Below are 53,213 nucleotides of genomic sequence, written 5' to 3'. Positions count from 1 at the left end.
TTTATAAAAATAGTTTCCCCACCAGTGGCTGCGCCAACAGCTCCGGAAATAGTTTTATAAGGATTTGTCTCTGTTCCTTGTTCTTCTCCACTATAGCTACCATCCACATAGATGGTAGTACCTGAATCACTTAACTTATTATCAGTAGAATCGCTGGCCAAATCGCCATCTCCTACTGTTTCAACATTTATTGCATCATCAGATGCATCAGAAGTCATGTTTTCGTTAAGTGAATCCGTTGCGCTTGCAGTACCAATAATGCACAGCATTACCAGTACTAAAAGCAAACAAATAAAAATGTTTTTATTTATCTTCATTTAACCACTTCGACTAAATAATATAATAAAGTTAAAATTAATTTTAATAAAACTTAACTTTACATTAATATATCTATAAAATATAGTATATAAAATTTAAATGTAAATTGATAAAAAATAAATTATAATTTAATTTAACTTGAAAAAAAAATAAAATTTAACTGAAAAAAATATTTTTACATATAAAAAACATAAACTAGATTATGAACATACTTATTATTGGAGCTGGAGGAGTAGGAATAGGACTTGGCGCATCCGTCAAATCACAGGGTGCGAACGTGTCAATTTATGCAAGAGGAGAAACAGCAAAAGCAATAAAGGAAAACGGAATAAAAAGATGCGGATTATTCACACATTATGAATTTGGTGAAATTCCAGTTTATGAAAGCTATGGGGAAATTCCCAAAAACGAATTCGACTATATTTTCATTTCATCAAAGACAACAGCAAACGAGGATATTGCCCAAAATCTCAATGAACAAAGAGACATCCTTAAAGATGACGGCAAGATAATCATCTTCCAGAATGGATTTGGAAACGATGAGGCTTACTTGAAATATTTTCCCAAATCAAAAGTATTCTCTGCAAGGGTGATTACAGGATTTACTCGCCCTGAAAGATACATAAGCGAAGTGACCGTATACACAGAACCTATCCTGATAGGATCACTTCAAGGAGAAGATCCAAAAGAAATGCAGGAAATTGCAGACATGATAACCGAATCAGGCATAAAATGTGAACTTACTGATGAAGTCGACAAGTACCTCTGGGCGAAAATGCTCTACAACTGTGCACTTAACCCATTAGGTGCAATACTGAACGTGAATTATGGAAAGCTTACTGAAAACGAATACACAAAAGAACTTATGAACAGCATCATAGATGAGATATTCGAAGTCATAAAAGCGTCAGGATACAGCACCCTCTGGTCCACATCAGATGAGTACAAGGAGCTCTTCTACAATAAGCTTGTTCCGGATACTTACGAGCACTATTCATCCACTCACCAGGATATCCAGCGTAAAATAAAAACGGAAATCGATTCCCTGAACGGAAAGGTAATAGAACTCGGTGAAAGAAATAACGTTGATGTGAGTACAAATAAAATTATCTATAACCTAATAAAATCAATTGAAAGTTACTTTTGATTATTATAAAGATATACTAAAACTTTATATAGGTTGAAAAGTAAAATAGTATTGTTCATATTGTTATATACTATTTTTTTATAATATGAACAATGGTGATGGTTGAAATGAGCATTCGTTTGTATTCCTTTAGTGGTGTTTAGGAAGAGAATGTTCATTTGTTTTTAAAAGACTTATTTTATGATTATTTATTATTTGGTGAAATTATGAGTGAACTCAAAGAATTAGTAGAAAAATTTATTGAACTTGACGATGATTTAAACGAAAAAATAGAAAACGCATTGAATGAAGATGAGGAACTTCCTGAATCCTTCGAAGAAGAAAACAAAGATCAAATCGAAGAGTTGGGCGAACTTTACCACGAGATTGAACACATGGTATACCACGAAGAGTTCATCATCGTATCAAACGCAAATTCCGAGGATAAGGAAGTTGTCGCATTAATTGTCAGCGATGAGGATGATGAAATAGAAGAATATGTAATTCCAGTCTATACTGACGAGGATGAAGCAAATGAAGCTATTGAAACATTCAAAGAACAATTCGGCGAAAACGAATTCGCATGCGATAAAAAATCAGGCAATGAAATTGTAGCAGATTATGCTGAAGATGAAGGATTCCTCGGACTTGCAATCAATGCACCTCAATGGGACTTTGTTATCGGCGGCGAAGAAGTTCACGATTGCTGTGAGTAAACATGAAACAAAAGGACTTTGAAGATTATCAAAAAAATAATGTGAAGGCTTCAAAAAGTCAGATTAAGGAATACATTCAAGTCTATGCTGATATGGCAAAAAAGCTCAAGACTGAAGATGCCATTGAACTTGAAGCCGTAAAAGCGAATATAAAAAAGGCATTTCCCGAAGAGATATACTTTACCCTAATTGATGAGCTGGACAGACCGGTTAAACTGACCATTACCGAAACCAGCAAAGAGTATATCATTCCTATTTTTACTGATATAAGGGAATATGCTGTCGGAAGTGCAAAAATATCCAAATTGTTCCTGGATAAATTTGAAATGAAAGTCATCACACCGGAAGACCTTTCAAGGATAGCTGCGGAAGATGAATACTTCCAGGGTTTTGTGATAAATCCTCACTCACAAAACTTCAATATGGATCGAAACGCCGATTTTTAGCTAAAAAAAGTAAATTAATATTAGAAGAAAGATTATTCCAAATCTTCTTCCATTTCATCTTCTTCAACAATATCATCAATATAATATTTGTATCTGTAAGACATTTTATAACCTGTAACTTCACGTTTAGGTCTTCTTTTACGTTTTACAACAGGTGAATGTGATTTTGAATACTCGTCCTGGTATGGTTTTACCAGATTTCTGTTTTCACGGTAATACTGGGAATTTTTATGACGGGTATGTGGTGCCTTGTACATTCTTTTTCTAAGCAGTCTCCTGTTGCTTGTTACACGTCTTATCACAAAAATCACTTATCTTCTGTTTCTATTTTTAGTGGCTGATTTATCTAAAGTTGCTTGGATTTCATCAATTCTTTCAACAACCACTTTAATTGCTTGCTCTCCTTGACGGGTTGGATTAATACCCTGTTCAACAAGCAATGCATCTCTAATATCTCTTAATCTGTCGATTGAATCAATTTTCATAATTGTACTGTAAAACATTAGATTTCCTCCAGTTAATATTTTATATAATTTTTATAATAAAAAAGTTTTTTGTAGGAAACCTATTTGCCAATACAAAAAGAATAACTAATTATAGCACAAAAAGAAAATATTTAAATATGTTTACAAAACAGGAAGTAATTTATTTGGCCGGAGGATGCTTTTGGGGGGTTGAAGCATATATATCCAGACTGAAAGGCGTTAATGCAACTGAAGTTGGCTATGCGAATGGCAGGGATTTGGCCCCGACATATGAAAAGGTATGCACCGGCAGAACAGGTCATGCCGAAACCGTTAAAGTTACTTACAACCCCGAAATCATTTCATTGGAAGAGATTTTGGAAAATTTCTATAATATTATAGATCCTTACAGCAAAAACCGCCAGGGCCCTGATATAGGAACCCAATATAGAACAGGCATATACTGGCAGGAAAATTCCCAAAGAGAATGTGTTTTGAAATTTTTAGCAAAAAAGCAGATGAAATCATCAAAAAGGGTAGTTGTTGAAGCCCATGCAATAGGCAACTTCTACCCTGCAGAAGACTATCATCAGAAATACCTTGAGAGAAACCCGCAGGGCTACTGCCATGTTGATTTAAATTTAATAAACGATGAAGAATTCAACCACTTGACCAAAAAAGAGTATGAAATAACACAGCTTGCAATGACAGAACCGCCATTCAGTGGAAAATATGATGATTTTTTTGAAGATGGCCTATATGTCGATGTCGTAGATGGAGAGGTTCTGTTCTCTTCAGAGGACAAATTCGATTCCGGCTGCGGATGGCCTGCATTTTCAAAGCCCATCTCGGAAGATGCAATCACAAAAAACAGAGACTTTTCACATGGTGCCACAAGGATTGAAGTGCGAAGCAAAAAGGCCAATTCACATTTAGGCCACGTATTCAATGACGGACCGAACGGCTCCAAAAGGTATTGCATCAATTCCAATGCGCTGAGATTCATTCCTGAAAATGAGGTTGATGACTATTTGAAAAAATTAAATAATGAAAACAAATAAAAGGAGATATGATGATACTAGAAGAAATCAAACATCCCGAACTGAAAAACCACATCAACATGATGTATATGCATGGCGAAAACAACAACCATGAAGCCATTGAAAAAACCGAAGCTATTATAAAAGAGTACATCCAGGATAAGGAATTCATCATATCCGTTGAAGACAATGAACCTGTAAAGATTCCATACGCAAACGATGGAGAATATCTAGTTCCTATTTTTACAGACAAACAGGAATACGAAAACGGAATGGAATACTTCAGATTAAATGAGATGGATGAAAATAAGGAATATGCTATTGAAAAACTGAATTATTATAAAAAATTAAAGGAAGATCCTAATTTCTTAGGATACATCGTAAATATAGCAAGAATAAGTTATATTCTAAATATAGCTATTCTTTAGCAAATTTTTCTTTGATTTCCAAAGCTATTTCTTTAAATCTTTTTGAAACTTCATCGCTAGGATCTAATGTTGAAATAACTCCATCTTGGTTTGGTGAATTGGAAACCGCTTCTTCTATAGGCAAATCACCTAAATATTCAATTTCCATTTCTTTAGCAAACAGCTCACCATTGCCCTTTCCGAAAATGTGTAACTTTTCATCACAATGAGGACAAATGTAGTATGCCATGTTTTCGATTAAACCAATCTTGGAAATGTTCATCATTCCAACCATCTTTACACATTTTAAAACATCTTCCTGAGATACGACGTTTGGAGTGGTTACCATGATTACAGCATCTGCATCAGGAATGGTCTGCAAAACTGTCAATGGTTCATCACCGGTTCCAGGCGGGTTGTCGATGATTAGATAATCAAGTTCTCCCCAATAAACATCAGAAATCAATTGTTTTATTGCACCTGTTTTTTGAGGTCCTCTCCAGATGATTGGAGTGTCGATAGTTTCCAATAGGAACGCCATGGACATTACTTTCAAGCCGCTTGGCAATGAAACAGGAAACATTGTATTTTTGTATTCTTCCTTGACTGACTCGATGTAGGCCAATTTTTCTTCATCATTTTCGAAAGTCTTTTCAGCCAAACCGGCTTCAGTAATTTCTTTAAAGGTTTCAAATTGGTTTTCGGCAAATGATTCACCATACAATTCCAAACCTAACATTTTAGGGATATTAGGTCCGTGAATATCTGCATCCAAAATACCTGTCCTATAACCTAATCTCTGGAAGGTTTCTGCAAGGTTTGCCGCCACAGTGGATTTTCCAACTCCTCCTTTTCCACTCATAACAACAATCTTATTCTTAATTTGACCTAAATTCTTTGCTAATCTGATTTCTTGTTCAATCATTTGTCTTTGTTGTTCGGGGGTCATCTGACCTCCGTGACCATGATGACCGTGACCATGTTCAGGCATTAATATCATCTCCAAATTATTAAATTTAACTAAATTTTTTACTTACCTCTTCCACAGCAAGTATTAAAGGATCTGTAACCATTGATACAGGTGGTGCGTAAGCAAATTCCATATTGCTTAAATCAAAACAGGTTAACCCCTCAGTAATAGCCAAAGTCATTGTATCAATTCTTTCAGCCACCCTTTCTTCTGCTATGATTTGACAACCTATAATGGTTCCATTTCCGTCACAAATAACTTTTATATCCATTGGTTTTGCATTAGGATAGTAACGTGCTCTTGTAAGTGCCTGTACTTTCTGTACAACAGGTCTTATTTGATTCTGTTGAGCGAAACTGGTAGTGTAACCGACTGCACCGAATTCCAGTTTACCTACTTTTGACACCATTGAGTTCAAGACAGGGTTGAATTTGGATTTTTTGCCGCATATTGTACGGGCTAATGTTTTGGATTGTCTTACTGCAGTAGTACCTAAGTGAGAAATGGTGTTGAAACCTAAAATCAAATCTCTTGATTCAACACAGTCTCCGACAGCATATACATCTTCAACTGAGGTTTCCATTCTATCGTTGACGATGATTGCCCATCTCCCGATGTCGCATCCAGCCATTTCAGCAAGCTTGAGTTCAGGCCTTACTCCTGTAGCCATGATGACCATGTCCGCATCGTAAACCTCCTCATCTCCAAAGCAAGCCCTTTCAACTTTTCCGTCCCCAATCAGTTTGGTAATTGGTTTTCCTAAAACTACTTGGATACCTTCCATTTCCAAATATTTAACCAGAATATCTGACATATCCTTATCAATGGATCTTGGAACGATTTGAGGCATCATTTCACTTAAGATAACATTTAAACCTTGTTTTTTAAGTGCAAAAGCAATTTCAATACCTATTAAACCAGCACCTGTTACAATAGCACTTTTGGCATCTTTCATTGCTTCCTGAACCTTGATACCGTCTTCGATATTTCTGATTTTGAATACTCCCTCCAAGTCAACGCCTTGCATTGGAGGAATGAATGGGTTTCCGCCTGTCGCTAAAACCAGTTTATCATAATCAATAGTGATATCTTTACCGTCTTTTTGGTATGTTACTGTTTTTTTATCGGAATCAACTGCAGTTACTTCTGCTTCGATGATTACGTCAATATTCTTGTTTTTATAGTCTTCAGGAGTCCTCATTACAATATCGTCAAAGGTTTCGATAGTGCCTGACAATACATAAGGAATTGCGCATGGGGAATATGCGACCTTATTGTCTCTTGTGAGAACTGTTATTTCAATGTCTTTATCCATTTTACGAATTCTTGAAGCTGTTGAAATTCCACCAGCTCCTCCGCCTACAATTACTACTTTCATTATAACAAAACCATATATGATTTATACAATATAATATATGTTAAAAAATGATATAAAAAGATTAATGTAATTTAAATGAAATGTCTTCATTATTAAAAAATTGAATGAAATGTTTAAAAAAAATAAAATGAAAATTTTAATTTCCTTTGAAAAGATTGCGTATTTTAAAATAATTTTAAAGGAATTAAAGAAAGAGCAAAAAGTTTAAATTATCTCCCAATATAAATTAATATAAGCATATATTTGCTAAAAATATTAGTTTTAATGATTTATATTTAAAATTGTTTTAAAAATTTGAAAGTTCAATATTTCTAAGGGATATAGGTTGTTCATATGAGGGAATTAGATTTTAACTTAAATGATAATCCATTTATCAATTTTCACACTTCACGCTATGCGATGTCTGCAAGAGTAAACGTTGAAAAGGCATGGAAATACTGTAAGGAAGATGACACTTCCTTTTTTATAATGAGTCTGGGATGCGTGCTTAATGCAGTAAACAGCGTTCCGCAGTTAAGGCGCAGAATCATTGATGGCAAAGTCATTGAATATGATTATCTTGATGGAGTGACCCCAATAATGGATGAAGAAAATGAAATCTACAGGGAAATGAGAGTTAAAGTGCCTCAGGAATTTGATGATATCCACAAGTGGCACGATTATGTCAGAAAGTTATCTTCAGATATCCTAAACGGCAAGGAGGAAGCATTTTTCTTAGAGATGGAAAAAAGAGACCAGACCAATATTGTGAACCTTTCTTGCATCCCATGGGTTGACTTTGACATGCTGACAAACTGCATTGTCGATGGAAATGCAATCCAGCCTTTGGTAACCTGGGGAAAAGTCAACAAAAATTATGAAATGAGCGTATCAATCACAGTCAGCCACATCTTCGTTAACGGCAGGAAACTCGGATATTTCTATGAAAACCTTCAAAAAGAGTTTGATAAATTTTAAAAATCCTATTCCATTTCATTTATTATTTTTTGCAGATACTTCTTTTTAAGTACCAGTTCACGCTTATTGGCCAACCTATCGCTATTCGGCTGAGGGACCTTCTCATCCAATCTTGACGCCCCAAGATATCTGGTATCCCCTTCGGTCAAGTTGTGGGCATGGCCTTCATCAATGGCTTTTTTAATCTTATAGTAATCCATAAACAGTATATCAAAATCGTTACTTATGTAATAGATTTCTAAATCAGTTATTATATTGTCCTCATTATACCATATAATTAGAATAGCTTCTTTTTTAAACAGTTCTGAAAAGGAAATCAGATTGAAATAGTCCAAATCGGCAATTTTTAATTTGGTTGCAGGATAGCGTTTTCCACAAAGTTTGGTTGAATACTTCAACGGAGCAATAAAAAAAGTTGTTGATTCATTTAAGGTAACTTCATTAATGTCTTTGCCGATTAATGCCTCAAATGAATCCATGTTAATCATTTATTCGTCTAAAGCTGGAATTCCAGTAATTCTTAAACCACCATAATGGGATTTGTATTTGATGTTCAATCCGATTAATAATGGAGTGATTTTTTCAATGATTCTAGCTTTTTCTAAGATTCCTGTATCAATAGTCCTTACACCAGGGATTTTGTTAATGAGCTCTGCTGCAATTTCTTTTGATTCCTTGTCATCTCCTGCAATCAAACAGTCACAGTCGATGTCTTCTGGAATGTTGGACAGGTGGGAGTTACTGATGTTACAGAAAGCACAGATTACTTTTGCACCGGTTCCTTCCAAAATGGAAGCGGTTCTTTCAGCAGCGGATCCTTCCATCAAGTCAATGAACCTGAATGGTTTTCCGCCAATTGCTGTTTCCAATGGTACAGTAGCATCTAAAACAATCTTGTCTTTACAGAATTCCTTAATTCCTTCAACAGTAGGTTTTTGTGCTGCTAATGGTACGGTAAGAATCAAGATGTCTCCTTCTTTTGCTGCATCTTCGTTAGCCATACCGCACATTTTGGATAAATCATAGTCTGCGTATTTTTCTTTTGCTTCGTCAACAACAGCCAATGCCTTTTCTTCTTTACGAGAACCAACAATGACTTCTACACCTTCAATTGCTAATCTAAGAGCAATTCCAAGTCCTTGAGGACCTGTTCCACCAATTACACTTACTATCATTTTTTATCACCTATTTTTTATCATACAGTAATCCACCAACGAATATTAGATATTCAGGTAGCTTACCATCTTTTGCGTACTGAATTTGGTAACCGAAAAGATCTTCAACAGTTTTATCGACATATGCCCCCAGAGACTCCAATGAGTATCTCATCTTAAAAGGCATTTTACAAGGCATTCCAAATTCCCTTGTGCATCTCATGCATAAGTTGCATTTTCCAAAAAAGAGTCCTAAAGAGTTTTCATCCTCAAGCATGTAAATTTCATTCATTAGCTTGACTTTCATGCGTTCAAATCTTTTTAAAATAAATTCCAATTCCTTTTCTTCAAAGGTATGTGCAAGCTCTTCTTCGGAAAAGTCGATTTTAAAAGCAATGATTTTAAGTTTATTGTAAGAATTCCATACGTCGTCCGGATTAAAGTCGAATGGAGGATAGTTCCAATTGTATCCCAACATTTCCTGTTCCTCTATGCAAAGTTTGGATACCTCTTCAAAATTAACATAGTTATTATAGTATTCCTCAGCATCAACATCAATTGTGAGTTTTTTAATCTCAGACATGTTTAATAATATTTACATTTTATATAATAAAAGTTTCTAAAAAATAAAGTTTATTTAAAATAATTTCTGTTTTTGTTTAGATAATAGTTGATATAAGCATATCCTATAATGGAACCTAAAGCCATACCCAAAACCAAACCAGAATAGATTCCAACAGCGCCCCAACCCAAAACAAAAGCGAATAATCCCGCGAATATAATCTCCAGCACAAATGACCTTAGAAATGTAATCATAAGTGATGATGTGCCTTTTCCCATGGCCTGGAATATGTTACCTGCAAGGATACCAAAAGGCATGAACAGAATAAAGAAACATAATATGCGCAATGTTTCTACCACTTTAGGCGCCAGAATTGAACTGTCTGCAGAATATGAAAATATGAATGACAAAGGATCTGCAAATATGAATAAGAATGAACATATGATTACTGAGGAAATCAAACCCAACTTGATACCATAATTCAGGGCTGTTTTCAGATTATAGAAATTGCGAGCTCCGTAAGCCGCACCGCCGACAGTCAAGGCTGCGACCCCAATACCTATCAAAGGAGATATTCCAATTGCAACCAGTCTCCATGTGGCAGTATATGCGGCAACGGCGATAGTGCCTGCCAAAATTGTCAGCCAATAGTTCATCAAAATTGAAACGAATGAAAGGATGAACTGCTCCAAACTAGCAGGAATACCGACAACCAAAATGTCCTTATAAATGGAGAGGTCCCTCTTGTATTCACTCATCTTAACCTCTAAAAAGCTGTCATGCTTGAAGAACATCCAATAAATCATCAAAAGCATCGGGATTGTCCCCGCAAGGACAGTTGCGATAGCAGCACCTCCAATGCCTAAACCAAGCCCATAAATGAATATCGGGTCTAAAATCATGTTTATGATAGCAGTAAACATCAACGGATATGATGCGCGCTTAATTTCACCCTGTGACCTGAAAATAGCTGCCAGCATTGCTGGAATGAATATTGAAAATATTCCTCCCATAACAATGATACCATATTCCATTGTCTCTGAAATTACTTCTCCTGCTCCCATAGTCATGAGCAATGGCTTTAAAATAAGGAGCATGCCGATTGTTGCCAGTATTGTCACAATAATACTGAGCATTATTGAATGGATTGCACTGTTTCCTGCCATTCCATAGTTTTCGGCACCGATGTAGCGTGCAACCAAACTGTTAGAACCTGCACCCAAACCGTTTGCAAATCCAACCATTGCCAAGAACAATGGTGTTACAAATCCAACAGCGGCAAGCGGATGAGGCCCTAAACCTGCAATCCATATGCCGTCAATGATATTGTTCAGCATCATGAATAAGTTGCTGATAATGATTGGCACTGCAAGTTTGTTAATTGCCTTTTTAGGATGATTTACAATCAAATCAATTTCTTCAGTCTTTTCCATCCCATCACCTTACTATGTGCTGTCCAGGATTTATGAAATCATCTAAAAATTCTAAAAACAGTTCGTCATCAATTTCTGAAATTTCAAGGAATTCGTAAGTGTTAATAATGGTTTTCTTGAGGTTTTTACCTACCTTAATGAGTCCAATATGTTCAGTTGTAAATATGTGCCTTATTAAATCGCAGGCATCACTGAATTCCCTTTTTTGTGTGTGAACTAGAAAATCACCTTGAATATAACAGTTTTCCCTGCCATACTTTGAAGCGAAATTTTCGCAAGCCTGATTAATGAAGACTTTCGGACCCACATTCACCTTAATGTCATTTAATTTGGATGAAGCCATTTCAAGCAAAATTACACCTGTTAAAACTTCATCACTCCAATAATCTGCCTTGAAAACATTGAATTCCTCATCATTCAGCTTGCGCTCCAACGCTTCGCAGGTTTTTTTAAGTTGAGGGTGCAAGGTATCCAAAGGCATGTCAGGAATGTTGAATCTGATAGCTATTAAATCCCCATTCCTTTTTTTAAATTCGTCAATAATTTCCTCTTTGACCAAATTTCTTTTTAATGGATAAAAATAAGCTTCTTTATTGTCTGAAAATATGTAGTTACGTGCTGATTGGATGAATTCAGCCATTTTGTCCAATCTCAATGCTGCTCCGACGTTTCTGTTCTTGTCTGTAGGATCGATGACAATCAGAGGGTCATTGAACAGGTTGGATGTACCGTATCCCTCCAAATCGATTGTATGTCCATATTGCCATTTGATGGCTTCCTTCAACGTATTTTCAAAAGTGCCGTAGTTTAGAATAAGCAATTCACATAAATAACCTGCAAATCCGCCGACCTTGAACTCGGATCCATAGGTTCCTGTCATTGCCATGAATCTTTTCAAAAGAAGGACCTCATCTTCCTGGTTTTTACTCAGATTGGCTTTGATGTAGCGGGTGTGCAGAATAGTCCTGTCCACTGCTGATTTCAAGTCATTACCGTCATCTATTGCATAGCAAGGTACTATATCAACTTCATATCCGTCAATGTGTGTTGTAACATAAGGGTGTGAAGCGAAATGATGTTCAGGAGTGCTTTTGAACTCATCACAGCACTTGTGTGCTAACTTCAGTCCAGTCTCCTTTAAATACTGCTTATCCGTATCCAAAGGAAATGCAACAAAAATATCAATATCGGATTTTCCCTTGAGGGCTGTGTTTTTTGCAACAGACCCAACCAAAGCTACCTTAGCGTCTATCCCCTCATTATCGCAGGTGTCCTGCAAATACTTCATCAGCCTTGAAGAGACTTCCTCAATTTCCCTTTTTTCATCTTCTGTTGGTTTTATATCTTCTAAAATAGCTTTATAATCCATTAAATCACAATTCAAATTCCGTAATATCTTCATAAATAGGTCCTGAAGGAGTCAATGTGGATTTTTTAAGGGTTATTTTGGAAACTTTCATCTCACCAATGTCAACATCACTGAATTCTTCAATGGTTGATTTCACTTTGGCCTTGTTTTTAGCTGATTTCATGCGCCCAATGGTCAGATGGGTTGAAAATTTCTTATCCTTATCGAAACCTAATTCAACAAATTCCTTATCCAGCTCATCATGCAATCTCTTTAAGATTTCATCATTTTCTATTCCTACCCAAATGACTTTTATATGGTTATTGTTTGGAAATGCGCCGCATCCTTTAATCTTAATGTCAAAAGGTTCGAATTCGGATACTACCTTGGCAATCTTCTGCTCCAATAAATTCAATCCTGCAGTATCTATCTCACCAAAGAACTTTAGTGTGAAATGCAAATTGAGCAAATCAACATAGTTTATTCTTGTGTCGATCTGTTTGAATTCCTTCATTACCCTATTTACTTTAGGCTTCAAGTCATCATCCAAATCAACAGCTAAAAATGCTCGTATCTGTGACATGATATTCCTCACTGCTCAATGATTGTTTCATCAATAGCTATTCCAAAATGCCTTGCATTAGATTCAATGTAAACCTTTACCTTGTCTCCAGGCTTTACATCAGCTACTGATAGCGGTTCATCATTTTCATCGACGATTCTGATTGTTTCGGCATTTTGAAGTAATGTGCGTATTGTGTTTCCTTCATATTCTGCTTCGATTAAAATCAGCGGCCTTCTTTCAATCTTGCTTCTTCCGACATATGCTGTTCTTGTTTCCCCTTCGGTATTGACAATTAAAACTTCATCTCCGGCAATAAGTTCTGATAGGTATCTAGTTTTATTTCCAGGAACCATTACATATGCTTGAACGGGACCAGCATTTACTCTGAATGGCCTTGAAGCAACGTATTCACTTTCCAAACTCTCTGAGTGAACAAGGAATAGTGATTTTGAATATGAACCGATTAACATACCTTCGCCTGGTTTCATCATGTCTGTAGTGTCAATGCAGACTCTGTCACCGGATCCCAATGGCTTTACATTAGTGATTGTAGCTATTTTCAGTTCATATCTGATTTGTGATGCTTTAACGACTTCTTCGGCTATTTTTTTGGTTTCATTGAAGTCGTTTGCTTCAAATATTACTCCATCGGTTCCGTGCTCTAAGGTTTCAAGTGCCACTTTTGCACCGTCCAAATCTCTGACGGCCGCAATAATGTTTACATCTACCTTTTGCAAATCGGCAATGATGTTTTCAAGAGGGATGATTGTCCAGTCTGTTCCTACAAGGATAATGTAATCTACAATTTGTCCCAATTTCACTGCCAATTGTTCATGAGCTTTATCTGTGATTTTAATATATGCACATACAGTTTTTCCTTCGCTTTTGGCTTTTCTTGCATTTGCTATATCGACTGAATCTAGAAAATCGTCATTCAATTCAAGAAAGCCGTCTCCTTCGCTGTTAATGCCCACCAGATATATATCCGCATCATCTTGATTGGAAATTATTTTGACATTGCCCAGTTTTCTGATTTGTTCTGCATCATCCAAATCTAAAACATGGTCTATTCCTGATTCCAACGCTGTGGTTATCATTTCCTTTTTATCTTCCCACACTTCATCAGGTGTGCTGATCCAAGCGAATTTGTTTTGCATCAAATCACCTATTCTAAGAATTTTAAAGCTTCGTCTACTTCCGCATCATGGTGGACAATTTCAGAAATTGCCCTTGTAATTTTTCCAGGGTTTTCTGCTTGGAAGAGGTTACGTCCGAATGCGACACCTGCTCCGCCAACATCAAGGGAATCTTTTACCATTTGCAATAGCTCTTCATCAGTGTCTATTTTTGGACCTCCTGCAATGACTACAGGTACAATAGCCCCTTCAACAACTTCCTTGAATGAGTCAGGGTCTCCTGTGTAGTTGGTTTTTACAATATCGACACCAAGTTCAGATCCTACACGTGCTGCATGTTTAACGAATTCAACATCGTGTTCGTTTTCAACCTTTTGTCCGCGAGGGTACATCATTGCTAAAAGAGGCATTCCCCAGTAGTCACAGGTCTCTGCGATTTCACCTAATTCCTGCAACATCTGACTTTCAGTTTCTGAACCTAAGTTTACGTGAATTGAAACTGCATCTGCTCCAAGCTGAATTGCCTTTTCGACGGTTGTTACGGTCACTTTATCATTTGGGTCTGGTGCAAGTGATGTACTTGCTGATAAATGTACAATAAGACCTATATCCTTACCGTAACCACGGTGGCCTTGTTTTACGATTCCTTTGTGCATTAAGATTGCGTCTGCTCCTCCCTGGGAGATTTCTTCTACGGTTTCATCCATGTCGATGATTCCAGGAATCGGACCGCTTGATACACCATGGTCCATTGGTGCAATTACAGTTCTACCAGTATTTCTGTTAATGATTCTTTCTAAACGAATCTTTTTACCTATCATTTTATTACCTCATTTATAGTTATGAATTATATTTTTCTTGATTGGACTATATAATATTAATTGTACTTAAATTGACAATCAAGTAATTAATTTTTAGTAATGCTAATTAATTCTTTAAAATTAAATTATACATATTATACAATTTTCTACAGTTTAAAATAAATTTTGGAATATTACTTTAATCATATTAAAAAAAAAAGAAGTTAATCATCTCTTCAGATTCGGAGTCCATAAGTCAAACTCCTTAATCAGCGGAGGAATTCCTGAATCATGATAAGTTTCTAGATAACCCTCATCACTGGCAATCTCTTCACCGCTTCCTATAGCTGAGTTGAAAAACTCCAAAACGCCCCTGTTTCGAATTACTGTATGCTTTGGCTTGAAGGTTGAAGACCATATATAAAATACCTTAAAAACAGTGTCAGGATGATATCCTCCTCCCAAATCAATAGCTAAAACATCACATGACGAGGTTATCTTAAACACTTCGGCCAAAATCTCATGCAATCTGACATCTCCCGAAATGAAACTAACGTTTTCAAGCTTTTTCATTTCATCAACAGCTTCAGGGGAATTGTCAACAGCTATTATGTTACATGTGTCCGGAATCAATCTGGTGGTTCCTCCAACATGGCAACCCAATTCTATGACTGTGTCCCCATCACTTACCAAATCCAGTATATCCTGGCGATAATTCTTAATGTCATAGCTAAGTTTAATCATAAACAATCCCAATGTTGTTAAGTTTATCTATATGCAAGTCTTCGATGTCTAGCTTTTTGAAAGCATCCTCATCATATGCGAATGCGAATGCAGTATTTCCAAGCATTGCCATGGAACTTCCTAAAATATCACTCGAAGAATTAAAATAATCAACTAAATTTTTGACTTCCTCAGACATCAACCCTATTTCATGGGCGAACTGATTTGAAAATAACAAAAAGTTTTCCAAACTTGATTCCTTTTCAAAGAGTTCCAGATGTTTTCTTCCTGATGCAGAAATGATTTCCTTATGCTTAGAATCCGTGATGATTTCGGATGTTTCTATTTCTCCAAAGGTCTTATATGCTATGAAAACATCCTGCTCAAAGGATTTGATTTCTCCGATTCCCGGAGCCCCCGGAGAAGTCCTCAACACAAGTCCTCTTCCTGTTTGGGCTATCACATCGCCCAGGCCTGCTCCAAGATTCACTTCCGCCATATGGGCAACCTGACCGCACAGCTCTTCTGAATATCCCAAGTCAAGAAACTCATTTAATGCCAAAGACAGGCTAAGCGCGGAAGCCGCCGAAGTTCCAAATCCTGCACCGATTGGAAGCTGAATGTCTTGAGCAATCTTAAAATTGGTTTCAACCTCAAGAATTGACAATACCTCATCAATTACAGTGCTGTTGCCCTGATTGACATCTATTTCCAATTCATCAGAAGGTGAAATTGTTGTCTTAACTCCTTTTGAAAGCAAAAAGCCGACACCGCAGGATCCGTTTTTCAGGCTGACATCATGATTTTCAATGCTGAAAAAGCCGGTTATGTGGCCAGGTACGAAAACTGAATTTGTCATAATAATAGATATTGTTTTTTATTTAATTAAACTTTTGAGTGATGATGGTCTTTAAAAAAATTTAAAAAAAAATGATTTTAACTACTCATTTAACCAGGCTTTTACGGCTTCTTTTGAATCGTAAACCTTAGCTCCCGGAATTGAAAGGCCTTTCTTGATTTCAGCTCCTTCACATAGTTTTTTCAAGTCCTTTTCACTGGAGCCGAATCCTGATCCTTCATGAGTTACGAACGCCTTTACGACTTTTCCTGAAAAATCAAGCTGTTCCAATTGGGTAAACATAGGCATCGGAAGTGTTCCCCACCAGTTTGGAAAACCAATGTATACTGTATCATAATCGTCGATACTATCAAGAGTTTCTTTGATTTCAGGCCTTGCATCAGCTTGCTGTTCCTTTTTGGCGACATCAATGCATTGCATGTAATCTGCAGGATACTCGACTGCAGGTTCGACTTTAAAAAGGTCAGCACCATCGAATTCCTGAATATATTCGGCAATCACTTCTGTATTACCCTTTTCGATGTTTTTAAGTTCCCCTCCAAAATAATTTTCACCGCTTCTTGAAAAGTAAATTACTAAGCTTGACATAATATTAACTCCTAAATTATTTTTTAAATAACCTGATATATAATGTTGTTGTTTGCAACAATTAATTTTTGAAAAAAATAATAAAAGAATAAAGTTATTTATTCTTTGATGGATCTTGCTAGTGCTGCACCTTTTTCGAATGCTTCAGCCAAAACGTCTTCGTCAGGCACGAACAGCACATCCATAGTATCAGTTACAGTGAATCCTGCTTTTTCAAGGTCATCCTGAAGTTTTTTGACAGCTCCTCCACCCCAACCTTTAGATGAAAAGATTAAAGCACTTTTCTCACTGCCGGTGCCTTTGAAATTAACGCAGTCAAGCCAGTACATCATGTTACCGATTCTTGGAAATGCCTTGTTCATCATTGTTGGAGCACCTAAAGCAATAGCTTTGGAGTCAAGAATATCTGTAATAACATCATCAGGACCATCTTCCTGCATGAAATACATTGCAACTTCAACGCCTTCGCTCATGATACCCTCAGCTATTTGATAAGCGAGCTTTTCAGTTGAGTGATGCATTGTATCATAGATTACAGTAATCTTATCTTTGCAGACGCCTGATCCCCATTCGGTGTATTTTTCTACGATTGGGGCAGGATTTTTCCAGATTTGACCGTGGCACGGTGCAATCATCTTAATGTCATTGATTAAACCAGTGTCTGTAAGCTCTTGCAATTTCATTCTAAGCATTGGAGATCCTAGGGTTACAAGGTTAGCATAGTACTTTTGAGCTTCCCTAAGCAAGTATTCAGTATTATAATCCTCATCGAATCTTTTTGAGTGTGCCAAATGCTGACCGAATGCATCGTTTGAGAACAGTATTCCCTCTTCAGCAAGCAAGGTAAACATGCTGTCAGGCCAGTGAAGCATCGGAGCGGACACGAATTTTAATGTTCTTCCGCCAATGTCCAATTCATCGCCTGTTGCAACAGGAGTAATTTCCAAATCTGAGAAATTGTGATATTGTGCTTCTAAGAAATTAATACAATTTTGTGATGCATATATTTCAGCATCAGGGTTGTATTTAGCAATGGTTTCTCTTAAGAAAGTTGAATGATCCATTTCAGAATGGTTTTGAACAAATACGTCAATCTTGAACTCTTTTCCTTCCTGTTCAAATGCATCTCTTACTCTTGCATCGAACTGTTCAAACATTCCTCTGTAAACATTATCAATCAATACAGTTTTTTCTTCACCAAATACTAGATAAGCATTGTAGGTAGTACCTGGAATTCCATATCCGTGGAAGGTTCTACTGTGCCAGTGGATTACTCCAACCCAGTAAACACCATCAGCCATTTTTACTGCTTTCGCTTTCATTTCAATTACCTCATAAATATTTAGGTTATATAAATTTATATTCTATGTATTATATAAAATATTATATTTAACAAAAAGAGGTTATATTTTGAACAAAAGAATCGATTTACATATGCACAGTTTATTCAGTGACGGAGAACTGTTGCCCTCAGAACTTGCAAGAAGAGCATTAAAATTGAATCATGAAGCAATAGCCATTACAGATCATGTTGACTGGTCAAACGTTGAGACAATCCCTGCAATCCAGGATGCAATTGACGACATCAATGCAAATTGGGATATCACAGTAATTTTAGGTGCTGAAGTCACCCATGCCCCAATAGAATCCATTGACGGAATAGCTGCAAGAGCAAAAGAGTTAGGGGCAAAGATTGTTGTTGTACACGGTGAAACATTAAACGAACCTGTTACACCTGGAACAAACAGGGCTGCAGTTGAATCCGAAAATATAGATATTTTAGGACATCCTGGCTTAATTACAGTTGAAGAGGCCGAACTTGCAAAAGAGCATGACATCTATCTGGAAATCTCTGCACGCCAAGGACACTGCCTTGGAAACGGACACGTTGCAAATGTCGCACGTGAAGTCGGAAACAAGCTCCTTGTCAATACCGATACACACTCCCCTGACAACATAATCACATTCGAAAAGTCATATGAAATAGCTTTAGGTGCAGGACTGACCCATGATGAAGCGATGAAAGCCATTGTGGACAATCCAAGAGAACTTCTGAAATCAAAAGGAATATTATGAAAGCATCAAAACTATTGAAGATTATTCAGGAAAATTTAAAGGACTATCCGATAGATTACTTAAGGAATAAGGCTACCGATGACAGATACAAGGATCCTTTAACAAAAAAGCTTGCAAAATATAACTCAACTGTGTATGATGAGATATACGCACTGGAAATAAAAGATGATTTTGAAATAAAAGATGCTGTAATAAAAAACATCCAGGCGGATATCGGGTTTTACTTTGACAGGTATGCATCAGGTGATGTGGAAACCCGTGAATTTACAAAATATATTTCTCTTTACCTTGCACTTATAGCCAAAAAGCCTCTCCATCCATTTAGTGAAAACAAAAAAGATGACGTGTACTATTTTGATGGAGACTATTTCTGCAAAGGCCGCATGAAATACATTCATGACAAAAAGTCTCTTTGCAGATACTGTGTTTGTAAAAATGTGGGATTCAGCGGATTATTTTAACACTTTATATGTTAAAATCAAGTCCTTTCCCAAACTGTATGAATCTACCAATTCCAATCTGGCAGCCAAATCCATTACTGGAAAGCCTTCACCATCAAAGAACGTTTTTGCTTTTTCCCCTCCGACAACCATCGGAGCAATGCAAATTCTTATCTCATCAATGAGACCTGATTTAATCATGGAAAAGTTCAGTGTGGCTCCTCCTTCAAGCATCAGCTTTTCTATTCCCTCTTCATGCAGATAGTTCATCAGTGAAACCAGGTCCACATGCTCGCTTCCGGAAAAAAAGAATTTTACGCCCCTATTTTTGAAAGTTTGATATTTTTCAGATTTTAAAAAGTCATCCTTATATTCATTTGCAACTGCAATGACTGTTTTTGCGTCTTCGTTTGTAATTCTGGCGTCGATTGGAGTCCTGCATTTACTGTCTACCACAACTCTTAGAGGATTATCATCGGGATTTGCATCCACCTTATGTACGGTCAGCCTAGGATCGTCTGCCATGACTGTGCCTATTCCCACCATTATCGCATCGCATTCTTTTCTAAGTTCATGGACCCTTTTCAAATCTTCTTCGCCTGAAATATTAGAGCTTCCATTTTCTGTAGCTATTTTGCCGTCCAAAGTCATTGCTGCATTCAAAATTACGTAGGGCTTCATTCTTTCACCTAAATATGATAAAACATTTCCTTTATATGCAGGAAGTTAGCCAATGTCTGGTTTTCAATCATTCCAGGCATTACAAGTGCTACAAGAATACCCAATATACCGAATATTATTCCTATTCCCCAGATTATTTTTACTGCATCCTTTTCAGCAATAGGTTTTCTTAAAACAAGACGAATCAGGGATTTGAAACCTTGTTGAGGCCTTACCAATTTTCCTTCATCGTTCAATTGGGTTGGCTTTTGTTGCTGACGATTCATAACTCCTGCTGAATAGAATTTTAAAGCGGCATCGATAATGTTCGGCATCAGAACAATGAATGCGATTAACTTTACACGACCTATGAATGCAATTGACACGATTGCTGCACCAATAATCAATGTACCTGTATCTCCAGGGAAAATCTGTGCAGGATATCTGTTGAAATATAAAAATGCAATAAGTGCACCGAGCATACTCATGGATATGATTGTTACGTCATATTTTCCTAAAATGATACATGCGATGGTCAGGGAAGCCAATGATATGATACCCAATCCTGATTCGATTCCGTTTAGGCCAGCCAGCATGTTTGTCAAATTGGAACCTATGGAAAGCGCAATAGGTATTGAAATCAAATACAATAATCCTACATTAGGCGGTGCTGCCCAAATCAATGGAAGGCCTGCTAAAAATAGTAAAAAGAACTTTTCCTTTGATGAAAGAGCAAGCAAATCATCTACAATTCCAATTATACCTACAAGCAATATTACAACCAATACAATTACTAACGGGAATGTTAAAAGGTCGTGCATGTAAATACCTGAAAACATTCCAATAATAAATCCGAACAATATTCCAAATCCGCCCATTTCTGCTACGATAGGCTTCCATGATTTGTGAATGTCTTTTCCTACAATATCTGCAGCTTCAAGCTTTCTTATAATCCTCGGCATAGATAATCTGGTTACAAAAAATGAAAGTAACCCGCAGATTATAGCTATTGCATACAAAGGAAGTTGTGGTAAAATCATCATAGTTATCACTTTTTGTTTAGGATATTATACACAGTTCTGAGTGGAATATCCAATTCTTCAGATATCTCCTTTGCGGAGAGACCCTCCTCTTTTAAGGATTTCACTTTACTGTGGTCATGTTTCCTGTTTCTGTTATCAAATTTTTCATTTGTTTTATTAAGTAAATAATAAACGCGATTAAGGGTTATGCCCATTTTTTTTGAAATTTCTGTTGGCTTAAGTCCGTCTTTAGCCAGTCTCAATACGAAATCTTCAGCACCGTTGGTTCTGCTTTTGGCTCCCCAATTATATCTCTTCTTAACTTCAATGTCCAACTGCTCTAATGCTTCGATATATTTTTTGGAAGTCCTTTTATAAACGCTTGGGGAGCATGTTATCTCCGTTAAATTGGGATATTCCTCGATTAAATCCACTATCCTTGATGAAGTCAATACGCTTGTCACGTGAACTGTTGTTATGCTTTCGTCCATATTATCACTATTTCTTTATCAAATCAAGGAATTTCTTGGATTTATCGCTTTTAGGATTTTTTATTGTATCTATATTCTTTATTTCTTTTTTGATTTTTGATTCGTTGATATTGAATGCATTGCTGATTTCTTCAAGCTCCATGTCTGAATTCAGATGTATCAATGCAGCTCCCAATGCAGCATTATTGAATTTTATGTTTGAGCTCTTGATTTGCTTTTCGAACTTGAATTTTTCATACAGCAGCAAATCCATTTCATATACTGGGATAATCTTGATATCTGTGAAACTCTGTAAAATCTCGATTACATTTGTTTCTGTTGTTTGAAAGACTTTCCGTTGCTCTCTATCCAGTTCAACACGGATATATGGGAACGGACCTATGTCTATCTTTCTTGAGTTATAGGATGTTGTCAAATAAAACCTAAACATGTCCCATTTTATCAAAGTGGAGGCTATGTTTACAAGAGTATTCTTATATATGTTGTCCCTTATTTTCAAATCGCGGTTCAATGACCTGTTCTTGTTTCCAAACTTGTCAAGATAGTTGAAGCTTTTTAACTTTTCATCGATTTTTGATTTTCTCCAGGATTCTATTGTATCTACATCGTCCTTATCTATAAAGTCAGGAGTTTGGTTTTCAAACTCGGCAAGGATGCTGTCGTAGTTGTTTATCCTTTTGAAATCGGACAGTCTTCTTTTTAAAATATCCTCTTTAATCTCATTGATTATGCTTTCACAGTACCTGACATAAGCAATGGCCAAAGCTGTTCTTGCATGCTGGTCGTCAATGATGGCCGGCTTGGTTCTATGGAACCTCAATTTCTCAATCCTGACGCGCCTGCCATAGATCCTTCTCACTTCTTCCTCATAATTGTTTACGTATTCAGAATCAAGAGTAACGTTCTTTCGGACCATCCTGTTGTTTTCATCCTTAAATCTGATTACAAGAGATATTGTTTTTACAACACCTTTACGTTCCTGTTTCAATATGTTTAAAACTTTTTTGAGGGCCTCCCTTCCATAACTTGAAAGCTGGTTCCTTAGAACCATATAATTTCCTGAAAGGGGCAGGTATGGAATGATTTCCAGCCTGTGTGTCAGTGCCCTGTTAACCTTAAATGAAAATGACTTACATCCGCATGTGCACTTGGAATCCATTTTTTTATAGTCATCCATTGAATACTTCTTATAACAGGAATCGCATTTTACATATCCGTATTGATTAAGGTGTCCAATAGCAATCTTGTGTGAATCTATGGCTGATTTAACCCTATCTAAAATATTCTTTTTGGCATTGGCTTTGGTTTTGAAAATCTGGTTGTGGCGGCTGTTTTCACCGACCTCTTCCATCGCAACATCGGCTACTGCCTTGGTTCCATAACGGCTTAAGGATGTAAAAGGAGTGGTATATCCTTGTGCATCCATATCGTCCTTTAATTTTTGCAAATAGTTTAATCTGTCATCTAGCTTAAAGTAAAGATTTTTGAAATTATCAAAATCATCAATATTTTCCAGACTAATTGACTCGTTTGATATTTCTCTTAAGTATTTCTCTGCTTTGTTTACCAGGACAGAATCTTCCATAACAATCAAATTTTATTGAATTCTTTCACCGATTTCAGCATTTTCATCAGGAGATAATAATGCTCCGCTTTCTCCTGTTGCTAAAATCATTCCTTCGGATAATGTTCCGAATAATTTTGCAGGCTGTAAATTGGCTACAACACAGACTTTCCTGTCTACCAATTCTTCAGGAGAGTAGAATTTTGCAAGGCCTGCAACGATTTGCCTAGGTTTTTCCTCTCCTATGTCAACCTGTAATTTTAATAACTTATCTGATTTTTCTATTTTTTCAGCCTCTAAAACTTGACCTATCTTAATTACAACTTCGTCAAAATCATCAATACTGATTAAATCACTCATGTTTTCATCCTCATTTTCATTTAAGTTTTCCTTTAGTTTTTTCTTTTCTTCATCAATAACGTCGTCATCAATCTTTTTAAACAAGGGTTTAGCTTTATTGATTTCATATCCTTCAGGTAGTGGAACTTTTGCGTCTTCCCAATCGTCAAGATTGTTCAAATTAATAATTTTAGCTATTTCATCAGCTTTGGTTGGCAAATAAGGTTTCAATACGTAAGCTAATGTTTTTGCCAATTGATTGGATAAATGTAGGCAGTTTGCTGCCTTTTGCATGTCCTCTTTTACGGCTTTCCATGGCTCGCAGTCATTGAAATATTTGTTTCCCTTTTTAGCGACCTTGAATATTTCAAGCAAACCTTCCCTGAATTCAAAGTTGGTAATATATTCACCGACTGCATCAGGCAACTCCTGAATGGCTTTTCTGAATTCCTCATCCTCTTCGGACGGGTTTTTGTATTCAGGAACTTTGCTGTCAAAGAACTTGCGTGTGAATGTGAATGTCCTGTGTAGGAAGTTTCCGATTACATCTGCCAATTCGTCATTGTTCCTTCTTTGGAAATCGTCCCATGAGAAATCTGAATCCTTATTTAAAGGAGCATTGATGGTCAGGAAGTACCTTAACAAATCAGGTTCGAAGTCTTTAACAAAATCGGCTATCCATATAACCCAATTTTTACTTGTAGACATCTTTTCTCCTTCAAGAGATAGGAATTCACCGGCATAAATCATGTCCGGCAATTTGCAATCATGTGCTTTTAAAAGGCCCGGCCAGAATATTGAATGGTGGTAAATGATGTCCTTACCGATGAAATGAACGACAAAGTCATTCCAGTATTCTTCCCATTTATTTCCGGTTTTTCTTGACCATTGGGCCGCTGAGGAAATATATCCTAAAAATGCTTCAATCCATACGTACAATACCTTTCCTTTAGCTTCTTCAAGAGGTACTGGAATACCCCAATCCATATCCCTTGTTAAAGTCCAGTCATTCAATCCATCTTCAAGCCAGTTCATTGCATAGTTTCTTACATTTGCGGGAAGATTTTCATTGTTTGCAATGTAGTCCTTCAAATCATCCTCGAACTCTGATAATTTGAATGCATATTGGTATGTGTCTTTAATGATTGGTGTTGTTCCGCAGGTTATGCAGTGAGGTTCATCAAGTTCTGTTGGATCCAATGCCCTTCCGCATTTTTCACAGTGATCTCCTCTTGCTTCAGAACCGCAAACAGGACATAATCCTTCAACATACCTGTCAGGAAGGAACTTATTACAGTTTGGACAGTAGAGCTGTTCCAAATCCTGCCTGTAGATTAATCCTTCATCATATAAGTCCTTAAAGAAGTTTTGTGCTATTTCATAGTGAATTTCATCTGTGGTCCTTGTGAAGTTATCCAGTGAAATGTTCATTGATTCAACGTCTTTTACAATCAAATCGTGATATCTTTTTGCAATCTCAATCGGTTTTTTGTTTTCCTTATCCGCTTTAACTGCAATTGGGGTTCCGTGTTCATCGGTAGCGCAGACCAAAAGCACGTCATTGCCTATCATACGGTTATATCTTGCATATATGTCAGCAGGCAAGTATGTGGAACGTATATGGCCCAAATGACACGGCCCGTTTGCGTAAGGAAGTGCACATGATATAAATATTTTAGTCATTTAATATTTCTCCTCAATTAATTTAAACATGATTTAATTATGTTATTCATATTTAATAAATTATATTTTTTAACGCTGTTATAGATTAATATTTTAAACTCAAAATTGATTTTAAAAATGAGATAGCTATTTAAAACATGAAATAAAAAGTTAAAAACATGGCTGAAGTTTCTTTTATTAACCCATTATCTGATGAAGGAAGAAGAATCATTGGTGGATACGGTGATTTGGACCAGATTTTTCAAGAAGATGAAGATTTGATTGATATCTGTACCCATACACTGAACCAGAGAATATCCGACGACTCACTGATTCCGAAATCATATGCTGATTATGCGATGAAACGTGTCCAATGGGCAATCGAGAAAAAGAACAACAAAAACTTCAGACAGGCTGAATTTGAATACCTGACCAACGAGGAATTGTATTCCATTGATGTCGTTACATTCCACATTCTATGCCAGGCAATCGCAATTCAGTTCAACTTAGGCTCCCGTGAAACAAGGCTGTTCATCGAATCACAGGGACTTCTCATTTTGGAAAGGCTTGCAAAAATACCTCCGATGGCAAGGGCAGATATAATCGATGAAGTGCTTGATGAAGTAAAAATAGACGGTGCAATCAATTGGAAATCCCTAAGAGATGTTATAGCATCAAAAAAACTTAAACTAAGCGATTTATTGATTGATAACGGAGACATCATACTCCAGCAGGACGACTTCCTGGAGAGATTTGCCGATGAATTCCATGACAGAAATCCGGAAAGGATGTACGGCATACTGATAGGAGATAGCGTCAAAGAACAGATCCTTTCAAGACTGATTATGCAAAAGACTGAAGAGTATATTGCAAGAATCAAGGAAATGTCAGCAAGAATCGAGATTCACCCTGCAATCATAAAAATAGGAGAGCAATTGAAAGAGTTCATTCCGGACGAAATAAGCAAATACAACCAATATTATGCCGGAAGCGGAGGAATCTACGGAAGCGTGCAGGCAGGAAAGCTAAATCCTGATGCATTCCCACCATGCATTGAAGCAACCGTTAACGGAGTGTCTTCAGGAGGACGTAACGATGCAATAGTGCTTCTTTTAACTTCATTTGCATCATATGCAAGACTATATCCAAGAATTTTCGCTTCAGATGAAACCGTGAAGGTATCCGATATGGACCCTGACCTGTCAATTACTGAAAATGAAATTCTGCCGTTGATTTTTGATGCCGCAGACAACTGTACACCACCGCTATTTGAAGACCAGCCACAGGAAAAGATAAACATCATTTCAAAACTGGGCTTCGGTATGCATGACAAGGTTGACATCAATCACGAAGGCGAAACAAAATGGTATACTCCAATGAGCTGCGAGAAGATAAAGATACACCTGCCTCAGCTATGCCATCCCGACAAATCATGCAAAGGCATAAACAATCCCCTTTCATGTTACGGACGCAAGAAATATCAACTCGACAACCAGGCCAAGGAAGAGTAATGCCCTCAAAAATAAATGTCAATTAAAATAGTCCTTTTATATTTAATAAACATAAAAATCCGATTTGATAATTGAACAAATCCATAACACTAGATTAAAATAATATTGTTCTTTAATTTCTATTGTTTTATATTAAATCGAATTAAAACACACTAATTTTAATTTAAATCGTAATACTTTTTATAATATAAATTATAAATTATATAATATGATTTAATTTGTTTATGGTGATTCTTAACAGTCGACAACAAGAATCCATAAATATAGAAATTAAATTATGCTCATTACAGAATTTAAAAAAATATTTTTTTAATAAATGGTGGAATTTATGAACATAAACGACAATATGAAAATCGGACTAATAACTGCTTTTTCTGTAATAGCTCTTTTTGTATTATCCCTTGTAATCACTCAAGCACCTGCTAGTGATGATAATGCAGTAAGATTTGGGGTTTTAACATTATTACCTCCACTTGTAGCTATTATATTAGCATTTATTACCAAAGAAACAATTCTATCACTGTTTATTGGAGTTTTCGTTGGAGAATTCATGGTTTCTGTAAATAATTTAAACATTATTGAAAGTGCTATCAATGCTTTCCTAGCTTTAGGAAGCCAAGTGATCGGCTGTATGGCTGACCCATGGAATGCAGGTATTGTTCTTCAATGTTTACTTATCGGTGGTATTATTCAATTAGTTACCAAAATGGGTGGGGCAAAAGCTTTGGCGGATGCATTGGCTAAACGTGCTGATACCCCTAAAAAAGCTCAACTTATCACATGGTTCTTAGGATTATGTGTATTTTTCGACGACTATGCAAACTCTTTAATCGTAGGTCCTATCATGAGACCTGTTATGGACAAACTTAAAGTATCCAGACAAAAATTAGCATTCGTTGTTGACGCAACTGCTGCTCCTGTTGCTGGTATTGCAATCATTTCTACTTGGATTGGTTTGGAAATCAGTTTAATCGCTGAAGGTTTCAAATCAATCGGAATGAACGTTAGTGGATTCGGAATATTTTTACAGACTATTCCATTTAGATTCTATAACATTTTGATTTTAATATTCATTGTAATTTCTGCACTCACATTATATGAGTTTGGACCAATGAAAAAAGCGGAACAAGAAGCTCGTAAAAGAAAAGACTCAGAACCTGTAAAAGCTCTTGAAGCTCCAGGATTCGATGAAGTACAACCTGTTGAAGGTATCAAATTAAGCATCTGGAATGCAATCATTCCAATCGGTACTTTAATCATAGGTGCTCTTATCGCATTCTACTGGAGCGGTTACACCATCATCTTAGGTGGGGAAGATCAAGCACTTATCGCTATCATGAAATCTTCACCATTATCATTCAATGGTATATTTACAGCTTTATCCCAATCAGACGCATCCGTTGCTTTGTTCCAAGCAGCATTGCTCGCTTCAATCGTAGCTATTGTAATGGCTGTTCTTCAAAAAATTATGAGTGTCGAACAAGCTATCGCTGAATGGGTTGGAGGTATGAAAACCATTGTTATCACTGGTGTAATCCTATTGCTCGCATGGTCCTTAGGTGGAGTAATCGGAGAAGTAGGTACTGCTAACTATCTAGTAGGTATCCTCAAGGATACAATTCCATTCTGGATTTTACCAACTTTAATCTTCGTATTAGGAGCATTGATCTCATTTGCAACAGGTACATCTTACGGTACAATGAGTATCTTAATGCCATTGACCATCCCTCTCGCTTGGGCGGTTTCACCTGATATGGGATTCGTTGTTACCTGTACAAGTGGTGTATTGACTGGAGCTATCTTCGGTGACCACTGTTCACCTATTTCAGATACTACAATCCTGTCAAGTATGGGTACTAGCTGTAACCATATTGACCACGTTCAAACACAAATTTACTATGCAATCTTCGTTGCAATCATCTCAATCGTATTCGGATACATCCCAGCAGGATTTGGAGTTGCTTGGTACTTCTGTATCCCAGTCGCAGTTATTGTGATGTTCATCGGTTTAAGAGTGCTTGGTGAAAAAGTAGAATTTGAAGAAACTGCTTAAGTTTCTTCCTTATTTTTTATTTTTTTTACATAGAAGACTGTGAAAACTTAAATGGATTATGCTCTTCATATATCGCATCATAATACTTATTCAGAATTGATGATTCCCACATATTATAATTTTCAAGCTCGTTTTTTTCGAAATTATATGCCAGAAGTCCAATTTTCCTTTCATATTCATCAATACCATTCTGGTCGCAAAAATCAGTTATTATATCCGGAATATATTCGCAAGGGTCATCGCTGCTGAACTCCAGAAATTCATCATATTCACTTTTGGAAAAGAACTCTTCGGCATCAATAGGGTCTTCGTTTGCCTTTATTGTAAACAATTCAATGTATATATTGTCCGCCAGAGGCAACTGGTTATGCTCAATGCCCAAACCGTATACCTTTCCGTTTTCCAAATTCAAAACTGTATGACCGGTTCTTTGAGCAGCAATCCAATTATCGAATGCTGGCTTTACAATTTCTTCAGGAGTTAAACTGGAAAGAACAGTTTTTAAATGTTCAACTCCAATCACTTCAACTATTTCTTCCATGATTTAATATTTAAAGGAACTATTTAATAAAATTATTAATTGTTTTTGTGAAAATGCGCACTTTAAGAAATAATATATACTTTAAAAAAGTAATTATTAATCATGTTTTCCAAAGCTACTCTAAAAGAAAGGAGACAATACTACCGTGAGGAATGGTCCGAAAAGGACTTGCCGGAATTCATAAGTAAAGACATTAAAAAAAGGGAGTTCGGTTTTGACCATAACGGCAAAGGCCCTAACGACAGATATAAGGTCTTTAGAGGCACTGAATCTTTGAAAAAATTTCTAAGATTCAAGTCTCCTTTTGCAGCTTACATTTCAGTAGCATTTTACAACAACCCTAGAAGAAGGGAAGACTGGCAGAAGGCAGAATACATTTTTGACGTCGATGCAAAGGACATTCCAATAAGAACCTGCCAATGTGACGGCGTATGTGAAGTATGCCTAGGCGAAGCTTTGGAAATTGTCAATAGCCTAATTGACACATTGGAATCCGACTTGGGCCTTAAAAATATCCATCTGATCTATTCTGGAAGAGGATATCACATCAGAATTCTTGATGAGGAGATGATGGTTGCAAACAGCGAACTCCGCTCTGAAGTGTTGAAATACGTTGCTGGTGCTGAAGTACCGAAATCACAGTTCGTCAATCCCGAAATTTCAAACAAAAGCTTCAATTTCGAACATTTCTCAATTCCAGTTGGATATTCAAAGATATTTACAGATAAAGTCAAGTTCAATATCCAGCATCTGGTCGGGAATGAAAAACTGGACGGCATAAATCCCAAATTGATGAAAGACATCATGGATGCAAGGCATCACCTGGAAGATAACAACTGGGGATATTTCAAAAGGGATATCGGTCCTAGAAGATATAAAAACCTTGTTGAAGCAATGGCAAGAGTAAACCTCGCTACAATTGACGCTAAAGTAACAATAGACTTAAAAAGAATTCTTAGATTACCTTCATCACTTCACTCAAAAGTAAGCATGAAATGCATGGAAGTAAAAAATAGGGAAACATTCGATCCGTTTTCAAAAGCAGTTCCTAAATTTGTTTATGAAAGAAAAGACGTTTAACTCATTTTGCAGGCAGTTTATCTGATTCTAAACATATTTTCTTTATTTTTTCAGAGATGATTTCAGGAGAATCATCACTTGGAATCACATTCCATTCATATGTGACCTTTTTGGCCTTGGCACGTGCCTTTTTCAAGTCCTCAATATTTTCAAACATTTCTTCATCTTCATTACGTGCCTTGATTCTTCTTAAGGACTCTTCCGGAGACACATCCAAAAAGAACATGCAATCTGATTTCGGTAGAATGAATGAAACAATCCTATATACGATTGTGTCAACGACATTCGGAAGATATGCAACGGCAATTGTATATCTAGAAAAGATTAAAACATCTGTTTTTTTATTGTAATAATACATATGAACAGACCTGAGCGCATCCAAACCATAATAAAAAGTCGCTTTGATATGATTGAGTTTTCCTGTTTTTAAAAGAGCCTGCTTTGATTTTTTGCCGAATTTATTGTCATTGCATGGATGGGACCGGATAACTACATCACGGCCTTGACCTTCATACATTTCCGCGATTAGATTAACCTGCGTATCCTTACCGCAGCCGTCCAAACCATCAAAAACAATAAACTTATTCATAAAAACCACCTGACTACTCAATCGGATAGAATTCAGTGTATTTGGAATTCCTTTCTATTGGATTTCTGCCCAAATCCTTAACCATTCTGCTTAAGGTATTTATTGATGCATCAACTCCATCAGGAGCACCTGAAGCTTCAGACAATTCATCTCCTCCTAAAGTGCCTCCCAAATCATTGGCGCCTGCTGTCAATACAACTTGGGCAAATCTGAATCCCAATTTTACCCAGGACACCTGAATGTTTGGAATCAAATCCCTTAACATCAATCTGGAAACTGCATATAACTTTAAATCCTGAGTTCCAGTAGCTCCCAGGTTGCTTTGGCCTTCCAAAAAGATTGGAGAGTACTCGTGCATGAATGTCATTGGGATGAATTCAGTGAATCCGTGAGTATCCTCTTGGATTTTTCTGATAATGTCAATGTGTTCTACCCTTTCTTCCAAAGTTTCCACATGACCATACATTATTGTAGCGGATCCCGGAATTCCCACTTCATGCGCGGTTTTGACAATGTCAATCCATTCCTGGACAGTCACCTTTTCAGGGCATATTATTTCTCTAGACCTATCCGTTAATATTTCAGCTGCAGTTCCAGGCAATGTATCCAGACCTGCACTTTTAAGCCTTTCACAGCCTTCAGCAAAGTCAATACCTGAAACCATACACGCATCACTAATCATTGTCGGTGAAAATCCATGAATCATCACATCAGGATATTCCCCTTTCAACAATTGAAGCAAATGTTCGTAATACTCAATATCGGCGTCTGCAAGCACACCACCCATTACGCAAAACTCGTGAGCACCCTTTTCTACTGCACCATGAGCCTTTGTTAAAATAGCTTCATCATCTAGAATATACGCATCCGGGTCGTCGGCATCCTTTCCGAATGCGCAAAAACCACATCTGACAGTACAGATATTTGTGAAATTGATATTGCAGTTATTGATGAAGGTGACATTGTCTCCAACAATTTCCTGCCTCAAATAATCGGCTGTCGCAAGCAATGGATAGAGGTCTGGACCCTTAACGTTCATTAAATGATTAGCTTCTTCAACAGAAATTTCCTCATCCAAAGCCTTGGTCAGGATTTTTTCTGTTTCGGGTGTAACGGATAGTCTTTCAAACATGATTATATATTAACATAAAATTAAATAAAAAGTTTTCTATTAATTAAACTATTTGTATTAAAATGTACATTAATAAAAATAAAAAACATTAATTTTTATCAAAAAAAATTGAAAAACATCGAAAATCTATGACTTTAATATTGAAATAGCTATTTAAATGATGAATTATAAATCTTAAATAACATTAAGAGAAGTGATTTTATGGACAGTAGCGAAGCTATTTTTGATGGCCTTAAAGATGTTGGAATCGACTTTATCGTTAGCGTTCCATGTGTTAACCTATCAAAATTATTGGATATGATTGATGAAGACGAAGAAATAACCCATATTCCCGTTACACGTGAAGAGGAAGGAATAGGAATATGTGCAGGAGCATATCTTGGGGGCAAAAAGCCTGCAATACTGATGCAGAATTCAGGACTTGGAAACTCAATTAACGCATTGAAATCATTAATGGAACTCTATGAATTCCCATTGCTTATGATAATGAGCCATAGGGGAACTGAAGGCGAAAGCATATGCGGACAGGTCCCTATGGGTAAATCAACCCCAAGAATATTGGAAGCTATGGATTACAGGTTTTTCAAACCTGGAAATCCTGACGGAGCCTATGAAGACATAATTGAAGCCTGGGACTTGTCCTGCGAAGAGGGAAAGCCTGTTTCAGTGCTTCTGGAAATAAGCTATTGGTGATAACATGGTAAGAAGAGAAGCGATAGTCGACATTATGGAAAACATAACTGATGAAATCGTTGTATGCAATATCGGTTTTCCTTCAAGGGAACTGTATGACGTAAAAGACAGACCTGAAAACTTTTACATGATCGGATCAATGGGTCTTGCATCATCAATAGGATTTGGCCTTGCACTGGCACGTCCAGATAAGGATATTGTTGTAATCGATGGTGACGGTTCACTTTTAATGAATATGGGTTCTCTTGTAACTGTCTTTGCCCATAATCCCCGTAACTTAACCTGGATTGTGATAGATAACGGCGCATACGGTTCAACAGGAAACCAAGATACCTACGCACAGGTGCTTGATTTGTGTGAGATTGCAAAAAGCGTCGGATTCAAAAACAGCTGCAACTTCAAGGATATCGATTTGACGGACGTAATCAAAAGCGATGACTGCAGCTTTGTCGTGTATGAAACTGATGCCGGAAACTCAAAGGCACCGATAATTGATTTGAGTCCTATTCAAATTAAAAAAAGATTTATGAAAGCTATTGGCAAACAATAGCTAATTTCTTATTTTTCTTACAATATAGCCGATTCCACGGCAAACAAAATAATAAAACAGACCTGCGAAAATGCAGAGAAATGCTGAAAAAATAAAATTAAAAGAACCTAACCTCAAATGATATCCGCTCTGCACCAAAAATCCAAAAATGTATAATGCAAATATGATTATTCCTGCAAGCTTTGCTTTGGAAACTCTCCTTTCTCCGGTTTTTTCATCATGAACCATCAAAATATTATCTATCCAATCGAAATCCATGTCCACGACAGCCTTGCCTGTGAACTTATGGCCACATTCAGGACAGAACAGTGCTCCATCAAATGTAATATTCTTTCCGCACTTAGGGCAATTTTTTGACATTTACTGACCTCAAATATTATTATATCAGTTTTTATTAAATAATTTTCGTTTATCTTATGTTAACATTATGATTAAAACAATATAAAAAAATACAAATGATATATAAAGACTTTTTAGATAATCTTTACAATAATTAATATGGATGAAATGGAGTTATATAAAATTCTGGGATATGTGAAAGTATCACCTTACAGAACAAACACATTAAGGTCAATAGGCAGTGATTTGAAGATGCCTTCAGAAATCGCCAAGGAGATTGATGTGAGGACCAGCCAGGTATCATCAGCACTTGCAGATTTGAAAAAGTATGACCTTGTAATCTGTGTCAATGAGGAAGTCAGAAAGGGAAGGCTGTACAAATGTACTGACTTGGGTTTGCAGATAATTGAACACCTCGATTAAATTTCATCTACGACCATTTAAATAATATCTTATTTTTACAAGTACATAATTATAATTTGAAAATTGAATTTGCTTAAGGCTAATTGTTATTTTTACATAAACTGATTTAACCATCTACATTAGAAAATGTAAATTAAAGGTTTTTTCAAAATTTCAATCGATTTTTACCCACTCGTTATTTCCCAAATGTTTCCAATGATGATAATCCGGAGCATATTGAACCTCACCTGTGTAAATTACCCTTCCCGCATGAGCACTGTAAAAGGCACCAGGGTCATTCGAGATGGTTGAAACTTCAGCCTGTTTTACCTCTTCTAAAACAGTAATTTCTTTTATAGATGAGTTTGAAGCGTATATTTCATCGCCATTATAATCAACTTTGACTGTGTAATTACCAGGATCCAAATCAATTTTCATTGTTGCAATTCCATACTTGTTTGTAACGGAAAAATAGTTATATGTCTCATTGCCGTTAGTGAATGTTATATTGACTTTCTTGTCAACAATTGGAGTTTTATTTACATCCATCAATTGAACGTTCAATGAATCTCCTCTGCAGATAGTGTCATTTACCATAATATCAACATAGGCGTCTTCCTTCAGATTGTTTGAGAAAAAGGTCAAACAAACGGCAGCTGCCAGGATAGCTATTACAACTAAAAGAATAATTATTAAGTGTTTATCTTTCATTCAATCACCAATATGATTAATGCATAATATAAATTGTGTTTAAAATGTTATATAATGATTTTTATTTGTGTGTAAAACTAGTGGTCTTTTGACAAGAACATTCTTATCCTCGAAAATGGGGTTAATTTCAATGGTTTTGAGAAAATCTGTCCAATGTTATAGAGAGAAAATGATGTTCTCACAAAATTTTTTAAATAATGGATTTGAATGAGTTAATTAGCTATTTAAAGGAAAATTTTGGGTGTTTTTAGTGAATGATTTCCTTAAAAAGATTCAAAACCATTTAATAAAAAAAATAGGGCAGATAAAAAAGTTATCTGCAAAAAACGCTATAATCCTGCTTCATCCAATTCGGCAATTTTCTTGTCGAATTCATTGAATTTTCTAGCAAGTCCTGAGAAGTACGGAATATACACTTTTGAAAATGTAATCCTATCAGGATTTTGACCCATTTCCGCAATTCTGTCTTTAACCCTTTGGATTTTACGCTCAACTTCATCATACATCAAATCACCAGGGAATTCTCCGATGAATACGCCATCAGCACCGTTATCAAGTGCATATCTGATGTGTCTTGGCCTTACTCGGTTTACAGAAATGACCTTGATGATATGAATGGATTCCGGATAGGACAATCTGTTTACTCCGATATTGTCTGCGGCAGTATAACCTATATTGTCTAAAAATACAAGAATCATGCGCTGACCGTCTTGCTTTTTGGACAGTACTCCCTTGATGGTGGACATGATTTTCTCATCAATGTTTCCATTTACAGTAATAGCTCTCTGTTTGCATCCAACAAGACATTTTCCGCAGCCGGTGCAGCTCATAGGATCGATGTAGATTTCATCGTTTTGTATGCTCATGGATTTGTATTTGCATCTCTGGATACAATCGCCGCACACTATGCATCTTTCTGTGTCTATTTCTGCAATGAACGGCTCTATTTCCACACCACCATAGTTATACTCTCCGACCTTTGATGCGGCTGCAGTTGCCTGCATGATAGAATCGGTAATGTCTTTCGGCTCATGGGCGGTTCCGCAAACGAATATTCCCTGAACATCGGTTGCCACAGGCTTGATTTTAGGATGTGACTCCTTGATGAAACCGTCTTCTGTTGTTCCTACATTCAGGATTTTGGCTATCTCTTCAGTGCCTTCTGAAGGTTCCATTGCAGTTGAAAGAACCACCATATCCGCCTCAATTTCAACGAATTCTCCTTTCAAGGTATCTTCAGTTCTTACAATGAAATTGTCACCTTTTTTGACGACTTCACCTGGACGTCCTCGCAGGAACCTGACTTCATTTTCCTGGGTGTGCTTGTAGTACTTTTCAAACATTCCAGGAGTTCTTACATCAGTATAGCATATCAGAACATCTGTGTCGGGATACTTGTGCTTGATGATATTTGCGTTCTTCAAGGCCACAGTACAACATATCTTTGAGCAGTATCTGTGTCCGTCAGGCTTTTCATCACGTGAACCTACACACTGAATCATGACAACCCTCTTTGGAACTTCACCATTGGATTTCAGGAGCTTTCCTTTTGTAGGGCCGTTTACTCCTGTAATACGTCCCAATTCTGATTGTGTGATTACGTCATCATATCTTGTATAGCCGTATTCCGGACGCTTTTCCATGTCAAACAGCTTATGGCCTGTCGCAACAACTATTGAACCGACTTGCAGAGGTATCTTTTCAGGTTTTCCCCTAAGCTTAATGGCCTTCATGGTACAGACTTTAACGCAGTTGCTGCATTTTGAACAGTTATCCATGTCTATAACATAGCTTTCAGGATATGACTGTCCGAATGGCCTGTAGATGGCTTTTCTCATTGAAAGATTGTCATTCCAGTCATTGGGAACTTCAACTTCACAGACTTCAGCGCACTTTCCGCAGGCAATGCATCTTTCAGTATCGACATATCTAGGATATTTCTCTACAATCAGATTATAGGTTCCTGCTCTCCTTTCTGCCTCGATTACCTTCGCATTGGTTATGACTTCAATGTTTTCGTTCCAGACAAGTTCATTTAGAATAGGGTTCAAAAGGCACATTCCACATTCTTCTGCAATTTTGACAGGTGAAAATACCTTACCTATTTTAGCCATATGCCCTCCAATGGAAGGAGTCTGTTCTATAATGGTTACCTTTGTTCCCTGCTTTGCAAGGGACAATGCGGCATTCATTCCTGCAATTCCCCCTCCTATTACTGCCACGTCATCAGGAGTCTGGCAGTATATTGGGTCAACAGCATCGGACTGCTTTACCTTTTCTATGGATGCGTTGATGAGAGTGATTGCCTTGTGGGTTGCCTTTTCCTTGTCGTCATGTACCCATGAGCACTGCTCGCGGATGTTAGCCATGTCCATGAGATAAGGATTTAAAGGCTTTACATAGTCCTGGAAGGTCTTTTCATGGCTTATCGGTGAGCATGCAGCTACTACTACTCGGTCAAGGTCATAATCAAAGATTGCATCACGGATTATCTTACGTCCGTTCAAGGAACACAAGTTTTCAAACTGTCCTATGAATTCAACATCCAATTCTTCGCGGACCTTATCCAAGTCCACAATATCTGCAATATTTCCTCCACATTCACATAAAAACACGCCAACTTTCAAATCATCCCTCATTTTTCAACCTCCTTCAACTCTTTAATCACTGAATCTATCGGTACCGTATGGGCTTTTGCTCCTATTACCTTATTCATATCCCCTCCCATTGCCAATGCAATGAATTGGGCAATGTTTAGATGGATTGCCCTGAAGTTCCTGCCTTCACGCTCTGATATCAAATGCTGATACCTGTCAAACTGTATATGGCAGTTTGGGCATAAATGGACCAAAATGTCCACTTCCTCATCATCGATTGCATTCATTTTGTCTGCAGTGGCTGTAAATGACAGTTCCGGATTTGAATATCTCTGGCGGAACCCTGTTCCACATGTTGTCCTTTTGTGGTCATACCATCCGATTGTCTTGCAACCGCACTCCTCTATAAGCTCATCCATAATGTTTGGATCCCTTACACCACCAATGGTATCCTCATAGTGCACTTTGCAGTAATGGCATCCGTGGTGGGTTGCAATCTTATAACCGCTCAAGTCATATTTTATATTATCTTTTATCTTATCCTTTTTGCCGTATAAAATATCAACGACATGGAAAATGTTTTCTGTAGGCTTCAAGTCATCCTTTTCATATTTCAAGTGGCTCAAGCCATTTTCATCAAATAACTGATTAATATGATTTCTCAACTCATCCTTGGTGTTAAGCAATTTAACTGATTTCTTGTTGATTGCATAGCATGTCGCACACATCATGACCAGATTTGGCCTGCCAATTTCTCGGGCTATCCTGAAATTGCGCGCTCCGATAGCTGTTGTGTCTATCTGGTCAAACACATCCGAATAATGTCCAAGTCCGGTACAGCATGTCTGCTTTTCTGAAATTGCATAATCTATTCCAAGCTTGTCAAATACGAACTTTGTTGACGCTTCAACACCAGGATACTCTACGCTTACAAGGCAGCTTCTAAATAGAAGAATGTCCTTATCGGGAATGTCTTTCATTTTTCATCCTCCTGAGTTGACCTGATCTTTTCAATCTTATCCTTAAATCCTGTTATGGTCAGTATCTTGCTTACTTCATCAATCACTTCACTGGATGGCATAAGCGGTGGGTCCAAATCCAATTCTGTTCTTATTTCATCCAAATTCTGCCTGAAGTCCCACCATCCGGGAACATCCCTATCGATGTCTGTGAAAAATATTTCCGGAATAGCTCCGATTGCTGCTGTAAAATATGAGTCCGCGAATCCCAGGTATTCATAGAGCTTGTCATATCCTATTCCGTTTTTAATCGCAAACTGCTTGAGAATCTGGTTTACTTCACATACGCTGTTTCCAACCGGACATATGCTATGGCAGGTATAGCAGTAAAAGCAATTCCAGATGTTATCGTCCTCTAAAATTGATATGTCTCCTTCCAGAACCCTTTCTATTATTTCACGGGGATTGTAATCGGAATGCCTTGCAGCGGGACATGTTGAAGTGCACATTCCACATTGGACACACTTCAAAACACCATCTTCCTTTGAATTCTTAACGTCCCTGATGATATCCTCTGCAAAATCTATCGGTGAATCAGTAATTTTTTGTTGATTAGTCATATGAACGCCTATAGTATAAATTCTTTATTTTCAAGCATTTTCTTTAATCTCAATGATAATTTGTTTGCTCTCAATCTGTCTGATTGCCTGCATATGATTGGAATAGTGACATTCTCCCCATTGATATTGAGGTCCACGTCACCGGTTTTCATCTCAAATGCACCTTTGCGGCAGAAGTTGGCACACATTCCGCAGCCAAAGCAGTATGCAAGGTTCAGTCTTTCATCCTTAAATGCGTTTGTAGGACAGATTTCCTCCACAAGACAGCTGTCGCAATTTGAACATTTGGTCTTGTCGAATTTCGGCCTCAAGTCATTTCCTTGCCACATTTCCTTATAGTTGGTATTGTCCAGCGGCAAATGACGTCCCTTAATGTCTGCTACAGGCAAATCGATGTCCTCATCTTTTACAAGCAGATTATTGTAGATTTCTTCATTAAGTACAGGTATCGGAATGGCTACTGTATTGAATATCTCTCCGCCCTGACCTGTCTTGAATCCTCCGAAGTAATACGGATCCATTTTAGTTAAATCAGCAGATATCATCAAGTTCGGCTTTTCGGCACTTGACCTTGTTCCGTCTCCCAAAATGTATCCCTGTGCACCGTTTACAAGTGCTTTTGAACCTTCTTTAATTACATTGTGAGGAATATCGTTTTGAAGAGGGTTCATGTCTCCGCAGCCTGAAAATGTCAATCCTGAAAGGTTTCCTTCAAGGGGTGTTGCTGCAAATATTGATGAAACAGGTTCATTGTTAGGATTTGTGAATGCAGTGTAATTTTTAAATGCCATCCTTGAGCCTACAATCTGTGCTCTTGTGATATCATTCATTGTTATTGTGTTTTCAATTGTCTTTCCTTCTGCACTTTCGACTCTGACATCGACTTCCTTTCCTTCAAGCAGTTCCTTTAAAAGGAATCCTCCACCATAGTTTTCATCATATATTGAATGTGATGTTCCGTGCAGAATCACATCAACAGAACCTAACCATTCATTAGGGCAAGGCCCTGCAAATGCCGGAACCCCGTTCAGGTAAACTTCATTGGCCCTTATGAATTCCCCAGGTTCTGAAATAATAAAATTAAGGATTGCTGCAGTTCCGCTCATCACACCGCATGTTCCTGTTGTCACTGCGTCAACTTCATCGAAACTTGGTGAGTTGCCTTCTTTTATGAGCTTTTTGAACTCTTCGGCAGTGTAGATATTTGCTTCGCCATCGTCAATCTTTTGATTGATTTGTGCTATGCTTCTTTCAGTCAATTTAATTCCCTCTTATATTTTTCCAACTGTATCTCCTCTCAATCCCCTTCTTAAGGTCTCAAGAGAGGTTATGTCATCACTTGAAATGTTTCCCAGATTAACTGTGTTTCCAAGCTTTAATATGAAAAACACCTGCTGGTCCTTTGCGGGAGCTTCCCAGAGAATCTTATCTCCAGCCACATTATTGAGTATGTAATCTATTTCATCCTCTTTTGCCTTTCCTGCCTTGTCGAAGATTCCAATGTTCTTTCCGCCTTCCCTTGCTTCGACAATTATCAGGGAAGATCCTGCCTGCAGCTCTTCATTCATGTATTCTATCCTTTCATCCAGAGACAGTTCCTTGTCCAGAGACGGGTCCTTTTTTCCCACTTCGGACAATACTTCAAAGCCGTCTGATTTTGCAAGCCCAATGCATTCAAGCTTGTCCTCATGAGGAATGTTTACTGATCCGTCAGATATCTCAATTGCCGGAAAACCTAAATTGTGGGCTTCTGAGAAAAACTCCTCCAATTTATCTTTTTTATAAGCCAATTCGAATAAGGTTCCTCCGGTATATGGAGTGATATCATGATTTTTATACATCTCCACTTTTGCCTTTATGATGTCCTGTTCATGCACGATGGAAGTTCCCCAGCCGAATTTCAAATAGTCAACGTATTCTCCTGAAATATCCATTAGGCTGCTTGCGGTTTCAAGGCCCAAACCCTTATCCAGAACCATGGTTATTCCACATTTTCTTGGCTTTTCTTCTCTGTTAGTTGATAAAAATTCAAATGATTTCACAAATATCACACATGTCAATTTTTTTATTGGATATATTTACTATTAAGTTATTGTATATAACTCTTTTTAAGATTTTGCCTTTATTGAAAAAATTAAATAGTAACTCCCAATAAAATATCAACTATGCACATTGAAGAAATCAACTTGGGCGAGACCCACATCAGATTAACGACCGATTTGGAAAATCATGGCCTTAAAAGATACATCCATTCCATAAGGTCCGATTTGAAATCATATATCCGTAAAAATCAGGACTTCCTGTTGTCAATAGAACCGCTTAAGATAGACTGCGAAAATGAAAGCCAGATTGTTAAAACCATGCTTGAATCATCAGTTATTGCTGATGTAGGGCCTATGGCCTGTGTCGCCGGCACAATTTCCGAGTTGTCATTGAATCACCTTATTGAAATGGATTCTAAATATTCGATTGTGGAAAACGGAGGAGACATTGCATTGATCAATGATGAAAAGGTGCTTTGCGGAATCTATTCAAACAATGAAACTCTTGGAAATGAAATAGCATTTGAAATCAAGGCCAGGAAAAAGCCTTTGGGAATATGCACATCTTCCGGAAAGATTGGTCATTCAATCAGTTTCGGCTCATCTGACAGCGTTACAGTAATAGCCAAAAGCCCCTCAATAGCTGACGGGCTTGCAACCAGAATAGCAAATGAAGTCAACGGAGAGACCTCAGAAGCAAAAGTGGCAAATGCCCTGGAGGCCTGTGAAAATTTCAGGGAATTTTTCGAAGGCATACTATTAATATCACAAGACAGCATAGGAACCGTCGGCAAGCTTCCTAAAATAGTTGAAACCGAAGAATTCCACATCAAATTATAATCCATCAACGAAACTTTATAGTATTTAAAACGAAAATTGAAAATCCAATTATTGTAACCCTTTTTTGATAAAATATTTAAATAGGATTAACTAACAATATAATATCAATAAATTAAGTAGTAATAAATTATAATTCATATAATTTATGTTTTAACTAATGGAATAGTTAATTAAAAAGGTTAGATAGTTATGTATAAGGACGAAATGATACAATTACATCAATTTTTAGTATATGTTTTAAAATACCTCGCAGAAGATGACCAAATAACTAATGACTGTAGCGAATATATCACCCTAAAAATAAGCCCTCACCACATACATAAGACAAAAGCCGAACATAAACATGCTATTTTTGTCCTTTGTAAAATCATTTCACAATTGATTGCTGATAAGGAAGACGATTCAATTCCTGAAAACGTCCGCAATTCATTAGCCGATTTAGTTACAAGATCCGAAAAGGAACTTCGTGTAGCTTAATCCCATTTCTCTTTTTTTATTAATTTCAAATATTTTTAAATAATAATAGCATTCATACTTAATATTATGAAAGCTGTTAACAAAATGCTCTGTTTGGTTGACGGTGAACACTATTTACCAGTTACTAAAGAGGCAATAGATACTTTAAATAACCTGGAACATATCGATATAGTCGCAACTGTTTTCATAGGAGGAACCGAAAAGCTCAGGGATGATTCCGAAGAGTCATATTCCGAAAAGCTGGGGGTTCCGGTTCAATTCGCTAAAGACAAAGACATTCCATATGACCTTATCGTTGAGATGATTAGAACTTACAAAGCGGATACCGTAATGGATTTGAGCGATGAGCCTATTCTAGATTACCCTAAAAGGTTCAAGATTGCCTGCAAGGTCTTGAATGAAGGTATAAGCTATGAAGGCCCTGATTTCAAATTCGAACCTACAACCCAATACGAAATCATGGAAAAACCATCAATAACCATCCTTGGAACAGGAAAACGTATCGGAAAAACTGCAGTTTCCGGGTTTGTCTCTAGATTAATTGATAATAACGGATATGAACCATGCGTCATTGCAATGGGTCGCGGAGGACCTGAAGAGCCTGAAGTTGTGCATGGTGAAAAACTGGAGATTAATGCAAAATTCTTGCTTGAACAATCCGAAAAGGGAGTTCATGCGGCAAGCGACCATTGGGAAGATGCATTGATGAGCAGGATATTGACCATAGGATGCAGACGATGTGGCGGCGGAATGGCTGGTGAAGTGTTTATGACAAACATGAAAAAAGGAGCAAAGCTTGCCAATGAAGTCGACGCCAAATTTGCGATATTTGAAGGAAGCGGAGCAGCAATACCCCCAATCAAGACCGATAAAAAAATCGTTCTCGTTGGAGCAAACCAGCCGATTGAAAATTTAACCACTTATTTTGGACCCTATAGAATCGGTTTGGGAGATCTGATTATCTTAACCATGTGCGAAGAACCAATGGCTGATGATGAAAAAATCAAAAACATTGAGGAATTTGTCAATGAAGTAAATCCCGATGCTACTGTGATATCCACAGTATTCAGGCCTAAGCCTCTGGGAGACATCGCAGGCAAAAAGGTGCTCTTTGCAACAACCGCTCCTGAAGGGGTAAAGGACAAGCTGGTCGACTATCTTGAAAGGAATTATGATTGCAAAATCATTGGAACAACCGCACATCTATCCAACAGGCCACTATTGCGCCAGGACATGGAAAAGTATATGGACAAGGCTGAAGTCATGTTGACAGAGCTAAAGGCTGCCGCTGTTGATGTGGCAACAAAGGATGCGATAGCTGCAGGCCTTGAAGTAATATACTGCGACAACATTCCAGTTACAATCAATGAAAGCTATCCCGATTTGGCCGAATCCGTGCTTAATCTGGTAGATAGTGCAATTGAGAATTTCAATAACTAGATTTGGAAAATTTCATTTTTCCAATTATTTCCTATTTTTCTAAAAAAAATTTGAAAAGATTATTTATAATGAATGATATATTATTAAATTAATGAAGAGGATAGCTATCGGTGTTGGAGAAAATGAAAATATTATACAAGCGTGTCATATTTTTAAAGAAAAACACCCAAAAACAGATATACAACTCATTTATAGAGATGAAGATTTAGTTAAGGCAGTTTTGGACAATAAGATAGACGGTGTAGTCCGCGGTTCACTTCCCGCCTCTAACATTATGAAAGAACTCAAGGAACACTATCCTAATTTGTCAAGGGCCACCTATGTTAATGGCGATGAATACGAATTCCTGTTAACTCCTGTTGGAATTGATGAAGGAACCAGTGTTGAGGAAAGATATGAAATGGCAATGCACTGTGTTGAATTCCTTGAAAGACTTGGAAAAACCCCTAAAATTGCAGTTTTAGCTGAAGGAAGGGAAGATGACTTTGGAAGAGGAAAGGAAGTTTCCAATTCAATCAAAGAAAGCAGGAAATTGACAAAACTCATCAAGGAAAACACTGATGTAGAGGTCAAAAACTACTTTATACTAATTGAAAAAGCTATAAATGACAAATGCAACATAATCATTGCACCAAACGGAAGGGTCGGAAATATTATCTTTAGATCACTTGTTTTACTTAATTCCTGGCCAAGTTATGGTGCGGTAACATTCGGAATTGATAGAACCTACATCGATACCAGCAGAGACCAAAGTATCGAAGGATACGTTCGCAGTTTGGTATTGGTTCACGATTTGGCTGATGAATAAACTGATAATGGGATAATATGGAAGAAAATATACTGTATAAAATATATGAATGGTATATATCTCGAAATCTGAAACCCGAGAAAATGCCAAAGCATGTAGCCATAATCATGGATGGAAACAGAAGATATTCCAAACTCCAGGGAAACATTGATGTCGTCAAAGGACATGAAATCGGAGTTGACACCCTGGAAAAAGTTCTTGACTGGAGTATCGAACTCGGAATCGAAATCATCACAGTATATGCTTTTTCAACAGAAAATTTCAACAGACCTCAACATGAAGTTGAAGGATTGATGAAACTATTCCTCATAAACTTCAAACGATTAGTTACACACGAAAAGATACACAAAAACGAAGTGAAAGTGAAAGTGGTAGGCAAACTTGATTTAATTCCGGAAAATGTAAGAGAAGCCATTAAGGAAGCTGAAGACGCAACTGCACAGTATGATAAAAGATTACTTAATATAGCTATCGGCTATGATGGACGTTTGGAAATCATAGATTCATTCAAAAAGATTATTAAAGATGTGCAGGACGGCAAAATCACTATCGATGACGTTGATGAGGAGCTTGTCAGCAAAAACCTGTACACAGCAGGAGTCGAAGACCCTAACCTTATTATCAGAACCAGCGGCGAAGAGCGCCTAAGCGGATTCTTACTGTGGCAATCATCATACTCCGAATTGTATTTCTGTGAAACCCTATGGCCGGAACTCAGGAAAGTCGATTTCATAAGGGCCATCAGATCATACCAGGAAAGGGAAAGAAGATTTGGAGTCTAATAATGATTGATACCCACTGCCATCTTGATTTTGAGGACTTTGACGATGACAGGGAAGATGTCGTCGGCAGGGCAAAAGACAAACTTGACAATGTAATAGTTTCAGGATTCAGCAATGACAGCAATATGAAAGTACTGCAGCTTTCAAAAGATTACGAAGGCTTCATTTACCCGACTTTCGGTTTTCACCCTGTTAGCTCACAGAATGCCACTCCCGAAGAGATAAAAATTGCACATGAAAACATCTCCAAACACCTGGATGATATCGTGGCAATCGGTGAGGTCGGAATGGACTACTATTACGTTACCGACAAGGCACTGCGTGAAAGACAGCAGGAAATATTTACCGGCTTTTTGGAGCTTGCCGATGAATATGAGGTTCCTATCGTCATGCACGTCAGGGACTGCGAGAAAAAGACCGTCAACATCATTGCAGAGTATGAAAACATCCCATATTTCGTTTTCCACTGTTACGGCGGCAGCCTTAAGACTGCAAAAAGAATCATGAATATGGACAATGCCTACATGAGCTTTTCAACAATGCTCTGCTACTCAAAACATCACCAGGACCTGGTTGAAAAAATAGATTTGGACTATATCTTAACTGAAACAGACAGCCCGTATCTGGCTATGACAAAAGAAGAAAGAAATGAACCGGCAAATGTTGTAAATGCCGTTTACAAAATAGCTGAACTTAAGGATATGGATGTCGAAACAGTAGATAAGACAACAACTCGAAATGCATTAAAAATTTTCAAAATCTAATAATGCAATGTAAAGTTCAAGTTTATCAGCACATCATTATTTTCTTTTACTGCCTCGATTTCCAATTCGAAATCTGTCAAATCATTCATCACCAGATTAATCAGATGCCAATCCAGCAGCGAATTATTGAGATATACGATAAACTGATTCCTGTCAATCTTTACGGATTTTCTGCAGAACAGCTTGAATGCATATAAATAATATTCCAGTCTGAAAATCAAATCTTCCTTATCTCCGACGCCGTTTATGAAATATTCCTTCAAATCCTCCTGCAGGATTTTTCCTTCATCTCCGGTATCTGCCTTGAAGGTTTCCATCTCTATAAGGTCTTCCATCAGCTGCTGCTTTTCCTTTTCAGAATACATAAAATCACCTAATATTAATTATCGACTTAAATCCATTTAACATTAGCGGTGGTGTAAACATAGTGGGGCGAAAAGACGGGATTGTACAGTCTGTTCGTTGATGAGGTGGAATTGAAGCTGAGGGCTATGGATTTTCTCAGATTATAATTGATCCTGTCGCCAATTGAAACCAGTTCATCATTCGTATAGTCGTTGGAAACTCTTGCATAGACCTTAAACTGAATCCATTGTTTGCCATAATTTTTGTCCATTCCAAGATTGACATAGCTGATATTGACAATGTCTGCCGAATAGGGGTGGAGAAGAGCGGTTTTGGAATTTGCATAATCATCAAATGTATCCTGCGGATAAATTCCTGGCGATGATGCTGAAATTCCCTCCACCGCACCGCTTCTGGCTGCCTGCATTGCAGTATTCAGCTCATTTTGCCCTGCAATGAATACGATGCCCATCATGACAATGACAACCAATACACCAATCAAAAGCAGGTATTCGCCGCTGATTTGTCCTTCATCGCCAATCATGATATCACGACTTTTCCATCTTCCGTTTTTGAAATTCGATAGCTATTTCCACTGTACAGCTTGTATCTGGAATCAATGTTTAACGGAAGAATTAAAGTTTCGCCCTTCTTGTTTGAAAATTCGATTGTAAGCCTATCCTTTTCGACGGTCACTTCATAAAAGCCCGATTTTGAATCAAGATCTATCAGCATGGAATAGCCCTCCCCGTTGGAGTTGACCTGACTTATCGAACTGGCAATATTGTCCAGGATTAAGCGATGATTGACATTTTCTTCAATATTTTTTTCGGACATGATTGATGCCGATGTAAAAAACAACAGTCCTGAAGCAATTATCAATATAATGAAGATTGAAAACAAATATTCTACAGAAATAAAACCTTTTTCATCCATAATTCTTAATTATCGTTAATATAAATAAAGTTTTTTAAAATTTAAAGTCAAATTAAATACAAAATCATTAAATAATATTTGAAATAAAAGATTTATCATGAAAGGAAAAGTTATATTCGTTGGTGCAGGTCCTGGAGACCCTGACCTGATAACCGTTAAGGGAAGAAAAGCAATCGAGGAAGCTGATGTAATCATTTATGCAGGTTCACTTGTCAACAAGGAAGTCCTATGCCCTGCAAAGGAAAGCTGTGAAATTCACAACAGCGCATATCTGAATTTAGAAGAGACTGACGGAATAATCACAGAAGCAGTCAATGAAGGCAAGCTGGTTGCCCGTGTACATACAGGAGACCCTTCAATCTACGGTGCAATCGGTGAACAGATTCGTGAACTCAAAAAGCATGACATAGAATATGAGATAATTCCTGGAGTAAGTTCACTCTTCGGTACAGCAAGCGTCCTTGAAGCCGAATTGACACTGCCTGAAATTTCTCAAAGCGTAATCATCACCCGTCCTGAAGGAAGAACACCAAAGCCTGCAGGAGAAAGCCTTGCCAGCTTTTCAAAGCACCACGCTACAATGTGCATCTTTTTGGGAATCAGCATGATCGACAAGGTAGTCGAAGAGTTGCTTGAAGGCTATGAGGAAACCACCCCTGTTGCAGTTGTGAAAAAGGCAACTTGGCCAGACCAGCAAATAATTAAAGGAACCCTCGCGGATATTGCAGAAAAAGTTAAAGATGCTAAAATTACGAAGACTGCAATGATTGTGGTGGGAGATGTCTTAGACCCTGGTGACTTTAATCCGTCTAAGCTATATGATAAAAACTTTAAACATGAATATCGTTAAATGAGCATCATCTCATTTTTACTTTTTTTATTTTTCTTACTTTGAAAACATCAATGACTGTTTTCCACGCTTTTTTTAAATACGCTTAAAGCATGAGCATCAAAAAATTAGTTATTAATAAAATCTTTTAGTTTTTGAATCCATACTGCAGGATTTTTTAAGTTTTTTAAAAAAAAAAGAAAATGGGAGTTTGAAACTCCCGAACGTGTTTTATTTTTTCCTTCTTAAAGGCAAGACCAACATCACTAACATCAATGCAAGTAACGCTAATGGGTTACCGGTTGCTTTGCTTTCAAGTGATCCTGATTTAGCTCCGGTGGAATGTTTACCTGGTGTGCCATGCACTTTAGGTTCTTCCGGAGTTGGTTTATCTGGAGTTGGAATGACCGGAGTAGGTTTGTCCGGAGTTTTATTGCCTGGAGTATCAGGTTCTGGATAGATTACATTAACATTGGTATTATTGGATGAATTATCGGTTAAGTTTTTGGATAATTTCTCAATAAGTTCATCAGTTAAGTTAGCTATCTCAGATATGTTGTTCACGGAAGCTTGAACAGTTACATCATTTATAAATGATCCAACTTTGGTTGTATTGAATAGGACGAATAGTTTGATTGATTCGCCTGCTTTTAATACTCCGGAATATCTGAATACGTTACCAGATTTAGTCCAGTTTTCACCAACAAATGAATCGAAAATCAATTCTTTTGGATAGTTTTCGAATAATGTTACATTTGTTAAATCAAGGTTACCTGTGTTTGTTACAATAATATCAAATCCGGATTGATTGCCGAGGTATACTGTTCTGTTTAATGAGATTTTATCAACTTTAATCTCAGCTTTGATAGCATAGATTGTATCGTTGGTTGTTTTGTTCTCATCTTCGAATACTACATCAATTGGGTTTGTAATGTTGTCCATTGAAAGAACTTTGAATGTGATATTCAATGTTGTTGATTCGCCAGGAGCCAAGCTGTATGTTAAGGTAAACTCTCTGAAGTCAGTAGTGTCCCAATCACCATTATGGAAAATGTATTTCAAGGATGGAGGATAGTTTTCATAAACTTTAATTCCTTTAAGATCTACATTTCCGAGGTTTGTTACTTTAATGATGAATGTAGCTTCATCTCCTACGTAAACAACTTTATTGACTGCAACTTTGCTTACAACATAGTCAATGTATCTGACAAATGTTGTGTTGTTAGTGGATTTGTTGTCTTTGGTTTCGTTTGTAGTTACAGTAACCACATTAGTTACATTGCCCATTCCAACAGCTTTGAATGTAATGTTCAATATAGCCTTATCGCCAGGAGCTAATGATCCTATGAACCTGAATGTTTTGTTGTCACTAGTTTCCCAGTTAGGGCTGTTTGAAATGAACGCTAAGCTGTCAGGATATTCTTCGAGTACAGTAATCTCAGTCAAGTTAATGTTACCTGTATTGCTTACAACAACTGAATAGACAATTGTATCGTTGACTTTCACAGAGCCGTTCAAGAGTATTTTTTCAACTTCAAAGTCTGGCTCTTTGATGAATGTAGTGTTGTTTGCAGAGACTGTGATTGTTTCGTTTGTAGTCACATCAACTATGTTGACTGCATTACCACCGTCTAAAGCTTTGAAGGTGATATTAAGCACAGCTTGATCTCCTACTGCAAGCTTGTCTGCGTAAACAAATGTAATGTTGTCTGTTGTGCTCCAGCCTTCAGAGGTTATTCTGACAAATTCCAATCTGCTGCTGTCATATCTTTCAACAAGGGTAACATTGTCTAATAAGACATTACCTGTGTTGTTTACGACAATAGTGAATTGTACTTCATCGCCAATATCTACAGATTTGTTCAATGTGAGTTTTTCAACTTTGATTTCTGGATTGATTACATATGTAGTATTGTTGAAAGCTGTTTTGTTTTCAGTTTCATTGGTTCTTACAACGACTAAGTTGGTCATATTGTTACCGGCGATTGTTTTAAATGTGATATTTAATATCGCTTTTTCGCCAGGTTCTAATAATGATCCAGTGTATATGAATGTTCTGTTGTCACTGGTTGTCCAGCCGTCGTTGACAGATACGAATTGTAAACCTTCGCAGTAATATTCAGTTAACCTGATTTGTGTCAGGTTCATGTTACCGGTATTTGTTATGACAACTGTGTATACAACATTGTCTCCGATTGTAACTGTCTTATTCAATGCGATTTTTTCAACTTCAAAGTCGAACTTGTGGATAGTTACTGTTTCGTTGTCAGTTCTGTTGAATTTAGTTTCATTAGTGGATACGACTACAACGTTTGTAGCATTATATCCTTCAACAGCTTTGAATATGAGGCTTAATTCTGTTGAATTGCCTACTTCAAGCATGCCATTATATTTGAATGTTATATTGTCATCGGTAGACCAGTTACCGCTGAATCCGACATATTCCAGGTTGTCAGGATATATTTCCTTAAGTCTGATGTCAGTCAGGTTCATGTTACCTGTATTTGTTACGACAACAGTGAAGTAAACATTATCATTCGGTTCGACATCCTTGTCTACAGCAACTTTCACAACTGTGAAGTTAGGGTTGTAGATGTATACGGTATCATTTGCTGTTTTATTTACAATGTCATTTGTCACATTGATTATGTTTGTAGCACTTCCACCTTTTACAGCACGGAAAGTGACGTTGAATACCTCTTTGTTGTTAGGTTCACAAGCAGATAATGCCCTTTCAAGTTTGAATATTCTGTTTTCGGAATCGTATACCCAACTACCTGTGGATGATACGAATTCTAAATTGTCTGGGAAGTCCTCTTTGACAGTTAAACCGTACAGAGGCATAGTTCCGTTATTCACTACAGTGATTGTGAATGTTACTTCTTCGCCAACATAAACTGTTTTGTTTAAAGCAGTCTTGTTGACTATGAGGCTTGGGTTACCTGCAACTATGCTTGCATTGGCAGTGACATTGTCTGTTTGGTTACTGCCCGCCACAACAACGTTTGTAAGTTTACCGTAATCTGTTGTGTTGAACAGTACATCGAATTCTGCAATTTCACCAGGAGCCAATGTTCCATTCAGTTTAAAGAGGTATTTGCCATTGTTTTCAGCTACTGTCCACACTCCTTTAACGTTTGTGAAGTTGATGTAGTTAAGTCCGTTAAATACACTTTCTTCAACAAATACGTCTGTCAAGTTCATGTTACCAGTGTTTTTGACCCTAATTACAAAGCTAGTGTTTTGATCATATGTGTTGTAGAAGTGTAGATATGATTTTTCTACAGACAACTCATAATTTTGGACAAATACTGAAGCGTTTGCAACAAGATTGATAGGAGTATTGGCAACACGCACATAATTAGTATTAATGCCTTGTTTAGTAGTATTGAATACTATATCAAATTCTACACTTTGTCCAGGGTATAAATCATTATTATACCTGAACATAAGACCAGTGCTTCCAACACGCTCCCATTTACTTGAGTTATCCTCAATATGGTCAAATACGAGTCCTAATGCAGGAATATCTTCAATTGTAAGTTGTGAATAGGAGGTACTTCCACTATTATTTACACGAACTGTGAAAGCAACTTGGTCACCTAAATCAACTGTTGAATTCTTAGCTATTTTTTCTATTGATAAAATTGGACCATAGATGTCTGTACTTGCACTTGCTGTTTTATTTGTTTTTCCATCACTAGCAACTGCATAATTGGTATAATATCCAGGAGTATCACATCTAAAGGTTAGGTATATGCTAGCATAAGTAGAATAACTAGCTGTTGTTGGCATGAATGTCCACCTATGATGATTTGGACCTATTGTAGAGTGAATCATGTAAGAAGGAGCACTATATGATATGAGTTCCCACTCACTTGGGAAAATATCATCCACATATAAGTCAGTGACTTCTGAACCTGATACTGTTATAGTATGATAAAATGGATAGCCTACTGTAGCATATGAACTACCACTTTTAGATACGCTGAAATCAGTATTTCTACTTCCAAGATAGTATCTTGCATTACTGGAGTCTACTTGAGTACCTGCAAGATATAGATATGCGTAATTTGTGGAAGATGTGGAATAGCTAGGGCTTTTCACTTTAAACATAATGTTTAATTGAGATACTTGACCTACTTTAAAGTTTCCACCATATCCTAAAGTTAATCTGCCAGAGCTGTCCCTACTGAAATACCAACCTTTATCAGTGCTTGTGAAACCAATATATTCCAGTTCACTAGAATAATATGAATCATCTAAAGTGATAAACCCATGTGAATCCGCTTCACCATCATTATAGACTGTTAATGTAAATTTGATGAGATCCCCTGCATAGTAAGTATTACTATCAATATACTTATTGACATGCAGGTTTGCCCTCTTAACTGATATTGTGGAGCTTGCTTGAACTTCATCAGGCAATTCATCAACAGTAGCATAAACATTATTTGTATATTGGCTATATGTATCTAAAGACACTTTAGCTACAATCTTTAACTGAACTGTTTCATATGCTTTCAAAGTCCTGTTCAATTTCCATGAAGTTGAAGAAGCACTAATCCATGAACCATCAGGATTTTTAATTCCAACTATAGATAATCCCCTTGGCAAACTTTCCCTAATGACAAGACCATGTAATGGAATATCATTATCGTTTGATACAGTAACTGTATATTCAACTAAATCATCTAAACCAACCTTGGTTACATTTGCAGTCTTGTAAATTGAAATTTCAGGAATCTCAACAATTTTTGAACTGTTCATTAATATTAAATTTTGTCTGGTTGTCGGATTAATGAATGTCTGGAATTGATATTCAGTATCATTAATTATTACAGTATTATTCTCATTGAATGTCATTGATTCAGTTAAATTAATAACATACTGTATGTATGGGTCAGTGCTGTTCCAATATTCACTGTC

The 53,213-nt window shown here is 37.0% G+C and carries 57 protein-coding genes; 21 read left to right on the top strand and 36 right to left on the bottom strand.

Annotation, left to right across the window (positions count from 1 at the left end):
• Positions 1–317, bottom strand: a 317-nt coding sequence (locus Q0W25_RS03740; protein ID WP_298519097.1) for a hypothetical protein, incomplete at its 3' end; no start/stop codon positions are given.
• 203 nt (positions 318–520) lie between these two features.
• On the opposite strand from Q0W25_RS03740, the gene Q0W25_RS03735 reads away from it, so the two are divergent.
• From Q0W25_RS03735 to Q0W25_RS03725, 3 genes are all read left to right on the top strand, one after another.
• Complete coding sequence (locus tag Q0W25_RS03735; protein ID WP_298519094.1) at positions 521–1,465, top strand: ketopantoate reductase family protein; 945 nt, start codon at positions 521–523, stop codon at positions 1,463–1,465.
• Positions 1,466–1,671: 206 nt separating this feature from the next.
• Positions 1,672–2,160, top strand: coding sequence for a hypothetical protein (locus tag Q0W25_RS03730; RefSeq protein ID WP_297827923.1), 489 nt, complete (start codon positions 1,672–1,674; stop codon positions 2,158–2,160).
• Positions 2,161–2,162: 2 nt separating this feature from the next.
• A complete protein-coding gene (locus Q0W25_RS03725) occupies positions 2,163–2,606 on the top strand; it encodes a hypothetical protein (RefSeq protein ID WP_298519091.1) in 444 nt (147 codons plus the stop codon).
• A gap of 32 nt (positions 2,607–2,638) precedes the next feature.
• Here Q0W25_RS03725 and Q0W25_RS03720 read toward each other — a convergent pair whose 3' ends face one another.
• Positions 2,639–2,908 (bottom strand): hypothetical protein, encoded by a 270-nt coding sequence (locus Q0W25_RS03720; protein ID WP_297827927.1) that lies wholly within the window; start codon positions 2,906–2,908, stop codon positions 2,639–2,641.
• A 9-nt stretch (positions 2,909–2,917) separates the two neighbouring features.
• A complete protein-coding gene (locus Q0W25_RS03715; RefSeq protein WP_295112293.1) occupies positions 2,918–3,109 on the bottom strand; it encodes a hypothetical protein in 192 nt (63 codons plus the stop codon).
• A 119-nt stretch (positions 3,110–3,228) separates the two neighbouring features.
• Here Q0W25_RS03715 and msrA point away from each other — a divergent pair, with 119 nt between their 5' ends.
• Together msrA and Q0W25_RS03705 are read left to right on the top strand one after the other, a co-directional pair.
• Complete coding sequence (msrA, locus tag Q0W25_RS03710) at positions 3,229–4,131, top strand: peptide-methionine (S)-S-oxide reductase MsrA (RefSeq protein WP_298519087.1); 903 nt, start codon at positions 3,229–3,231, stop codon at positions 4,129–4,131.
• 11 nt (positions 4,132–4,142) lie between these two features.
• The gene (locus Q0W25_RS03705; RefSeq protein WP_298519084.1) at positions 4,143–4,538 is read left to right on the top strand and encodes a hypothetical protein; all 396 of its coding nucleotides are present in this window, start codon (positions 4,143–4,145) and stop codon (positions 4,536–4,538) included.
• On the opposite strand, the gene Q0W25_RS03700 is transcribed toward Q0W25_RS03705, so the two are convergent.
• Positions 4,528–5,508, bottom strand: coding sequence for an Mrp/NBP35 family ATP-binding protein (locus tag Q0W25_RS03700; protein WP_298519081.1), 981 nt, complete (start codon positions 5,506–5,508; stop codon positions 4,528–4,530). The two genes, Q0W25_RS03705 and Q0W25_RS03700, sit on opposite strands and share 11 nt — an antisense overlap.
• A gap of 25 nt (positions 5,509–5,533) precedes the next feature.
• A complete protein-coding gene (locus Q0W25_RS03695; protein ID WP_298519079.1) occupies positions 5,534–6,865 on the bottom strand; it encodes an FAD-dependent oxidoreductase in 1,332 nt (443 codons plus the stop codon).
• 333 nt (positions 6,866–7,198) lie between these two features.
• On the opposite strand from Q0W25_RS03695, the gene Q0W25_RS03690 reads away from it, so the two are divergent.
• Complete coding sequence (locus Q0W25_RS03690; RefSeq protein WP_298519075.1) at positions 7,199–7,822, top strand: CatA-like O-acetyltransferase; 624 nt, start codon at positions 7,199–7,201, stop codon at positions 7,820–7,822.
• Positions 7,823–7,827: 5 nt separating this feature from the next.
• Here the strand turns inward: Q0W25_RS03690 and Q0W25_RS03685 are convergent, their stop codons facing one another.
• From Q0W25_RS03685 to Q0W25_RS03630, 12 genes are all read right to left on the bottom strand, one after another.
• Positions 7,828–8,310 (bottom strand): hypothetical protein, encoded by a 483-nt coding sequence (locus Q0W25_RS03685; RefSeq protein WP_298519072.1) that lies wholly within the window; start codon positions 8,308–8,310, stop codon positions 7,828–7,830.
• Positions 8,311–8,997, bottom strand: a complete 687-nt coding sequence (gene npdG, locus Q0W25_RS03680; RefSeq protein WP_298519069.1) for an NADPH-dependent F420 reductase — start codon at positions 8,995–8,997, stop codon at positions 8,311–8,313.
• A gap of 10 nt (positions 8,998–9,007) precedes the next feature.
• Positions 9,008–9,559 (bottom strand): DUF2284 domain-containing protein, encoded by a 552-nt coding sequence (locus Q0W25_RS03675; protein ID WP_298519066.1) that lies wholly within the window; start codon positions 9,557–9,559, stop codon positions 9,008–9,010.
• Between the two features lie 50 nt (positions 9,560–9,609).
• The gene (locus Q0W25_RS03670) at positions 9,610–10,971 is read right to left on the bottom strand and encodes an MATE family efflux transporter (RefSeq protein WP_298519063.1); all 1,362 of its coding nucleotides are present in this window, start codon (positions 10,969–10,971) and stop codon (positions 9,610–9,612) included.
• Between the two features lie 4 nt (positions 10,972–10,975).
• Positions 10,976–12,340 (bottom strand): CCA tRNA nucleotidyltransferase, encoded by a 1,365-nt coding sequence (gene cca, locus Q0W25_RS03665; protein WP_298519060.1) that lies wholly within the window; start codon positions 12,338–12,340, stop codon positions 10,976–10,978.
• A gap of 4 nt (positions 12,341–12,344) precedes the next feature.
• On the bottom strand, positions 12,345–12,902 hold the full coding sequence (gene thpR / locus Q0W25_RS03660; protein ID WP_298519057.1) for an RNA 2',3'-cyclic phosphodiesterase: 558 nt from the start codon (positions 12,900–12,902) through the stop codon (positions 12,345–12,347).
• 8 nt (positions 12,903–12,910) lie between these two features.
• Positions 12,911–14,041 (bottom strand): 3-dehydroquinate synthase II, encoded by a 1,131-nt coding sequence (locus Q0W25_RS03655; RefSeq protein ID WP_298519054.1) that lies wholly within the window; start codon positions 14,039–14,041, stop codon positions 12,911–12,913.
• Positions 14,042–14,049: 8 nt separating this feature from the next.
• Positions 14,050–14,841 carry a 2-amino-3,7-dideoxy-D-threo-hept-6-ulosonate synthase gene (locus Q0W25_RS03650; protein ID WP_292826112.1) on the bottom strand — a complete coding sequence of 264 codons (792 nt, stop codon included), beginning with the start codon at positions 14,839–14,841 and terminating at the stop codon, positions 14,050–14,052.
• 207 nt (positions 14,842–15,048) lie between these two features.
• On the bottom strand, positions 15,049–15,564 hold the full coding sequence (locus tag Q0W25_RS03645; RefSeq protein ID WP_298519051.1) for a class I SAM-dependent methyltransferase: 516 nt from the start codon (positions 15,562–15,564) through the stop codon (positions 15,049–15,051).
• Positions 15,557–16,402 (bottom strand): pantoate kinase, encoded by an 846-nt coding sequence (locus Q0W25_RS03640; RefSeq protein ID WP_298519048.1) that lies wholly within the window; start codon positions 16,400–16,402, stop codon positions 15,557–15,559. Before Q0W25_RS03640 ends, Q0W25_RS03645 begins: the two co-directional genes overlap by 8 nt.
• Positions 16,403–16,483: 81 nt before the next feature.
• On the bottom strand, positions 16,484–16,993 hold the full coding sequence (locus Q0W25_RS03635; RefSeq protein ID WP_367269924.1) for a flavodoxin: 510 nt from the start codon (positions 16,991–16,993) through the stop codon (positions 16,484–16,486).
• Positions 16,994–17,088: 95 nt separating this feature from the next.
• Positions 17,089–18,312, bottom strand: coding sequence for an FprA family A-type flavoprotein (locus Q0W25_RS03630; RefSeq protein WP_298519045.1), 1,224 nt, complete (start codon positions 18,310–18,312; stop codon positions 17,089–17,091).
• Positions 18,313–18,400: 88 nt separating this feature from the next.
• Here Q0W25_RS03630 and Q0W25_RS03625 point away from each other — a divergent pair, with 88 nt between their 5' ends.
• Together Q0W25_RS03625 and Q0W25_RS03620 are read left to right on the top strand one after the other, a co-directional pair.
• Entirely contained in the window at positions 18,401–19,066 is a 666-nt protein-coding gene (locus Q0W25_RS03625) for a histidinol phosphate phosphatase domain-containing protein (RefSeq protein ID WP_298519042.1), read from the top strand.
• Positions 19,063–19,527 carry a DUF2115 family protein gene (locus tag Q0W25_RS03620; RefSeq protein ID WP_297826771.1) on the top strand — a complete coding sequence of 155 codons (465 nt, stop codon included), beginning with the start codon at positions 19,063–19,065 and terminating at the stop codon, positions 19,525–19,527. Before Q0W25_RS03625 ends, Q0W25_RS03620 begins: the two co-directional genes overlap by 4 nt.
• Here Q0W25_RS03620 and Q0W25_RS03615 read toward each other — a convergent pair.
• Genes Q0W25_RS03615 through metG form a run of 5 tightly spaced genes read right to left on the bottom strand, consistent with a single transcriptional unit; the run spans position 19,519 to position 25,265 of the window.
• Positions 19,519–20,187, bottom strand: coding sequence for a 2,5-diamino-6-(ribosylamino)-4(3H)-pyrimidinone 5'-phosphate reductase (locus Q0W25_RS03615; protein WP_297826774.1), 669 nt, complete (start codon positions 20,185–20,187; stop codon positions 19,519–19,521). The two genes, Q0W25_RS03620 and Q0W25_RS03615, sit on opposite strands and share 9 nt — an antisense overlap.
• Positions 20,188–20,195: 8 nt before the next feature.
• Complete coding sequence (locus Q0W25_RS03610; RefSeq protein WP_297826777.1) at positions 20,196–21,209, bottom strand: multidrug transporter; 1,014 nt, start codon at positions 21,207–21,209, stop codon at positions 20,196–20,198.
• Positions 21,210–21,214: 5 nt separating this feature from the next.
• Complete coding sequence (locus Q0W25_RS03605; protein ID WP_297826779.1) at positions 21,215–21,679, bottom strand: helix-turn-helix domain-containing protein; 465 nt, start codon at positions 21,677–21,679, stop codon at positions 21,215–21,217.
• A gap of 7 nt (positions 21,680–21,686) precedes the next feature.
• The gene (locus Q0W25_RS03600; protein ID WP_298519038.1) at positions 21,687–23,264 is read right to left on the bottom strand and encodes a DUF530 domain-containing protein; all 1,578 of its coding nucleotides are present in this window, start codon (positions 23,262–23,264) and stop codon (positions 21,687–21,689) included.
• 12 nt (positions 23,265–23,276) lie between these two features.
• Entirely contained in the window at positions 23,277–25,265 is a 1,989-nt protein-coding gene (gene metG / locus Q0W25_RS03595; RefSeq protein ID WP_298519035.1) for a methionine--tRNA ligase, read from the bottom strand.
• A gap of 158 nt (positions 25,266–25,423) precedes the next feature.
• Here metG and priL point away from each other — a divergent pair, with 158 nt between their 5' ends.
• Entirely contained in the window at positions 25,424–26,755 is a 1,332-nt protein-coding gene (gene priL, locus Q0W25_RS03590; protein WP_298519032.1) for a DNA primase large subunit PriL, read from the top strand.
• 328 nt (positions 26,756–27,083) lie between these two features.
• Positions 27,084–28,808: a Na+/H+ antiporter NhaC family protein gene (locus Q0W25_RS03585; RefSeq protein ID WP_298519029.1), complete on the top strand. Its 1,725-nt coding sequence runs from the start codon at positions 27,084–27,086 to the stop codon at positions 28,806–28,808.
• Positions 28,809–28,833: 25 nt separating this feature from the next.
• Here the strand turns inward: Q0W25_RS03585 and Q0W25_RS03580 are convergent, their stop codons facing one another.
• Positions 28,834–29,349 carry a hypothetical protein gene (locus tag Q0W25_RS03580; RefSeq protein WP_298519026.1) on the bottom strand — a complete coding sequence of 172 codons (516 nt, stop codon included), beginning with the start codon at positions 29,347–29,349 and terminating at the stop codon, positions 28,834–28,836.
• Positions 29,350–29,451: 102 nt separating this feature from the next.
• On the opposite strand from Q0W25_RS03580, the gene priS reads away from it, so the two are divergent.
• Positions 29,452–30,429, top strand: coding sequence for a DNA primase catalytic subunit PriS (priS, locus tag Q0W25_RS03575; protein WP_298519023.1), 978 nt, complete (start codon positions 29,452–29,454; stop codon positions 30,427–30,429).
• 1 nt (position 30,430) lies between these two features.
• Here priS and Q0W25_RS03570 read toward each other — a convergent pair whose 3' ends face one another.
• Both Q0W25_RS03570 and cofH read right to left on the bottom strand, forming a co-directional pair.
• Positions 30,431–31,018, bottom strand: coding sequence for a thymidylate kinase (locus tag Q0W25_RS03570; RefSeq protein ID WP_298519020.1), 588 nt, complete (start codon positions 31,016–31,018; stop codon positions 30,431–30,433).
• 13 nt (positions 31,019–31,031) lie between these two features.
• Positions 31,032–32,150, bottom strand: a complete 1,119-nt coding sequence (gene cofH / locus Q0W25_RS03565) for a 5-amino-6-(D-ribitylamino)uracil--L-tyrosine 4-hydroxyphenyl transferase CofH (protein ID WP_298519017.1) — start codon at positions 32,148–32,150, stop codon at positions 31,032–31,034.
• 201 nt (positions 32,151–32,351) lie between these two features.
• Between cofH and comD the strand changes: the two genes are divergently transcribed.
• On the top strand, positions 32,352–32,843 hold the full coding sequence (comD, locus tag Q0W25_RS03560; RefSeq protein WP_297825954.1) for a sulfopyruvate decarboxylase subunit alpha: 492 nt from the start codon (positions 32,352–32,354) through the stop codon (positions 32,841–32,843).
• A 4-nt stretch (positions 32,844–32,847) separates the two neighbouring features.
• Positions 32,848–33,393, top strand: a complete 546-nt coding sequence (comE, locus tag Q0W25_RS03555; protein ID WP_298519013.1) for a sulfopyruvate decarboxylase subunit beta — start codon at positions 32,848–32,850, stop codon at positions 33,391–33,393.
• On the opposite strand, the gene Q0W25_RS03550 is transcribed toward comE, so the two are convergent.
• Positions 33,394–33,753, bottom strand: a complete 360-nt coding sequence (locus Q0W25_RS03550) for a zinc ribbon domain-containing protein (RefSeq protein WP_298519010.1) — start codon at positions 33,751–33,753, stop codon at positions 33,394–33,396.
• A gap of 138 nt (positions 33,754–33,891) precedes the next feature.
• Here Q0W25_RS03550 and Q0W25_RS03545 point away from each other — a divergent pair, with 138 nt between their 5' ends.
• Positions 33,892–34,155 (top strand): MarR family transcriptional regulator, encoded by a 264-nt coding sequence (locus tag Q0W25_RS03545; protein ID WP_298519006.1) that lies wholly within the window; start codon positions 33,892–33,894, stop codon positions 34,153–34,155.
• A 153-nt stretch (positions 34,156–34,308) separates the two neighbouring features.
• On the opposite strand, the gene Q0W25_RS03540 is transcribed toward Q0W25_RS03545, so the two are convergent.
• From Q0W25_RS03540 to comA, 6 genes are all read right to left on the bottom strand, one after another.
• A complete protein-coding gene (locus Q0W25_RS03540) occupies positions 34,309–34,845 on the bottom strand; it encodes an Ig-like domain-containing protein (RefSeq protein WP_298519003.1) in 537 nt (178 codons plus the stop codon).
• Between the two features lie 329 nt (positions 34,846–35,174).
• Positions 35,175–37,484, bottom strand: coding sequence for a ferredoxin:CoB-CoM heterodisulfide reductase subunit HdrA (gene hdrA / locus Q0W25_RS03535; RefSeq protein WP_298519000.1), 2,310 nt, complete (start codon positions 37,482–37,484; stop codon positions 35,175–35,177).
• Positions 37,481–38,422, bottom strand: a complete 942-nt coding sequence (gene hdrB, locus Q0W25_RS03530; RefSeq protein ID WP_298518997.1) for a ferredoxin:CoB-CoM heterodisulfide reductase subunit HdrB — start codon at positions 38,420–38,422, stop codon at positions 37,481–37,483. Before hdrB ends, hdrA begins: the two co-directional genes overlap by 4 nt.
• The gene (hdrC, locus tag Q0W25_RS03525) at positions 38,419–39,021 is read right to left on the bottom strand and encodes a ferredoxin:CoB-CoM heterodisulfide reductase subunit HdrC (protein ID WP_298518994.1); all 603 of its coding nucleotides are present in this window, start codon (positions 39,019–39,021) and stop codon (positions 38,419–38,421) included. The genes hdrB and hdrC overlap by 4 nt, the downstream gene beginning before the upstream one ends.
• An 8-nt stretch (positions 39,022–39,029) precedes the next feature.
• Positions 39,030–40,280, bottom strand: coding sequence for a methanogenesis marker 16 metalloprotein (locus Q0W25_RS03520; RefSeq protein WP_298518991.1), 1,251 nt, complete (start codon positions 40,278–40,280; stop codon positions 39,030–39,032).
• Positions 40,281–40,292: 12 nt separating this feature from the next.
• Positions 40,293–41,063, bottom strand: coding sequence for a phosphosulfolactate synthase (gene comA / locus Q0W25_RS03515; protein WP_298518987.1), 771 nt, complete (start codon positions 41,061–41,063; stop codon positions 40,293–40,295).
• Between the two features lie 123 nt (positions 41,064–41,186).
• On the opposite strand from comA, the gene Q0W25_RS03510 reads away from it, so the two are divergent.
• The 6 genes from Q0W25_RS03510 to Q0W25_RS03485 all read left to right on the top strand — a co-directional run bounded on the left by Q0W25_RS03510 (position 41,187) and on the right by Q0W25_RS03485 (position 46,174).
• The gene (locus Q0W25_RS03510; protein ID WP_298518984.1) at positions 41,187–41,903 is read left to right on the top strand and encodes a UPF0280 family protein; all 717 of its coding nucleotides are present in this window, start codon (positions 41,187–41,189) and stop codon (positions 41,901–41,903) included.
• 189 nt (positions 41,904–42,092) lie between these two features.
• A complete protein-coding gene (locus tag Q0W25_RS03505) occupies positions 42,093–42,380 on the top strand; it encodes a UPF0058 family protein (protein ID WP_298518982.1) in 288 nt (95 codons plus the stop codon).
• Between the two features lie 66 nt (positions 42,381–42,446).
• Positions 42,447–43,820 (top strand): 2,3-diphosphoglycerate synthetase, encoded by a 1,374-nt coding sequence (locus Q0W25_RS03500; RefSeq protein ID WP_298518979.1) that lies wholly within the window; start codon positions 42,447–42,449, stop codon positions 43,818–43,820.
• 91 nt (positions 43,821–43,911) lie between these two features.
• Complete coding sequence (gene mtxX / locus Q0W25_RS03495) at positions 43,912–44,628, top strand: methanogenesis marker protein Mmp4/MtxX (protein WP_298518976.1); 717 nt, start codon at positions 43,912–43,914, stop codon at positions 44,626–44,628.
• Between the two features lie 17 nt (positions 44,629–44,645).
• Positions 44,646–45,410, top strand: coding sequence for a polyprenyl diphosphate synthase (uppS, locus tag Q0W25_RS03490; RefSeq protein ID WP_297825993.1), 765 nt, complete (start codon positions 44,646–44,648; stop codon positions 45,408–45,410).
• A gap of 2 nt (positions 45,411–45,412) precedes the next feature.
• Positions 45,413–46,174: a TatD family hydrolase gene (locus tag Q0W25_RS03485; RefSeq protein ID WP_297825996.1), complete on the top strand. Its 762-nt coding sequence runs from the start codon at positions 45,413–45,415 to the stop codon at positions 46,172–46,174.
• Here the strand turns inward: Q0W25_RS03485 and Q0W25_RS03480 are convergent.
• The 3 genes from Q0W25_RS03480 to Q0W25_RS03470 are packed head-to-tail and all read right to left on the bottom strand — an operon-like array spanning position 46,171 to position 47,455.
• The gene (locus Q0W25_RS03480) at positions 46,171–46,539 is read right to left on the bottom strand and encodes a hypothetical protein (protein ID WP_298518972.1); all 369 of its coding nucleotides are present in this window, start codon (positions 46,537–46,539) and stop codon (positions 46,171–46,173) included. The genes Q0W25_RS03485 and Q0W25_RS03480 overlap by 4 nt on opposite strands.
• A 26-nt stretch (positions 46,540–46,565) precedes the next feature.
• Positions 46,566–47,063, bottom strand: a complete 498-nt coding sequence (locus tag Q0W25_RS03475; protein WP_298518970.1) for a hypothetical protein — start codon at positions 47,061–47,063, stop codon at positions 46,566–46,568.
• Positions 47,060–47,455, bottom strand: coding sequence for a hypothetical protein (locus Q0W25_RS03470; RefSeq protein WP_298518965.1), 396 nt, complete (start codon positions 47,453–47,455; stop codon positions 47,060–47,062). The genes Q0W25_RS03475 and Q0W25_RS03470 overlap by 4 nt, the downstream gene beginning before the upstream one ends.
• Before the next feature lie 97 nt (positions 47,456–47,552).
• Between Q0W25_RS03470 and cobM the strand changes: the two genes are divergently transcribed.
• Positions 47,553–48,305 carry a precorrin-4 C(11)-methyltransferase gene (gene cobM / locus Q0W25_RS03465; protein WP_298518962.1) on the top strand — a complete coding sequence of 251 codons (753 nt, stop codon included), beginning with the start codon at positions 47,553–47,555 and terminating at the stop codon, positions 48,303–48,305.
• Positions 48,306–48,515: 210 nt separating this feature from the next.
• Here cobM and Q0W25_RS03460 read toward each other — a convergent pair.
• Positions 48,516–53,213: hypothetical protein (locus tag Q0W25_RS03460; protein WP_298518959.1), on the bottom strand; the 4,698-nt coding region annotated here is incomplete at its 5' end.

It is taken from the genome of uncultured Methanobrevibacter sp., assembly GCF_947166415.1.
Taxonomy (GTDB): domain Archaea; phylum Methanobacteriota; class Methanobacteria; order Methanobacteriales; family Methanobacteriaceae; genus Methanocatella.
This window is presented reverse-complemented; position numbering and strand designations above follow the sequence as displayed.

Coding starts and splice junctions, on each gene's coding strand:
- Q0W25_RS03735 (WP_298519094.1), top strand. CDS start 521: ATGAACATACTTATTATTGGAGCTGGAGGAGTAGGAATAGGACTTGGC.
- Q0W25_RS03730 (WP_297827923.1), top strand. CDS start 1,672: ATGAGTGAACTCAAAGAATTAGTAGAAAAATTTATTGAACTTGACGAT.
- Q0W25_RS03725 (WP_298519091.1), top strand. CDS start 2,163: ATGAAACAAAAGGACTTTGAAGATTATCAAAAAAATAATGTGAAGGCT.
- Q0W25_RS03715 (WP_295112293.1), bottom strand. CDS start 3,109: ATGTTTTACAGTACAATTATGAAAATTGATTCAATCGACAGATTAAGA.
- msrA (WP_298519087.1), top strand. CDS start 3,229: ATGTTTACAAAACAGGAAGTAATTTATTTGGCCGGAGGATGCTTTTGG.
- Q0W25_RS03705 (WP_298519084.1), top strand. CDS start 4,143: ATGATACTAGAAGAAATCAAACATCCCGAACTGAAAAACCACATCAAC.
- Q0W25_RS03700 (WP_298519081.1), bottom strand. CDS start 5,508: ATGCCTGAACATGGTCACGGTCATCATGGTCACGGAGGTCAGATGACC.
- Q0W25_RS03695 (WP_298519079.1), bottom strand. CDS start 6,865: ATGAAAGTAGTAATTGTAGGCGGAGGAGCTGGTGGAATTTCAACAGCT.
- Q0W25_RS03690 (WP_298519075.1), top strand. CDS start 7,199: ATGAGGGAATTAGATTTTAACTTAAATGATAATCCATTTATCAATTTT.
- Q0W25_RS03685 (WP_298519072.1), bottom strand. CDS start 8,310: ATGATTAACATGGATTCATTTGAGGCATTAATCGGCAAAGACATTAAT.
- npdG (WP_298519069.1), bottom strand. CDS start 8,997: ATGATAGTAAGTGTAATTGGTGGAACAGGTCCTCAAGGACTTGGAATT.
- Q0W25_RS03675 (WP_298519066.1), bottom strand. CDS start 9,559: ATGTCTGAGATTAAAAAACTCACAATTGATGTTGATGCTGAGGAATAC.
- Q0W25_RS03670 (WP_298519063.1), bottom strand. CDS start 10,971: ATGGAAAAGACTGAAGAAATTGATTTGATTGTAAATCATCCTAAAAAG.
- cca (WP_298519060.1), bottom strand. CDS start 12,340: ATGGATTATAAAGCTATTTTAGAAGATATAAAACCAACAGAAGATGAA.
- thpR (WP_298519057.1), bottom strand. CDS start 12,902: ATGTCACAGATACGAGCATTTTTAGCTGTTGATTTGGATGATGACTTG.
- Q0W25_RS03655 (WP_298519054.1), bottom strand. CDS start 14,041: ATGCAAAACAAATTCGCTTGGATCAGCACACCTGATGAAGTGTGGGAA.
- Q0W25_RS03650 (WP_292826112.1), bottom strand. CDS start 14,841: ATGATAGGTAAAAAGATTCGTTTAGAAAGAATCATTAACAGAAATACT.
- Q0W25_RS03645 (WP_298519051.1), bottom strand. CDS start 15,564: ATGATTAAACTTAGCTATGACATTAAGAATTATCGCCAGGATATACTG.
- Q0W25_RS03640 (WP_298519048.1), bottom strand. CDS start 16,402: ATGACAAATTCAGTTTTCGTACCTGGCCACATAACCGGCTTTTTCAGC.
- Q0W25_RS03630 (WP_298519045.1), bottom strand. CDS start 18,312: ATGAAAGCGAAAGCAGTAAAAATGGCTGATGGTGTTTACTGGGTTGGA.
- Q0W25_RS03620 (WP_297826771.1), top strand. CDS start 19,063: ATGAAAGCATCAAAACTATTGAAGATTATTCAGGAAAATTTAAAGGAC.
- Q0W25_RS03615 (WP_297826774.1), bottom strand. CDS start 20,187: ATGAAGCCCTACGTAATTTTGAATGCAGCAATGACTTTGGACGGCAAA.
- Q0W25_RS03610 (WP_297826777.1), bottom strand. CDS start 21,209: ATGATGATTTTACCACAACTTCCTTTGTATGCAATAGCTATAATCTGC.
- Q0W25_RS03605 (WP_297826779.1), bottom strand. CDS start 21,679: ATGGACGAAAGCATAACAACAGTTCACGTGACAAGCGTATTGACTTCA.
- Q0W25_RS03600 (WP_298519038.1), bottom strand. CDS start 23,264: ATGGAAGATTCTGTCCTGGTAAACAAAGCAGAGAAATACTTAAGAGAA.
- metG (WP_298519035.1), bottom strand. CDS start 25,265: ATGACTAAAATATTTATATCATGTGCACTTCCTTACGCAAACGGGCCG.
- priL (WP_298519032.1), top strand. CDS start 25,424: ATGGCTGAAGTTTCTTTTATTAACCCATTATCTGATGAAGGAAGAAGA.
- Q0W25_RS03585 (WP_298519029.1), top strand. CDS start 27,084: ATGAACATAAACGACAATATGAAAATCGGACTAATAACTGCTTTTTCT.
- Q0W25_RS03580 (WP_298519026.1), bottom strand. CDS start 29,349: ATGGAAGAAATAGTTGAAGTGATTGGAGTTGAACATTTAAAAACTGTT.
- priS (WP_298519023.1), top strand. CDS start 29,452: ATGTTTTCCAAAGCTACTCTAAAAGAAAGGAGACAATACTACCGTGAG.
- Q0W25_RS03570 (WP_298519020.1), bottom strand. CDS start 31,018: ATGAATAAGTTTATTGTTTTTGATGGTTTGGACGGCTGCGGTAAGGAT.
- cofH (WP_298519017.1), bottom strand. CDS start 32,150: ATGTTTGAAAGACTATCCGTTACACCCGAAACAGAAAAAATCCTGACC.
- comD (WP_297825954.1), top strand. CDS start 32,352: ATGGACAGTAGCGAAGCTATTTTTGATGGCCTTAAAGATGTTGGAATC.
- comE (WP_298519013.1), top strand. CDS start 32,848: ATGGTAAGAAGAGAAGCGATAGTCGACATTATGGAAAACATAACTGAT.
- Q0W25_RS03550 (WP_298519010.1), bottom strand. CDS start 33,753: ATGTCAAAAAATTGCCCTAAGTGCGGAAAGAATATTACATTTGATGGA.
- Q0W25_RS03545 (WP_298519006.1), top strand. CDS start 33,892: ATGGATGAAATGGAGTTATATAAAATTCTGGGATATGTGAAAGTATCA.
- Q0W25_RS03540 (WP_298519003.1), bottom strand. CDS start 34,845: ATGAAAGATAAACACTTAATAATTATTCTTTTAGTTGTAATAGCTATC.
- hdrA (WP_298519000.1), bottom strand. CDS start 37,484: ATGAGGGATGATTTGAAAGTTGGCGTGTTTTTATGTGAATGTGGAGGA.
- hdrB (WP_298518997.1), bottom strand. CDS start 38,422: ATGAAAGACATTCCCGATAAGGACATTCTTCTATTTAGAAGCTGCCTT.
- hdrC (WP_298518994.1), bottom strand. CDS start 39,021: ATGACTAATCAACAAAAAATTACTGATTCACCGATAGATTTTGCAGAG.
- Q0W25_RS03510 (WP_298518984.1), top strand. CDS start 41,187: ATGCACATTGAAGAAATCAACTTGGGCGAGACCCACATCAGATTAACG.
- Q0W25_RS03505 (WP_298518982.1), top strand. CDS start 42,093: ATGTATAAGGACGAAATGATACAATTACATCAATTTTTAGTATATGTT.
- Q0W25_RS03500 (WP_298518979.1), top strand. CDS start 42,447: ATGAAAGCTGTTAACAAAATGCTCTGTTTGGTTGACGGTGAACACTAT.
- mtxX (WP_298518976.1), top strand. CDS start 43,912: ATGAAGAGGATAGCTATCGGTGTTGGAGAAAATGAAAATATTATACAA.
- uppS (WP_297825993.1), top strand. CDS start 44,646: ATGGAAGAAAATATACTGTATAAAATATATGAATGGTATATATCTCGA.
- Q0W25_RS03485 (WP_297825996.1), top strand. CDS start 45,413: ATGATTGATACCCACTGCCATCTTGATTTTGAGGACTTTGACGATGAC.
- Q0W25_RS03480 (WP_298518972.1), bottom strand. CDS start 46,539: ATGTATTCTGAAAAGGAAAAGCAGCAGCTGATGGAAGACCTTATAGAG.
- Q0W25_RS03475 (WP_298518970.1), bottom strand. CDS start 47,063: ATGATTGGCGATGAAGGACAAATCAGCGGCGAATACCTGCTTTTGATT.
- Q0W25_RS03470 (WP_298518965.1), bottom strand. CDS start 47,455: ATGGATGAAAAAGGTTTTATTTCTGTAGAATATTTGTTTTCAATCTTC.
- cobM (WP_298518962.1), top strand. CDS start 47,553: ATGAAAGGAAAAGTTATATTCGTTGGTGCAGGTCCTGGAGACCCTGAC.